The following is a 57,671-nucleotide window of genomic DNA, read 5'->3' on the forward strand; positions in this document are numbered from 1 at the left end:
GAATAAATAGTCGAGTGGTATTTAACCTTGGAGATGCAGCTATGGTTTTGTTTAATAAATCGACGAATTAGACTTATCTTGTTTTTTTTTAATTAAATTCGTTGTTTGAAATTTTGATTAAATTAAAATTTTATGTTTATTTTTAAATCAGGAAATTTTCTTAATATTTTAGTTTTTATTAAATGGGTGATTTTATATTGAGAGTTTTTAAATATAAGATGGTGGATTTATTTTTTAAATTACTCAAGAAGTTTTGGGGTTTTATTGACCATACTACTCTAATTCTACAAGGCAGTAATATAGGAGGGCGGATATTGAGTGTTAGTACAAATCCTCAATTCCTGTTTAAGAGCCAGTACAAGATATGAATTTTTATCTTAAATAAGTGTCTCAATAAATATGATGTAATGACTAAGCTATGCCGTTTTCCTTGATAAACAGATGAGTCAAGGAAAGTTTTCCGAAGCTAGAGTACGCGTGCACACACGATTTTTTATGGAAAAGCTGAATTGGAAAAAGAGGGGAATAGGACGCATTTTGCTTAAAAGATCAGCATTAATAAAAGCTTTTGTCACATTTTTTCAGTATATTGCTATTAATTTCTTTATTTATAAATTCTAAGTTTGTATGGAACAGGACCAAGCTCGCATACCTAAATATATTCCTATTCGCGATGCGATTGCCCATGATATTGAATCTGGTGTATTAGAAGCCCACGCAAAACTCCCATCAGAAAGAGTGCTTTCGGAACAATTCCAAACCACTCGCGTGGCTGCACGTGAAGCTTTGCTGGCTTTGGAAACTGATGGCCTGATTTATCGATTAGATCGCCGTGGTTGGTATGTTCGTTCTCCTCGCATTATTTATCACCCGCAATCGACAAAAAACTTTAACCAGTTTGTGATTGAACAAGGCTATGAACCTTCGACAGAAGTGATTTCGAGTGAACTGACTCAGGCCACTTCTTGGGATGCAAAGCATTTAAAAGTTGAAAAAGGGCATCCGATTTATTCGGTTTGGCGACGTCGTTGTATTAATGGACGACCTGTTCTAGTTGAACATTTACGGGTGAATGCCGAACTTTTCCCTGAGTTTTTAACTCACGATCTCAAGCAATCCATTACTTTACTGATGGCAAATCAATATAACTGCCATATCACCCGAGCTGACATTAACCTCTATCCAACCGCTTTATCCGACCAACAGGCTAAAGCATTGCATGTAAATACGGGCGCACTGGGTTTATATATTTGCCGTAGCAACAGAAATGAAGAAGGCGTAATTACCGATGTTGACCAAGAATATTGGCTACATGATGTTTTAGATTTACATTTCGAAGCGCGAGCATAAAAATGAAATCTGGTTTAAACCAGATTAATTAAACTGTCATATAAAGCTGTTGAAATACCATCATCAAATAATTGCATTCGATGGTTTGCAGATGAAACAGTATGTTCAACAGACAATTAAACTCGGTACTGCATCAGTTTTAGGTGTAGTGGTCGCTATTCAAATGGGATGTTCATCAGCAACATCAAAACAATCAGAAGAAATTACAGTTTATACGGCAGTGGAAGCCGACCAGCTTAAACAGTACCAAGAAGAATTACATAAAGCCTATCCTGAACTCAAAGTAAAATGGGTACGTGATTCAACAGGTATTATCACCGCTAAACTTTTAGCAGAGCAGAAAAACCCACAAGCAGATGTGGTTTTTGGCGTGGCTTTAACCAGTTTGCTGGTGATGGAAAAGAAAGACATGCTTGAGCCTTTTAAACCTGAAGGCATCCAAAATTTAAAACCAGAATTTGTAAGTCAAAAACCTATACCAACTTGGACGGGTATGGACGCATGGGAATCTGCAATTTGTGCCAATAAAGTCGAATTAGAAAAGCGTAAATTACCGATTCCAAAAACTTGGAAAGATTTAACCAATCCGATTTATAAAAACCTGATTGTCATGCCAAATCCGGCTTCGAGTGGCACAGGCTATTTAGATGTCACAGCTTGGATGCAAATTTGGGGCGAAAAGCAGGCATGGGACTATATGCAGGCTTTGGATAAAAACATTTCCCAATATCCTCACTCGGGTTCAAAACCTTGCAAGATGGCAGCACAGGGTGAAATTCCTATTGGTGTTTCTTTCGGTTATCCGGCATTTAAATTAAAAGCAGAGGGTGCACCTTTAGAAGTGGTTTATCCAACAGAAGGTTTAGGCTGGGAAATGGAAGCCTCAGCAATTGTGAAAGGAACCAAAAAATTAAGTAGCGCACAAAAATTTATAAATTGGTCGGTAAGCAAAGCGGCAAACGAAGCTTATGCACATAACTTTTCAATGGTGGCTTATAAAGGCATTGAAAATACCACTATGGACTTCCCGAAAAATCTTCCTCAAATGCTGGTAAAAAATGATTTTTATTGGTCAGCCGAGCAGCGTGAACGTATTTTGGCTGAATGGTCAAAGCGTTTTGAAAAGTGATCTTTTGGATAAGGGCCTCATTATGCAAATTCCTTCTTCATTGCAATCATCGCTGCTGGGTCAAAACCAAAAGGGCGAGTTAGCAGGGCATTTATTGTCGACCTTAACGACCTATAAATATCCTGAACATGGACCTTCGGTTTTAGAAGTGGTGGATATTCAAAAAAAGTTTCAACACTTTCAGGCTCTAACGCATATTAATTTAGACCTTAAAGCTGGTGAGTTCGTGAGCTTTTTGGGACCTTCAGGATGCGGTAAAACCACATTACTACGCATAATTGCGGGTCTAGAAAAACCTGATTATGGAAAAGTCATAAAAAAGGGTACGGACATTACATTGCTGAGTGCTGAAAAGCGTCACTGTGGCATTGTATTTCAAAACTATGCGTTATTTCCAAACTTAAACGTTGAGGAAAATATTGCGTTTGGCTTAGACAAAAAGAAGTGGGATAAAGTACAGCGTAGCCAACGGGTTCAGCAGTTATTAGAACTGATTGAATTACCCGATATTGCTAAAAAATATCCAAACCAATTGTCAGGCGGGCAGCAGCAACGTGTTGCGCTTGCTCGGGCGATTGCACCGAAGCCTGATATTTTACTATTGGACGAACCCTTGTCTGCACTCGATGCTCAGGTACGCCTAAACCTAAGACAAAAGATCCGTTCGATTCAATCGCAGCTTAATTTGCCAACCATTATGGTCACACACGATCAAGAAGAAGCATTAAGCATTTCTGACCGTGTGGTTGTCATGAATCATGGCGTCATTGAGCAGATTGATACGCCGCACAATATTTACTACAAGCCTCAAACCCAATTCGTTGCAAAGTTTATTGGCACTATGAACTTTTTGACAGCCACTTGTTCAGTAGTCAATCAGCTCGAGGTTTTAGGTTTTATTCCTCTGAATTTGGAACAGCAAAAACTTAAAGCAGGGCAAAGCTACAGCATTGGTTTTAGACCCGAAGCTGTCGAGTTGGTTGATAATTTTGGTAGTGATAAAGAGTCTTTGTATTTACCGGTTAAAGTATTGAGCACTGAATTTTTAGGCGCAAAACGCCGTTTGTTTTGCACTATTCATATCGATGGAATTGAGCAGGCAAAACACCTTTTGCAAATTGAAATTGAAAATACCAAGTTCAAATCTTTGCAAGAACTCATGTTTATAAAAGTGCCTAATCAGCTCATTCATGTCTTTGACGAACAAGGGTACGCACTATGTTAAATGAAGCTGCTTCAGCGGTTTTAAAAACACAGCCGCGTCGAAAAACTGAATATTCATTAAGATCAAATATTGCTTTGGCTATGGTCGCAATCGCTTTGACTTTAGCAATTATTGCTCCTTTAATGATGCTGTTTGAAACCGCATTTTTTGATGAAAATCAAAATTTTGTTGGTCTTGAAAATTTTTATAACTATTTTGCAAGTCCAGCTTTACTCAGCTCTATATTTAACTCGGTGTGGGTTGCTTGTGCTGCTACTGTCATTACAGTATTTCTTGCCAGTATTTATGCTTTTGCACTCACCAATGTAAATATAAAAGGCAAAGGCTTCTTTAAAGTGGTCGCTTTTTTACCCATTTTAGCGCCATCACTTTTGCCTTCTTTGGCATTGGTTTATTTGTTTGGTAAGCAAGGTGTGTTTAAACCTTTACTGGGCGATATACAAATTTATGGTCCAATCGGTATTTTAATCAGTTATTGCTTTTGGCTATTTCCAGCAATTTTGATGTTGATGATGGTATCTTTTCGCAGTGTCGATCAGCGTTTAATTGAAGCCTCTTTGTCGCTCGGCAAAAATATCTGGAAGACGCATTACCACGTCACACTACCTGCAATTCGGTATGGACTCATCAGTGCAAGTCTGGTGGCTTTTATTTATGTGTTGACCGATTTTGGTATTCCAAAAGTCATTGGCGGTTCATTTAACATGATGGCGCTTGATGTCTATAAACAGATTATTGGTCAGCAAAATATGAGCATGGGTGCAGTGATTTCCATCTTATTGTTGTTACCAGCAGTTTTTGTATTCATTTTCGATCGTATTCAAAGCAAACGCCATGCACGGTTTCAAGCCTTTCAGGCTAAACCTTATGTTTCAGCATCGAATAAAAAACTTGAAGTCGTTCTGGGCTTATTTTGTGGTTTAGTTTCAGGTGCGATTTTACTGATTATCTTTACGGCAGTGCTGGCTTCATTCATTCAGTCTTGGCCTTATGATTTGTCTTTGACCTTAGCACATTACAGTTTTGAATATGTCGATGGCGGCGGTTGGGCTGCGTACTTTAACTCGGTTCGTATGGCACTCTTTAGTACGGTTTTTGGAACAGCACTGATTTTTATGGTGGCACTATTAACCGAACGTTTTAAGGCACATCCACTCATTAAAAACTATGTGCAAGCTTTAGTTTTATTACCCCTTGCTGTACCGGGGTTGGTGCTAGGTATTGCTTATATTTTGTTTTTTAACCAACAAAGTAATCCGTTAAATGTGCTGTATGGAACCATGACCATTTTGGTGATTTCAACCATCATGCATTATTACACTGTGCCGCATCTCACTTTAAGCAATGCCATTAAACAAATTCCTTTACAGCTCGATCAGGCGGCGGAAACTCTGGGAACATCGAAGTGGAAAACCTTTTGGAAAGTCTATTTGCCTATGTGTTTTCCTGCGCTATGCGATGTATCGGTCTATATTTTTGTGAATGCCATGACCACTGTGTCAGCTGCGATTTTCCTTTATTCACCAGACACCAGTTTAGCTGCTGTAGCTGTTTTAAATATGGATGATGCAGGAGATACTGTTGCTGCTGTTGCGATGAGCATTTTGATTTTAACCACCTCATGTGTTGTAAAACTCATTCACTGGTTATTTACTAGAAAAATTATGGCAAGAAGTCAGCAATGGCGTGAAAGTTCTCACTAAGTTTTAGCTAAACACAATTTTTATTTAACCGACTGAAACGAAATGCTTTGTTCAACAAGGCAAGGGTTTATTCATCCTAAATTTCGTAAATTGGAAGTCTTATGAATCACGTACAGTTTGATTTAATTGTTGTCGGAGCAGGTATTTTAGGTTTGTCCGCTGCAATACAGGCACAAGAACAAGGCTTGAAAGTTTGTATCTTCGAGAAAAATGCCAAGCCTGTGGGCGCAACTCGCCGTAATTTCGGCATGGTTGGAACATCGACCTTAACCCATCCAGAGCAACAGTGGCGAAAGTACGCTCTTGAAACGCGTTCTTTTTATCGACGCATTCAGGCTGAAACCGATATTTCATTTGAGCAAAGACAAGGTGTGTATCTCGCCAATACGGCACTTGAATGGCAGGTTTTAAATGAGTTTGCCGAGCGTGCAAATAATTACCAAATTCCAGTTCATTTGCTAAACCATGATGAACTGGTCACCCAATTTTCTTATTTAAACCCCGCGCAGCAGTTTCAAGGCGGCTTGGTTTTTGAAGAAGATTATTCGGTTGAACCCCATGTGGTTGGGCAGCGACTATTGGCATATGCACAAAGTCAAGGTGTAGAGATTTATACCAATGCCTGTGTCGTTCAAACCCAATATCAGCAGGGAAGTTGTCAGGTTCGTTTGGCAAGTGGTGAGACTTATCGGGCAAATAAAGTTTTGATCTGTCACGGTGAAGTCATCGATGTTTTATATCCAGATCTTTTACAAAGCTTGAATCTGAAACGTTGTGGCCTACAAATGGCTCTGACTCAACCGTTTCACCAAAACTTAAATGCTTCTCTTTATTCAGGCTTATCTATTTCACGTTATCCGGCTTTTGAAATTTGCCCAAGTCATGCCGAGCTAGTTAAAGCATCACAGCAGGGTTTCATTAAAGAATTCGGTATTCATATTCTGATTAAACAAAACGAATTTGGCGAACTGATCGTAGGAGATAGTCACGAATATCATTCTATTAACGAAGCGCCTCAGTTCGAGCAGCGTGAAGAGATTAATGAATTTATCCAAGCTTATTGTCATGAAAAACTAGGGCTGAATTTACCTCCAATTCAAAAACGTTGGAATGGTTATTACCTGACCCATGAACATGAGTTGGCCTGTGTCACTGAAGCTGAAAAAAATATCTTTCTGGTGAGTGCGATTGCTGGCAAAGGCATGACTACAGGGGCTGGCTTTATGAAAGAAATATTAGAACAAAATATTTACTAGTTTGTCATCTGGTTTAAACCAGATTGATGTATATTGAAATGAACGCGAAAGAAATGAGTAACATTATGAACATGCAACCCCAACTCGATATGGATTTAGAGAACAAGTATTTGCTTCTTACTCCAGGACCATTATCAACATCGGCAACAGTACGCCGTGCCATGCAAAAAGACTGGTGTACTTGGGACCAAGAATATAATTCGCTGGTACAAGATATTCGCTCTCGTTTAGTCAACTTAGCAACCAGCCAACCTGAAAAATATACGGCTGTGTTAATGCAAGGCAGTGGAAGTTTTGCTGTAGAGTCTGTGCTTGGGTCAGCTATTCCGCGTGATGGCAAAATCTTGATCATTAATAACGGCGCATACGGTGCACGTATGGTGCAAATGGCGTGTTGCTTAAATATTGAAGTTGTAGAACTGAACTATTTAGAAACCCAAACACCAGATTTACAAGAAATTGAGCGCGTTTTAGAAGATAAAACCATTAGCCATGTTGCTTGTGTGCACTGTGAAACCACCACAGGTATTTTAAATCCGATTCAAGAGATAGGCCGTTTAGTTAAAGCGGCAGGAAAAATCTGGATTGTGGATGCCATGAGTTCATTTGGTGGAGTACCTATGGATATTGCTGAGCTTGAAATTGATTTTCTGATTTCAAGTGCAAATAAATGTATTCAAGGTGTTCCGGGTTTTGGTTTTATTTTGGCAAAGCGTGATTGCCTAGAAGCATGTAAAGGCTTGGCACGTTCGGTCAGTCTCGATTTATATGACCAGTGGAATACGATGGAGCAGCATAAAGGTAAATGGCGTTTTACCTCGCCAACCCATGTGGTTCGTGCATTTTATCAAGCCTTGCTTGAGCTTGAAGCCGAAGGGGGAGTTGCTGCACGTTATCAACGTTATTTACAAAATCAACAAACCTTATCTAAAGGTATGCAACAACTTGGCTTTGAATTGGTGCTCGGTAAAGAGTGCCCACAATCACCCATCATTACCACTTTTCTGTACCCGACAGCCGAAACATTTAGCTTTCAGTCCTTCTACGAAACCCTGAAAAAATCAGGTTATGTAATTTATCCGGGCAAAGTCACTGACCTTAATTGTTTCCGTATTGGCAATATTGGCGAAGTTTATATTCATGACATTGAAGGGCTTCTTGCTGCGATTGCGAGCTACTGTGAAAACCATCTAAATCAAGCTGTAACAGCATAATTTTTATTAAAACATTTGAATTAAAGGGAATACACCATGACGACCAACAATACACAAATTCAGGCTGTGGTTTTTGACTGGGCTGGTACAACAGTAGATTTTGGCTCACGCGCACCAATTTTAGCTTTTATGGCGTTATTCAAAGACAATAAAGTTGAAATTACGGTTGAAGAAGCGCGTGCGCCAATGGGTTTAGAAAAACGTGATCATATTGCTGCTGTTTTAAAAATGCCACGAGTAGCAGCTGCATGGCAGGAAGTTTATGGTCAAGCGGCAACAGAAGCAGATATTGATCGTTTATATAAGGACTTTATTCCTTATCAATTAGATTCGATTCCGACATGCTCGGCTTTAATACCGGGTGCATTGGCGACTTTTGAAAATATTAAAAATCGCGGTGCAAAAATTGGTAGTAACACGGGATATGCATCTATGATGATTGGTCGTTTGGTTAAAGATGCTGCCGATCAGGGCTACCGTCCAGACTGTATCGTTACTGCCAGCGACGTGAAATATGGCCGTCCATATCCTGAAATGCTATGGAAGAACTTAATTCAACTCGACGTATCGGACATCAAAACTGTTGTAAAAGTAGATGATACCGTGGTGGGCATTGATGAAGGTTTAAACGCAGGGTGCTGGACAGTCGGGCTTGCGATTAGCGGTAACGAAGTCGGTTTAAGCTTTGAAGAGTGGAGTGCATTATCGGCGGATGAGCAGATCATTCTAAAAGATAAGGCATACAAAAAAATGAATGCGTCGGGTGCTCACTATGTGATTGATAGTGTCGCTGATTTACCCAATGTTTTAGATGATATTGAACGCCGTTTGGGGCAGGGTGAACGTCCTTAATCAGATGCTTGCGTAAAAAGAACCTGCTATAAAGCGGGTTTTTTTATAAGTTAAAATAACTTTTGGTTTTAATCTTTTATTCATATTTAACAGTAAACACATTTTTGTTCAGTGAATTTGTAATTTTAGACTCATGAGTTTTTGGTAGGAAAAACCAGTTGAGCCAAATAAATAGAGGGTTAACATAAGCATTAAAACGTGAATTTTCATCAAATATAGATGTTGGATAAGGACTACGGAAAGAAAATCATGAATGCTTATTATCAATTACTGAATAGAACAATCGGTCCTCAAGGCGAAGTTATTGCTCATTATTGCTCAACTGTCCATGCACAAGGGGCTTGGAACCCTCATGAACAGCATATGGCACCTGCAAGTGGTGTCATCGCAGCTGAGTTAGAGCAATTTTCACCACGACAAGATATGCGAATTGGTCGAATTAGTTTTGATATTTTTGGACTAATTGCATTTGGTGAATTTACGATTAAGACACATGTGATTCGTGCCGGTAAAACCATTGAATTGATTGAAGCCGAAATGCAAGCCCAAGGTAAAACCTGTATTGTGGCTAGAGCATGGCGCATGTGTACTCAAGATAGTTCCGATATTGCTGGGCTTGAAGATCAACCAGTTCATCACCCAGATACCTTTACCGAATGGCCGGGTATGAAAAGATGGCCGGGTGGTTTTATCCAGACACTCGTCACTAAAACTGATGATCAGCATCGCGCGGGCAAAGGGGTTGTTTGGCTTAATAATGATAAAGAAATGGTTGAAGGGCAGCCGACCACAGATTTTGCCCATTTGATTGGCATGATAGATACAGCAAACGGGATTGTGCCTAGACAAGAAGGCGAATTTACTTGGGGCTTCCCAAATCTTGATTTACAGATTCACATGCACCGTTATCCGAAAGGTAAATGGTTAGGTCTGGAAACCGTTCAGCAATATGGCTCAGATGGCATTGGTTTAACCAGTGCAGTTTTACATGACGTGTATGGTCCATTTGGTCGAAGCGAGCAGATTTTGACGTTACGTAAAATGGCTAAATAAATATTTGAGCCAATAAAAAAGTCATCCCTAAGGATGACTTTTTTATTTTCAGATTTTCATTCTAAGCAATTTCTTAGCTACGAACTTTAATGAGTGTTGGTGTAAGTTCATCCCAACGTTGTTTTGCAGCATCCATTGCCTTCATTTTGATATGACCATAACCACGAACTTCTGCTGGTAATTTTGCAATTTGCTCAGCAACTGCCAAGTTATGATTGTCTGGTGCTTCAACAAGTGCTTCAACAAATGCGATGTAACGGTCACGCCATGCTTGTTCATGTTGACGCTCTTCTTGACGTGCAAATGGGTCAAGGAAAGTTTCACGAAGCCATTGTAAACGAGCAAGCATCATCATTGGTAAGCGCATCCAGTAACCAAACGCACGTTTACGGACATTTTTCAGGCCACCAAATAACGCTGGCGGAGCAAGATGATACGTTAAACGTAAGCCTTTACCGAATTGGGTTTCGATCGATTCTTTGAAGCTTTTACCTGTTAAAAGACGTGCAACTTCATATTCATCTTTATAAGCCATAACTCTATAAAGCTGAGTTGCAATTGTACCTGTTAATTCTTCAGGTAGTTTTTTAGCAGCCAATTCTACAAGTGTGCGGTATTTAGCTGCATAAGCTTCATTCCAATAGTCTGTTAGACGAGCAGAGCGGTCTTCAACAAGTTCAGCCAAAGTTTGCGGCGTTTTAGTTTTTGGCATTGCTGCAACTAAACGAGCAGCTAAAGTTGGGTCACTTGCAAGATGACAACCCACACGGAAAGCTTCAAGGTTCTTTTCAACAGCAGTACCATTGAGGCGAATTGCTTTTTCAATACTTTCACGCAGTAATGGAATGCGACCAGATTGCCATGCCATACCGAGTAATAACTGGTTGGTATAAATTGAATCACCTAACAGTTGTGTTGCAATGCGAGCTGCTGGCAGAGAAACCAGTTGACCTTGACGAACACGACCACGGAGGCGATCAATTAAATCGCTAATCGGTGCATACCAGTCACGAGATTTAATAAACTCAGAAGTAGGAGTACTGTCTTCATTCACAATAACCAAAGCATCATCTTTTAAGCGAGAAAGAGCAGCACTACCACCAGCCACTACCGCATCTGCACCAATCAATAATTCACATTGTCCTGCCGGAATTTTGGTAGAAGAAATTTGCTCATCACTTGCCGCAAGTTGAACGTATGAATAAACCGTACCACCTTTTTGAGCAAGACCTGCCATGTCCATAACACGTGTTGCTTTACCTTCTAGATGAGCTGCCATACCAAGAAGTGCACCAATAGTCACAACACCTGTACCACCAATACCACCAACCATGATACGACTTGGAACGTCATATAACTGAGGAATAACAGGTGATGTCGGCCAGCCTGCGCCAATGCCTTCAAATTTAGCTGGACGTTTCATATCACGTGTATGAACAGTCACAAAACTAGGGCAGAACCCTTCGGCACAAGTGAAGTCCTTATTACAGCTACTTTGGTTAATTTGACGTTTAGTCCCTAAAGCTGTTTCTACAGGTTCAATAGATAAACAGTTTGATTTTTTCGAGCAGTCGCCACAGCCTTCGCAAATATCACTATTAATGTATAAACGCTCAGCCGGATCAGGGTAGGCATCACGTTTACGACGACGGCGTTTTTCACTGGCACAGGTTTGTACATAAATTAAAGCGGTTACACCTGTAACTTCACGAAGCTCGCGTTGAACCGTATCGAGTTCATTACGGTGGCGAATCTCTACACCCGGTGCAATACCGTCTTCTTCGTTTAATAGTTTAACTTCATCCGTCACGATGACTTGTTTTTTAATACCTTCAGCAGCAAGCTGGCGAGTTAACTGTGCAACGCTCAAATGACCATCTACATGCTGACCACCTGTCATAGCGACTGCATCGTTGTAGAGGATTTTGTAGGTAATATTAGTTTTTGCAGCGATAGACTGACGGATTGCTAAGTAACCTGAGTGGAAATAGGTTCCATCACCAAGGTTAGCAAAAATGTGTTTTTCATTGGTAAATGGTGATGCACCTACCCAACTTACACCTTCACCGCCCATTTGAGAGAACGTTTCAGTACCGCGGTCAAGTGAAACGGCAATATAGTGACAACCGATACCGCCTAATGCACGGCTACCTTCAGGAACTACGGTTGAAGAGTTATGAGGGCAACCACTACAGAAATAAGGTTTACGTTCTGCAAGATCAATAACACGTTTTGATTCTTGCTCTGCTTTTAGCAGTAAGTCGATTCTGCTTTGTATTTGTGCTTTTAAGTTTTCTGGAATATCAAGTTTTAAGAAGCGAGCAGCCAGCATTTTTGCAATCGGTTCAGGCTGATACTCATAGTGACCAATGAGCGGTGCTTCTTCAATAGTGGTACTCCATTCGCCTTTACCATCAGTTGCTTTACCAATCACATGTGGGCGTTTGCCGTCAGGCAGTGAATACAGCTCATCTTTAATTTGTGTTTCAATAATTGGACGTTTTTCTTCAATAACGATCAGTTCTTGCAAGCCTTCGGCAAACTCACGAACACCTTGTGGTTCTAAAGGCCAAATCAGTCCAACTTGATAAACACGTAGCCCAAGTTGTTGGGCAGTTTCATCTTCAATACCTAAAATGCGTAAAGCTTCAATCGTATCTAAATAACCTTTACCACTTGCGGCAATACCAATACGGGCATTTTCACAAGGCCATGTTACGGTATTGATTTTGTTGGCGCGGGCATAAGCCAAAACAGCAGGTAAGCGATATTTATAAAGACGTTCTTCTTGCTGAATGCCATGATCTGGCCAACGAATATTGACGCCACCCTCTGGGAAATTGACATCTTCTGGTATAACCGGAGTAACACGGTCTAGGTCGACATGAACTGAAGCAGAAGTTTCTACAATTTCACTGACCAGCTTCATTGAAGACCAAAGGCCAGAAAAACGTGAAACAGCAATGGCGTGAACACCAAAGTCTAAAATTTGTTGAACGGATGTTGGGTAGAAAATTGGAATACCACAACCAATCATGACATGTTCAGACTGGTGAGGAATTGTAGAAGATTTACATGAGTGGTCATCACCAAATAAAGCAACGACACCACCACGTTCAGAGGTACCAGCTAAGTTAGCATGGCGGAGTACATCGCCTGAACGGTCAACACCCGGGCCTTTACCATACCACCATGAAGACACTCCATCATATTTGCCTTGGCCTGAAAGGTTAACTTGTTGGGTACCCCAAATTGCGGTAGCAGCCAAGTCTTCGTTTACACCAGGTTGAAATACAACATTATGGGATTTAAGTAATCCTTGAACTTGCCAAAGGAAACTATCATAGTTACCAACAGGAGAACCGCGATAACCAGAAATAAAACCAGCAGTATGATAACCATTCATCGCGTCACGGCGAGTTTGGGCAAGAGGCAACCGAACAAGTGCCTGAATGCCGGTCATATATGCTGTACCGTTATCACTTACATATTTATCTTCAAGTGACACATCCTTTGTTGCAATAATATTTGGAGTGACTTTTGTAGCTATATTCATTTATATCTCCTTAGAATTTTTAGTAGCTCGAACTACTTTCTTTTTTCAACATCCAGTTGAATATTTGGAGCAAGTGACATACGAAATAAAAAAAGATCGGTTCCTCTTCTTAAAAAGAATTAGTGCCAATGTATGTACATTTAGTCATTGTGGTTGATCTAAACTGGTGCAACAATCCGTAATTTAGGAAAACATATTTACGTTATGCGCAAAAATCTCGATGGTGGACTATTGCATGCAATGCATGCATTCCTGAAAGTGATTGATAGCGGGAGTTTCACAGCAGCAGCTGAGCAGATGGATCTGACCACAGCACAGGTTTCACGTCTTATCAGCGAGCTAGAAACACGCTTAGGTACAAAATTAATACAACGTTCAACGCGCCAGCAGGCACTGACCGATATTGGTGCAACTTACGCAGAGCGCTGTCGCCAAGTCATTTCAATGGTGGATGAAGCAGAATCAGAAGTAACAGGAACGGCATCTAAACCCAAAGGACGTTTACGTGTATTAAGCATGGGAAGCTTTGGGCATCATTATGTTTTTCCAGTGATGGCTGAGTTTTGTAAGCATTATCCCGAATTAACCGTGGAATATACGACTTCACAGTACGTTCCAGACTTGTTGGCAAAAGGGGTGGATGTCAGTCTTTATCTCACTGAATCTTTAACAGACTCCCGTTTTGTTGCACGCAGAATTGGTACTATTTTTTCTGTTTTATGTGCTTCACCTGCTTATCTCGAAAAACATGGTGTGCCGAAGTCCCCAGAAGACTTAAAAGATCATGCCTGTTTACGCTTAGTAAACCCATCTATTACACCAGATTGGCACTTATTAAATGCAAAGGGTGAGTCTTACCAAATTGATACTGGCGGGCAACTCATTGCAGATAACCCTGAGTTATTGTTAGATGTGGTGCAACAAGATATGGGCGTGGCGTTATTGCCGATGTTTTCGGCTTTAGATGCAGTTCAGAATGGAAGATTATGTCATATCTTGCCAGAGTGGCGTTCGCCCGATATAGGAGTTTATACCTTATTGCCTTCACGCCACTTTATTGATGCTAAAACGCGTGCATGGCTAGATTGGGTGGAAGAATATATTTCCCCAAGAATTGAAATGGATGCATCTTATTTTTATAAATAATCAGATAAATTTTTTTAGGACTAAGATAGAAAAGGATGAAAAATAATACGGATTTAGAATAAAAAGAGGGTAGAGAATGCTTCTGTTGATAGGGGCATTTGATACAGAGATAAATGATAAATTTTAAATAAATAGCATGAGGGATTTAGTCCCAATTCCTGAACGAAATGAGATAAAGATGAGATAGGATGATCTGGTACTTTGCCTAATATTAAGCCTTATACCAGATGCTGAGCTATTTTAATTTATGACTACGCACACTTGGTTTGCCAATACGCATTTGCATAATTCGACAAGCTTTTTCGGTTTAATACATTGCTAATATTTTGGCTGGCTTGCATCAGTTTTTCTAAGTCTATGCCAGTTTCAAAGCCCATGTGTGACAGTAAATAAAACAGATCTTCGGTCGATACATTACCTGAGGCACCTTTGGCATAAGGGCAACCGCCAAGTCCTGCAAGAGACGAGTCAAAAACACGAATACCTTGCTGTAAAGACTGATAAATATTGGCAATTGCCATACCGTAAGTGTTATGGAAATGCCCAGCCAAAACCTTACTATCGAGTTCAACGAGGCAAGCTTGCCAAACCTTTTGAACGCGATCTGGTGTTGCGGTACCAATAGTTTCACCTAAAGACACCTCATAGCAGCCCATGTCATAGAGCCGTTTCACAACTTTCACCACTTGTTCAGGAGCAATTGCGCCTTCATAGGGACAGTCGACTATACAAGAGACATAACCGCGTACACGAATGTTATGGGCTTTTGCAGCAGTCATGACATCGCTAAATTTCTCAAAGCTTTCGTCAATGGAGCAGTTAATATTTTTACGGGTAAAGCTTTCAGAAGCTGCGGTAAACACCGCAACCTCTTTGCATCCTACCGCTTGAGCAGTTTCAAAACCTTTAATATTGGGCGTGAGCAAGCTAAATTGCACATCGGTTGTTTGGGGGAGTTGCTTAAAGAGCTCATCACTTTGAGCCATTTGCGGCACCCATTTTGCTGAAACGCATGAACCGACTTCAATCGATTTCAGACCTGCATTAATTAGGTCATTAATGAAGTTTAAGCGTTGTTCGACGGTTAAAGCCTGCTTTTCGTTTTGGAGGCCATCTCTGGGACCGACCTCCACGATTTTGACAAACTCACTCATGCAACTTCCTCCTGCGCAGGCTGAAATTCCACAAGCTCGTCGCCAGCTTTGACCTGATCACCGACTTGGAAGTAGGAATCTACAATCAAGCCGTCTTTAGGCGCACGAATGGTGTATTCCATTTTCATGGCTTCAAGCGTCATTAAAATATCGTCTTTCTTCACGCTATGATTTGCACTTACTAACACTTGCGTGACCACACCCGGCATTGGTGCTTTTAGGTGGCCTTCATCGGCTTGGCTATCTGCTTGATTAAAGTCTTGGCGAATATAAGCAAACTTATAGCTTTGTCCATTTTGGAACAAGGTAATGCCTTGCTGACTTTGGTTAAAAGACAGCTTTTGCTGAGTTCCACCAATTTGAACAGAGGCCGTATGTGCATCAATCAATTGGCCAGAAATCGGGTAGCTTTGACCGTTATATTCTGCGGTGAAGCCGCCTTCATTTGAGGCAAACTTGATTTGGATATTTTGGTTTAAATAATTCAGTTTAATGCTGTGCTGATAAGCAATATTTAAACGCCAAAGTGGTTGAGCCTGCCAAAGCTGTTTTTGGCTTGAGCTGTTGTTATTAAGTTTGCTTAGAAACTCAATAAATGCCGCTGCCACTACAAGTTCAGGTTTGATATCTTCAGGGCTAAACAAGAAGTTTTGTTCACGTTGAATCAGGTTGGTATCAAGCTTGGCTTGTTTAAAAGACTCACTGCGTACAATTTTTTCAAGAAAGGCAATGTTGTTACCTAAGCCATCCACATGGAATTGGCTTAAAGCATTTTGCATTTGAATAAGCGCAGCTTCACGGTTTTTGCCCCATACGATGAGTTTGGCAATCATTGGGTCGTAATAGGTCGTGATTTCATCGCCTTCAACAATACCGCTGTCTACACGTACATATTGGTTTTGAGTTGGGTAATGCAAATAGTCAATTTTACCAATGGCAGGTAAAAAGCCTTTTTCTGGTTCTTCGGCGTAAATACGTGCTTCGAGCGCATGTCCATGAATTTGTAATTCGTTTTGTAGTTTAGGCAAAGGTTCGCCATAAGCGACGCGAAGTTGCCACTCGACCAAGTCTTCACCTGTAATCATTTCAGTAACAGGGTGCTCGACTTGCAGACGGGTATTCATTTCCATGAAATACGCCGTACCGTCTTGTTCTACAATAAACTCAACCGTACCTGCGCCCACATAATTTACCGCGCGTGCAGCATCAATTGCCGCTTGGCGCATTGCATCGAGCTTCTCGCTTGGCATTTGTGGAGCTGGGGCTTCTTCTAGTACTTTTTGGTGACGGCGTTGTACCGAACAATCGCGTTCAAACAAATGTACGTAGTTGCCATGTGTATCGCCAAACACTTGCACTTCAATATGGCGCGGTTGAATCACATAACGCTCAATCAAGACATCATCATTACCAAAGCTCGATTTGGCTTCACGTTTACAAGAGGCTAAGGCATGCAGAAAATCTTCACTACGTTCAACCAGACTCATGCCTTTACCACCGCCGCCCGCACTGGCTTTAATTAAAACAGGATAGCCAATTCGGTCTGCCTGTTGTTTTAAAAAGTCGGCATCTTGGTTGGTTCCGTGATAGCCCGGTGTTAAAGGGACACCAGCTTTTTCCATTAAAGCTTTAGAGGTCGCTTTTAAGCCCATCGCTAAAATGGCATCCACTGGCGGTCCAATAAAGCAAATATTGTGTTGTTGGCAAGCGAGTGCAAACTGGTCATTTTCAGAAAGGAATCCGTAGCCCGGGTGAACCGCTTGGCTGCCTGTATCAATCGCTGCTTGAATAATACGATCAACCTGTAAATAACTTTGTGTTGCAGGGGACTGACCAATATAAACTGCTTCATCGGCAAGTTTGACGTGTTGTGCGTTTGCATCTGCATCTGAGTAAACGGCAACCGTTGCAATACCTAACTTTTTAGCTGTACGAATCACACGGCAGGCAATCTCGCCACGGTTCGCAATTAAAATCTTTTCAAACATGATGATCGTCCTTAATTGTTGTTATTCGAGTTAGAAACCCAAGCAGGCTGTTGTTTATTTAAAAAGGCACTTAGACCTTCTTTTGCTTCGCTGCCTTGACGAACTTGAGCAATATGATGAGCTGTCTGTTGCAGCAAATCATTGCTCATGGTCTGGTTGCTCACCATTTGAATGAGTTGTTTTGAGGCCGCTTGAGCATGCGGGCCACCAAGTAATAGAGCATCAATAATTTCTTGAACTTTTTTATCTAAGTCTTCAGCATCTGCTACTTCGTGTGCTAAACCAATTTGTTTGGCTTCACGTGCTGAAATCCGCTCGGCAGTTAAGAAGTAACGAGACGCTTGTCTTGCGCCAATTGCACGAATTACATAAAGACTAATGGTAGATGGAGCAAGCCCTAAACGAACTTCAGATGTTGCAAACTTGGCATCAGTGCTGGCAATGCAAATATCACATGCTGACGCTAAACCCATGCCGCCACCAAAGGCAATGCCATGCACTCGGGCAATGGTCGGTTGTTTAAGCGTTGCAAGTGCATCAAGCATTTGTGCAAGTTTTAATGCATCTGCTTCATTTTCTGCTGAAGATGCCTGACCTGCCTGTTTCATCCAGTTGAGGTCGGCACCTGCCGAAAAGCTTTTGCCGCGACCTGCTAGAACCACAACACGAATGTCATCACGCGTATTAATTTGTTTAAAGCAGGCATGTAGTTCTTCAATGACTGTCGTATTAAAAGCATTGTGTAATTCAGGGCGGTTCAGCCAAACATAGGCAACCTGACATTGTTGTTCGAGTTGTAAAAATTGATAGCTCATATACACCTCTTACATGCGGAACACGCCAAATTTGGTTGGCTGGATTGGAGCATTCATAGCAGCTGCAAGACTTAAACCAAGTACCTGACGAGTTTGCGCTGGGTCAATTACGCCGTCATCCCAAAGGCGGGCAGAAGCATAGTATGGATGGCCTTGGCGCTCGTATTGTTCACGAATCGGTTGCTTAAACTCATCTTCTTGTTGCGCTGACCACTCTGCACCTTTTTGCTCAATTTGATCGCGCTTTAAAGTTGAAAGTACGCTTGCGGCTTGTTCGCCGCCCATCACTGAAATACGAGAGTTTGGCCATGTCCATAAAAAGCGTGGTGAATAAGCGCGACCACACATACCGTAGTTACCTGCGCCAAACGAACCACCAATAATCAGGGTAAGTTTTGGTACATTTGCGGTTGCAACTGCCATAACCAATTTAGCGCCGTTTTTTGCAATCCCTTCATTTTCATACTGGCGACCGACCATAAAGCCGGTGATGTTTTGTATAAATAACAATGGAATATTGCGCTGTGTGCACAGTTCAATAAAGTGAGCACCTTTTTGAGCAGACTCGGAAAATAAAATTCCGTTATTGGCAATAATGCCGACTGGCATGCCGTAGAGAGAAGCGAAACCCGTTACAAGTGTTGAGCCAAAGCGGGCTTTAAACTCGTCAAAACGAGAGCCGTCTACAATACGTGCAATGACTTCACGCACATCGAAAGGTTTACGCGCATCACTTGGCACCACGCCATAGAGTTCCGATGCATCAAATAATGGTTCATCAATTTGCTTATTTAACTCATTTGGCTTTTTATTTAAGTTCGCAACAATGTTTCGCGCAATGGCAATTGCATGTTCATCATTTTCGGCTAAATGGTCAGCTACCCCTGAAAGACGTGTGTGAACATCACCACCGCCTAAATCTTCACTGCTCACCACTTCGCCAGTTGCAGCTTTTACCAGAGGGGGACCACCTAAGAAAATCGTACCTTGATTACGGACAATAATCGTTTCATCAGACATCGCTGGTACATACGCACCACCTGCGGTACAGCTACCCATTACCACGGCAATTTGGGCAATACCTAGGCTGGACATGCGTGCCTGATTATAGAAAATACGCCCAAAGTGATCACGGTCTGGGAAAACCTCATCTTGCATTGGTAAATAGGCACCGCCTGAATCTACTAAATAAATACAAGGCAAGTGATTTTGTTCAGCAATTTCTTGTGCGCGTAAATGCTTTTTAACCGTAAGTGGGTAATACGTTCCACCTTTAACCGTTGCATCGTTGGCAACGATCATGCAAGTTACGCCGTTGACTTGACCAATACCAGCAATCACACCCGCAGCAGGAACATCATCTTCATAAACGTTGTACGCTGCCAACTGACCAATTTCTAAAAATGCCGTACCGACATCAATCAGTTGATCAATACGTTCACGGGGTAAAAGTTTACCTCGAGCCAAATGTTTTTGACGGGCATTTTCACCACCGCCTAACGCAATACGCTGGGCAACTTGTTTGAGATCTGTGACCAATGTTTGCATGGCTTGCTGGTTTGTTTTGAAGTCTTCGCTTCGAACATTAATCTTGCTTTGTAATTGGTTCATAAGATGCATCCTTATTTATAATTATTATTTGGTTTCATTGAAGAGTTCGCGGCCAATCAGCATGCGGCGAATTTCAGAAGTTCCGGCACCAATTTCATAAAGTTTTGCATCGCGCCATAAGCGACCAGCAGGGAATTCATTGATATAACCATTACCGCCTAAAGTCTGAATTGCTTCACCAGCCATCCACGTTGCTTTTTCGGCAGCATATAAAATGGCACTTGCAGCATCTTTACGTAGGCTGCGGTCATGATCCGCTTTGTCGCAGGCAGCACCAACAGCATAAACGAGTGCTTTACATGCCAACCAAGTTGAATACATATCGGCAAGTTTGCCTTGCATAAGCTGGAACTCACCTAAAGCCTGACCAAACTGTTCACGTTGATGTAAATAGGGAATCACCACATCTAAACAGGCATCCATAATGCCTAAAGGTCCAGCACTTAAAACTGCTCGTTCATAGTCTAGGCCGCTCATGAGTACTTTTGTGCCGTTACCGACACCGCCGAGTACGTTTTCAGCAGGGACTTCTACATTGTCAAAAAACAGTGGGTAAGTGTTAGAACCACGCATACCGAGTTTGTCTAAATGGTTACCGTGACTAAAGCCTTTCATGCCTTTTTCAATTAAAAAGGCAGTCATCCCTTTTGCACCAGCTTGCGGATCAGTTTTAGCGTAAACCACCAATACATCTGCATCACCGCCGTTGGTGATCCACATTTTTGAACCATTTAAAACGAAGTGATCACCTTTTAGCTCTGCACGTAATTTCATGCTAACCACATCTGAACCCGCATTTGGTTCAGACATCGCAAGGGCACCTACATATTCACCAGAAATCAGTTTTGGTAAATACTTTTGTTTTTGCTGTTCGTTACCGTTACGGTTAATTTGGTTTACGCATAAATTAGAATGAGCACCGTAAGACAACCCAATGGCTGCCGAAGCACGAGAAATTTCTTGCATAGCAATAATATGAGCTAAATAACCCATATTGGCACCGCCATATTCTTCAGAAACCGTCATGCCTAGAAGGCCCATATCTCCGAATTTTTTCCAGAGATGTGCAGGGAATTTGTTGTCTTGATCAACTTGTTGGGCAATTGGTGCAATTTCTTTTGCACAAAATGCGGCTACCGAATCTTGAAGCGCAATTAAAGTTTCATCTAGACCGAAATTCAAGCTGCGTAGGTTCATGATATTTTCATCCTATTGGTTATATTTGTTGTCCATAAAATATTTTGTGGGTATTTGATAATTACCATACAATGATTTTTTGAAAAAGTGAATACAGATTCATAAAATGATTTACAATTCATTTTATTTGTTAGAGAATAAATTATGAGCTATAAACGATCATCTTTAATGCAAGAGCGGATGGAGCAAAATCGAAAGTCAATTTTGAGTTCAGCCAGAAAAATAATTTCAGAGGGAGGATTTAAGGACGCGCAAATACAAACAATTGCAGAGCAAGCAGGTGTATCAAGTGGACTGGTTTATCGCTACTTCGATAATAAAAGCCAAGTGCTAATAGAAGTTTTGTCTGATGCCATTAATACAGAGCTATTGGTGATTGATTCGATTACCGAAAGTGATTTATCGGCAAAGCAGAAATTACACAAGGCGGTGGCAACCTTTGTAAAACGGGCACTCAATAGTCCTCAGCTTGCATATTCACTCATGTTTGAACCCGTCGATTCAACGGTTGAACATGAGCGTTTTCGTGTGAAGCAATTGATTAAACAAAGTATTAAAAAAATACTTGCGGATGGAAATGCAAGTGGTGAGTTTGTCTTGGATGATTTAAACACGGCAGCACTTTGTGTAGTCGGTGCCATGACCTATGTGGTGGTTGAACCCCTAGACCCAGCTCAAAATACAAAGTTTGATCTTGCGCACAAAGACTATTTTTCAAAACAGATTGCTGACTTTTGTGTAGATGCTGTGCAGAAGAAATAGGGCATATAAAGGATAAACATTACAAAGTAGGCGGTTTGGAAAAGTAGTTGCAGTAACAACAATTAGATCAGGTAAGAAGAGAATTAGAAGAATCAAGGAGAATGATTCAATGCAACAAGAACGGTTAAGCTACGCCTCGGGACCAAGCACACAGCCCTTATTGGGTATGACCATTGGTGAACAATTCGATCAGGCCTGTCGGCAATATGCTGAAAAGGAAGCCATCGTCAGTTTTCATCAAAACAGACGATTAACCTATAAAGCTTTACAGGATGAAGTAAATGCTTTTGCGTGTAGCCTTTTAAAATTGGGATTAAAAAAAGGAGATCGATTAGCCATCTGGTCGCCTAACTGTGTGGAATGGACGGTTACTCAATTCGCAGCTTTTAAAGCAGGAATTATTTTAGTTAACTTGAATACTGCTTATAAAAGCCATGAACTTGAATATGTATTGAATAAAGTCTCATGCAAAGGATTGATTATAGCTTCTCAATTCAAAACCACTGATTACCAAGAATTACTCACAAAAATTGCCCCTGAGTTAACCACCTGTACAGATAAAGTGCTCAATTCAGAGCGCCTGCCACATTTAAAATTTGTGATTAAAATCGATGAACAACAACATACGGGAATTTATCGTTTTAGTGATTTAGTCACCACACCAACTTCTGAACAGCTAGAACAATTAAAACAGTTAGCGAAGCAACATCAGTTTGATGAAACCATTAATATTCAATTTACCTCAGGCACAACAGGTAACCCTAAAGGGACCATGTTGACCCATCATAATATTTTAAATAATGGTTATTTTGTCGGTGAAGGGATACGTTTAACCCCTCAAGATAAAGTCTGTATTTCTGTGCCTTTATTTCATTGTTTTGGCATGGTGATGGGGAATCTGGCGTGTGTGACGCATGGGTCAACCATGGTCTATCCATCGGCGGTATTTAATCCTTTAGAAACTTTAAAAGCGATTCATCAAGAACGTTGTACGGCAGCTTATGGCGTGCCAACCATGTTTATTGCCACCTTAGAACATGAACAGTTTAATGAGTTTGATCTGTCGAGTTTAAGAACGGGCATTATGGCAGGCAGTCCTTGTCCACGTGAAATTATGCAACGTGTCATAGACCGAATGCATATGTCGGAAATTACCATTTGTTATGGCATGACTGAAACTTCGCCAGTGAGTGTACAAAGTTCGGTAAATGATTCGATTGATAAACGAGTGAGTACCGTTGGACATGTTCATCCGCATGTTGAAATTAAAATTGTCGATTTAGAAGGGCAGATTGTTCCGCAAGGGACTTTAGGCGAGTTATGTGTTCGTGGTTATTCCGTGATGGCTGGTTATTGGGGTGAAGAAGAAAAGACCAAAGAGGTCATTGATTCAGCTGGCTGGATGCATACGGGTGATATTGCCGAAATGGACCGAGACGGTTTTATTAAAATCAAAGGCCGTATTAAAGATGTCGTGATTCGTGGTGGGGAAAATCTCTTTCCAAAAGAAATTGAAGACTTTTTATATACCCATCCAGATGTAAGCGATGTTCAAGTCATTGGCTTGCCAGATGCGAGATATGGTGAAGAACTCTGTGCTTGTATTATTTTGCATGAGCATCACCAAGTCGACGAAGACAGCATTCGCCAATTCTGCAAAGAACACATTTCCCATAATAAAGTGCCGCGTTATGTCCGATTCTTTAATGAGTTTCCAATGACTGCTTCAGGCAAAGCGCAAAAGTTTAAATTGCAGGAAATTATGCGAGCTGAACTTAATTTAAAGGGAAATGTCTTTGACTAAAGAAGTCAAAATTCCAGACAAAGTGCAGCAAACTATAAATTAAAAGGCAGTTTATAAAGGGATAAAACGAAATGGCAAAAGACTTTAATAGCCCAAAGGTAGTCGAAGGATATGACAAACATATTCGTAAATTAATTCCGGGTTATGAAGTCATCCATCTACAGGTGGATGCCATTTTGCAATCTGTGTTGAAACCTAATGCTCATATTTTAATTGTGGGCTGTGGTACGGGGTATGAACTCGAATATTTACTTAAAAGGCATCCAAACTGGAAATTTACAGCAGTTGACCCATCTTTAACCATGCTGCAAAAAGCACAGGAACAGGTTGAACTTTTAGATAAATCTTCACAAGTGACTTTTATTCATGGTGATACTTCAGCACTGCCTTTGGAACCATGTTTCGATGCTGCATTGTCTATTCTTGTAGCGCATTTTATTGCAGATGACATAAAACCTGTTTTCTTTAAGGATATTTATGATCGCTTAAAAGAAAAGGCAGTTTTGCTGACCTACGATTTAATGACGTGTGTAAATCCACAGCATCTTCACGCTTTACGTTATTTATGCTTGGCACAAGGTCTAACAGAAGAACAATGTCAAAAAATGTTAGAGCGTATGGCGGAGGACTTTTTTAGCCTAACCACTGAAGGATATATAAAACTTTTGGAAAAAACTGGCTTTGAAAGCATACAGACTTATACACAAATTTTGACTTATCAGGGGTTTATTGCAAAAAAATAATACTATTGGGGAATATAAATAAGGGGTTAAAACCGAATATTCTCAATGTGGATGAGAATATAAAAATGAAAAATTAAACAGTCGTTTTTGCTGCTTTAGGGAGGATGGGGCTAAAAATATGAGGGAAGATCTTTCTTGTGAAAGAGAGGTAAATTTTCAAGGATCTATTTTAGATAGGTACATAACAAAAAGGATGTCGAGATCTTTAAGTCTGTTTAAAGGTCTAAAGGAAAATTTCATGATGAAAGCTTTAAATACAATGGTTCAAAAAAGCCTATTGGCGGTTTCTGTGTCGTTACTTATGTCTTCTGCTTTTGCGGGTCAAATAAAACCTGAAATAGAGCAACTTCGCCAAGAAGTAAACGAATTACGGGCAATGCTACAGGCAGATATACAAACTCAAAAATCTTTAACCCAAGAAAAAGTAGAACAAGTCGCTCCTGTGGCTACTCAAGCTCCGCAATCTATACAGCAAGTATTAACTAAATCTGGTACAGAATTTAACTTATATGGATATATACGGGCAGATGCTTCTTATCAAATTAAGGGTGCATCTACGATGTATAACAATATTAGTGGGGTTCCACTTGAACATACGCCAGAAGAATCTGCCCAGAAGGACCAATTGCACAGTACGGTCTATGTAACTCGTTTCGGATTGAATTTTAAAACACCGACAACTGCTGGCGATGTGGGTGGAAAGTTAGAAATGGACTTCTTTGGAGCAGCCACTCGTGATCAGTTTCGGATACGTCATGCTTATTTAACTTTTGATAAATGGCTGATTGGTCAAACATGGTCGACATTTATTGCACCTGAATATTACCCAGAAACAATCGATGCAGGAACATTTGTAGGTAGTGCCTTGCTTAGATCGCCAATGGTTCGCTATAGCGATAACTTAACGGCAAATACAAGTTTTGCAGTATCAGTTGAAGACCCGAAATATACAGCGGCAACAGACCCAGATAACAAAATGCGTTTACCTGCTTTAGTGGGGCGCTTAAATCATAAATTTGCCAATGGTTCGATGCTTTCAGGCCGTAGTTTTGTTGCAGAAAAAAGAACGAATAATGACAGTGAATGGGCTTGGGGCGTAGGTTTCGGTGGTAAATACCAAATGACACCCGATACTTTATTTAAAGCCGATTATTACCATGTCAAAGGCGATGGGCGTTTCTTATTGTGGAGCAATAGTGGCTATGCAATAGATGAGCAGAACAACATGCATAGCAATGAATTTGATACGGTGTCTTTGGGCGTAACTCATCAATTTACACCGAAAATTCGCTCGACTTTAGCTTATGGCTATATGAAGGCCAAAGATGATAACCGTTTTGCCGAATTACAGCACAATAGCACGACTCAAAACAAACAGCTTTGGCAGGGCTGGGTAAATACGATGTATAACCCATACAAACCAATTACCTTAGGTATTGAGTATGTATATGGTGAGCGAGAAACTTTCGATGGTCGTAACGGGATTGATAACCGCTTTAACATGATAGCGAGTTACGATTTCTAAATAGTTATTCCCATCAGGTGAATAGGTTCACCTGATGGGGCAATTATTAATTTTTAATAATCTGGTCTAACTGTACCAATTCTGCCATGTGTTGATTACCGTGGTCATTGGGGTGTAAATGATCTCCTGAATCATAAATTGGATTTAACCGATCAGGATGTTTTGGATCTTTTAAATCTTCATCAAGATCAAGTACACCATCAAAGGTATGACTGGTTCTTATCCAGTGGTTAATGCGTTGACGTAATTGATCTTTATTAGGTTGATAGTAATTATCTAAAGGGGTATTCGGCAAAGCACCAGAAAACGGAAGTAAAGTTGCACCAATCACCTGAATATCTTGTTTGTGAGCTTCTCTCACAACACGTTGATAACCTTTAGTTAAGGCTTCAAAAGAAGGTATTTGCTGTTTAGGAGCAAAAGCTGTACCGGGCCATGAAATGTCATTGATACCAATCAAAACAATTAAAGTTTTAACACCTGAATATTGAAATACTTCACTGTTTAAGCGTTTTAAAACGCTATCGCCCATACCATCGGTATGTAATCGATTACCTGAAATTCCGCTATTAATCACTGCTACTTGGTGTGCTGATAAACGCTTAGCTAAAAAGTCGGTCCATCTGCTATTAGCATCTAAAGTCGCGGTTGCGCCATCGGTAATCGAGTCTCCAATGACTGCAACTACATGTGCTTTCTGTTTGGGTTTTACTTCTATAGCCGACAATAATAGTCGCGCCGTTGTGGTTTTGGCATCGGTTGGCGTAGTTAAATTTGTTGTTTGATTTCCAGTAATTAGCCAACTGGTTTGTTTAGCATCCCAATGGAAAGTTTTAAAAGTTGTTGGTTTTTGAATAAAGCTATTTATAACCAATTGAGTATGGTCGGGAACAGCTAACTTGATTGGGTCACTCACCAGTTGTTTGCCCGGTAAAATTTTTGCTTTAAGTTGACCAGAAAAATAAACAGGATAGGTGTTCTTAGATTTCAGGCTTGCTGCGTTCGCTAAACCAATTGTTGTTTGCTCAATATAAAGCGGTTGCTCGCCATATTGATTGGTAAAAACAAGCCGAACAGCTTCACCACCTAAACTAATTTGGCTTACCTGCCTAATTGTTTGGTTGGATATTTGCTCTGGAATAAGGGTTGGAAAAACGAAGTCTTTATTCCAGACTTTTTGAGGACTCGCAGACCAAGTGGTAATCCACTGATGCTTTGGTACTTCAGCTTGTGTAACGCTCGTAAATAAAGTTAAAGAAAATAGGGTGGCTTGATAAAGTTTCATCTCGTGAACTCTTTAAAACAAATTAAAGATATCTTGAAATAAATTGATGCCTTGTTATAGCGGGCTAAGCGGAATAAGATTTGTGAATACAATTCATAAATAAATTTTGTTATGTCTTATTTTGATATTAATCGATCTGGCGAGTTGGCAATTTTTATACGTGTGGTCGAGCTTGGAAGTTTTTCAGCCGTAGCAAGGGCATGTGATATGACGCCGTCTGCGGTCAGTAAGTTAATTTCCCGTTTAGAAAAAAGACTTGGTGTCAGATTATTGAACCGTTCAACACGTCAGTTCCAGCTTACGAGTGAAGGATGCCAGTTTTATGAGCAAGGTCTTCAAATACTCAATAATTTAGATGAACTTGAACAATCCGTTACCGCAAATCATATACCGAAAGGGCGAATTAGAATCCATACCAGTCTTTCATATTGGACTCACTTTTTATTACCGTGTATTTCCTTATTTAATCAGCGCTACCCACAAATTGAGTTAGAGGCTCATTTGAGTGACGAAGTCATTAATTTGGTTGAGCAAAGAATTGATGTTGCAATTCGGACAGGACCATTAAAAAGTTCCAATTTGGTGGCTCGCTCACTCGGTAGTACGCATAAAGTTTATGTATGTTCACCCGCATACATTGAACAGCATGGTTGCCCTCAACATCCAGATGAACTGCATGAACATCAGCTTTTAGATGTAAGTTATCAGCGCCAGAATAAAACTTGGCTATTTAAAAAAGCAGATCAGGAAATTAATCTAACCCCCTCTAGAGTTTTGAAAGTAAACCACGGTGAAGCAATTTTACAGTTGGTACTGGCAGGTGTTGGTATTGCTCAACTCAATGAATTTCAAATCCAAAAAGCATTACAGCAAAAACAACTCGTCAAAATTCTTGAAGACTGGAATATTCATGCTTCTGAAGAGTTTCATGCTGTTTGGATTGGTCATGATAAATATGTCCCTAATCGTGTACGTGCATTTTTAGATTTTTTGGTAGAGCATGCTCCTATAGGTTAGTACACTATTTTCTTGCGCTAAATTGGCACTGTTGCATTGTTTTATTCATGGTTTCTACAAAATTCATTTTGGTATCAATATTCTGTAAACTCACTTTGGGTAAGCTTTCTACAAACTGCGGTGAATAGTGCTGCTCTAACGAGTTATAAATACAATTGCACTGTGAAAGGTCATGTCCCGCCCACACACAACGCGTATTAAATTCCTTTTTACTCATAGGTCTACAGCCCATTAGATTTAAAACACTAATTGTAAGAAGGCTCACCAAAACAAAACGATAGAGAAAAAACATTATTGTTACTCTGCATAGGTTGTTGTTATCGTTAAGTGATGTTGATAGAAGTTCTAATCTTTATGATGTGGTTTTTGAATACATAAAACTTTTGATCCCAACTTATATAGATGGGTAAGCAAAAGAATTAAGTAAACAACTTTTGAACTCTAATATAAGGTTTTTATTTTAGAGGGATGAGTAGAGCGATCTCTAAAAAATGCCTGAATAAATAAAAGACGTCGAATATAAGTAAGATCAATAAGAGAATGTAAAAAATATAGAATAATAGTCATGAGTGACTCCTTGATTAAAAGAAGTTACGCCCACTCATTGCTAATCATTATGGTGGTGAAACGAAAGGGGGTTAGCAGACTGATACCTAAGAAACCAGCACACCCGAAGGTGTCCCACTCTCGTTCCTCCATCAAAGGCACGAGGGGCTTCACACCAAAAAACATGTTTTTAGTGCACTTAGGTAGACGGTCTGCTAAAACCGACTGACAAAATTTGTCAGCGCGAGCATCATAAGCTGAGCATTAGAGTGGGTCAATTGCAAAAATAAAAGATTGATTTATATAAATTGATATAAATATTTACCTGTTTTTATTTAGAAAATAGAAAAATTAAAAAATATTATATGACTATAACTAATTTTTATTTTACTGGCGGTGTCGTTTTTTAATCATATATATCAAATATTTATTAATTGTTTATTTATATAGTATATCAATACCGTTAATTAGATGTGTTGTTTGGCTAAACTATTTAATAATTCGATTTTTATAATTTGGGCTATGGAGTATATCCACTGCTTGCCAAAAAATAACCAAAATTTCAATTGCAAGAAATATAATTTTATTAATCATATTTTAGGGTTTTTACATAAGCTTGCATAATCTACAAAAGTTAAGAGAACCACTGCGGTAGGCCAACATAAGATAATGTTATTCATAAACCTACATTTTAATATTTATAAAGGTGATCTAAATGGTAAGAATCTTTTGTGCAGTGAGTATGGTGCTTGCAATTGCTATGGGTATGAGCGCTTGCCAAGACCGCAATTCAAGAAATGATGGAATGCATGAAGCAAGTGATCCTGCAGCACCTCATGATATGAATAGAAACTCACAATAATTAGTTTTTCTTAAAAAAAGTCTGCTTATTAAGTGGGCTTTTTTTATAGGTATTTTATCTAGGAAAGAAAGTATATTAAAAATTAAATAGATGAAAATATATTATTAATCAATTAATTATATTAAGTTTGTGGCCTGGGTGCTAGTGTTTCTGAATTGTTGCAAACTAAATATATCTTTTCAAAAAGTTAATAAAACAAACACAATAGCTTATTTATATTCATCCAAAATTCATTTTAGTAATAATGAACTATAAAGGTAAGGATATGCCCCAATATTTAAAAATAGCTGAGAAAATATATCAAAATGTTAAAGAAAAAAAGGGTTTTACGGATGAACCGATGGAAGATCTTAACAATTTGATGATTGAGCTCAGACATGAAATAAAGGGGACACAGCTTAAGCTTTTATATAATTATATTGATTTTGCTGAGCTGTTAATTAAGCCTTTACAAGAGTCAAAAATTAAATTGGATTTAAGTCTTATTCCTAAAAGTAAGAATACACAGGAGTTTGTACTTTGGCTTGCTGGTTTTATTGAGCGGATTACAACGGGTGGGCAAGAGAAATTACCTCCAATTCAGGCCAAAATTACTTTACCAGCTTATGCTTATGAGGAAACTTATCCTTCACAGAAAAAGCCGGTAAATAATGGCGAAGAAATAATTGAATATTTTAAGAAAAATCAAAATTGATTTTAACGAAAACCTGACTTGATGATTTAAGTCAGGTTTTTATTTTGATAAGCCAGTAATTATGGATATTCAAGTTGATATGTATGTTTGTGTATTTTACAGAGGGTACTTGCATTAACGATTCTGAGATTTATGGTGTCAAAGCAAAACGCGGGCAAAACAAAAACAATAAAAAAGCCTATTTCCCAGGGCCAATAGGAAATAAGCTTATAGCTTTGGACCGTTTGAGGATGTTAAATGTCATCCCATGCATCTTTAATGGCTTGTTTCGCGTGTTCCCATTTTAAGCGAGACTCAGCTTTGAGTTCTTCCCATTTTTGCTGCAAACTACCTTCCATGTCTTCAAACTGAGTTCCTTCCTTAGATTCAGAACGAGCCCGATGACCAAGTTCATAAGCAGCAGAAAAATCACGATCATAATCTAGATCTGGTGTTGTTAATTGCGCTTCTTGGTAATAAGGTCGGGTAAGATAGCTTTCACGCCAGCGAGAGTCAGAATAGTTATGATCGCCAGCTACTAATTGAGCATGATCTGTATTTTGATCTGTCATCAGAATTCCCTCATATTTTATTGAATTTTATGCTTATATTAGATTTAGGAAGGTGAATTCACCTTCCTAAATGATCGACCGCATCAAAGAACAACTACAAACAATTAACGTTGTTGGTTGTTATTTGAATTTTGTTGGCCAGAATCTTTTTGGTTAGATCCTTGTTGTTGGCCGCGGTTATCATTTTGCTGTTGCTGCTGATTATTGCGTTGTTGATTGTCTTGTTGCTGTTGGTTGTTACGAGAGTCATTTTGCTGTTGTTGCTGTTGCTGATTATTGCGTTGATTTGCTTGATTATTAGTAGTGCTCATTTTTAATTACCTCATATCAATTATGACGATGTGTTTTATCTGAGAGCTTCAGATAGGGTTATTAAAACATGTAGCTTTTAAATGTGTAGGGTAGGGGTGTTACCCTATATTTAAATGTAAATTTAAAAACTATCAATTTTAAATAACTTACTGATTTTTAGTGAATGTGTTTTTTAGTCCTAAACATTATTAATATGAATGTTTAAAAAATTACATTTCAGCACATAATATTTAAGAAAGATAATAAATATTTCCAAATGTATATTTGTTAACTTTTTATATAATTTAAGAGGCTTTTTCATCTAATATAATAAGTTTTATATCTTGAGTAATATAGTACGTCAATTTTCTAAGTTTTAAAAAGGCTGGTCCTTTTAAAACACGTCTAAAATTATAAAAATTGTTTTTATAATATATTGAATAAAAGAACGTTCCTACAGGTTTTTCCTCTGTTTCAGAACCCCCTTTTTTTAAGAGACCTGTGCAGGCAACATACAGGTCAGCATGCAAAAGCTCTTTTCCTTTTTTAATCATTTCAACAGTCACTTGCATCGATTCAGCTGTATATTTTTCAATAAGTTGCTCTGAAATGTGTAGGGTGTTTTCCTTTACACGAAGGTCATAACTTACCAGACTACCTATAAGAATATCTCCGGAATAAGGACTCAAAGAGAAACGATAAGCAAGATAGCCAGCAGAAGCGCTTTCAAAAAAAGCAATTTTAATTTTTTCATCTGCTAATAATTTGCAACATGAATTAAACATTTTAATTCTCCATTTAATTGTTTTTAAAATGTTATAAAACTATTTAACTGTTTGCTTTGTTATTTTTTTAATGTTTATAATTTTGATGGTGAAATTAATGTAAATTTAGATTAAGTTTTGCAAATTTTATATAAAAACAGAAGCTTAAATAATTCTAAAAGTTTAAATGTAATTTTGCGTTAATTTGTATATCTTTGAATTTTTTTGATTTATGTGGTTTGTCTTAATTTTTAATAACGCAAAATAACAAACTTAAAACTTGATTATAGTTCGGGTGACGTATGGTAATTGATATCTCACAAACGGAGAATGAAAATGCCTGTTGTAGTGAAAAAAAGATTATTAGACTTATTACAAGATAATCAACAAAATTATTATGAATTATTCGTTTTTTTCCTTGATCCTGATGTTTCGAGTTTTGAGAAAGAGAAAAAGGCAAGAGATTTTCTGATTAAAGAGATTGAAAAATTAAAGATGAAGGAAATAGATTTTCCTTCAGATATCAATTCGATTAAAACATGGTGTGAGAACGATAATAAAAAAAATTGTCAGGAATTTCAGGCATATTTAAACCGTAGGCAAGCTGGTCAGGATCGAGAGTATTTTCAGAATGTTGCTCAGGCGTTTGAATTTCTCATAAAAGTATCGCCGACTAAAAAGGTCGATGGTGCATGGTTATATAGCTCAGTGCATTATTGGAATGATCCAGTCTTTCATGAGCTCATTATTACTTATTTGGAAGAACTTGGTTTAGGTGAACCGAAAGCGAACCATGTCTGTATTTATGATGATCTTTTACGTAGTCTTGGACTCGACAGTTTCGATTTGCTTTTAGAAGACGAATACTATCATCAAGCAGTCGTTCAGCTAGCACTAGGGTATGCACCACCTGAGTTTATTCCTGAGATGGTTGGTTTTAATTTAGGATATGAACAGCTTCCACTGCATCTTTTAATTTCAAATTATGAGCTTGCCGAATTAGGCATTGATTCTAAATATTTTAATCTACATATCACCATTGATAACATTGACAATGGCCATGCCCATAAAGCCATTAAAGTTATTGAAGATATTTACAACAAATACAGAGATAAAGAGCTTTTCTTTACCAAGTTAAAACAAGGTTTTGCCTTGAATAACCGTGGTGAATCTTCCTCAAATATTATCAAGAATTTAAGTCTTGAAGACTTTGTTCATAAAATTTTGAAAAGAAAAGCACTTGTCGGGCAGCTAATTCATAACGAAACCAGACAGTTTGGCTGCAAAACCATTAATCAGTGGCTATCAAACCCTGATGATATTGCAGGTTTGATCACTCATTTAACTGAACAGAAATGGATTAAATTTAATACCGACCCTGAACAGAGCGTGTTCTGGCGAATGATTAATGAAGAAAATGGAAAAATGTTTGGGGTGTTTAACCCTGTAGAGCGCCAAATTATTCATGACTGGATTGCTGGTAGTGATCATTCTTCTAACTTCTTGGCATACAGCAGAGAACTAAAAAATAGCCAGCGTATTCAGGACTATTTATTTAGCTATATCTCTGATGGCGAGCTTGATGCACTGCAAGAGCGCGTGCTGCAATCAAGCGATCTTGCAATAAAAATATGCAAACTTACCCCATTTCTAGCCCCTGATTCTCATCATAAAAGTATTGGTCTTTGGAGTACTCGTAAATACGTAGAACTTCTTTTTCCTTATTTAGGTACGTTTAAAAACTAGTTTGATAAACGTTTTCAACCGCAACCCCAAGTTTAACTTTCAAAACATAGGTAATGGACATGAACGATAAAACTAAATTAACTAATAAAACAAGTGAAATGGCTGGCGCCGATGCAGCAAATAAAGCCAATACTACCCAGAAAACTGAACAGTTAGACACAGTAAGAGATGATGCAACCAATGAGGCATTAACCACCAATCAGGGGGTTAAAATAGCGGATAACCAAAATAGCTTAAGAGCGGGTATTCGTGGCTCAACTTTATTGGAAGATTTCATTTTAAGAGAAAAAATCACCCACTTTGACCATGAGCGTATACCTGAGCGTATTGTACATGCGCGTGGTGTAGGGGCACATGGTTATTTTCAGGCATATGAAGGAAATGAACGTTTAACCAAAGCTGGTTTTTTAACAGATCCAACTATTCAGACGCCTATTTTTGTACGCTTTTCAACAGTACAAGGGCCACGAGGTTCAGCAGACACTGTCCGTGATATTCGTGGTTTTGCAATTAAGTTTTATACCCAAGAAGGTAACTTTGATTTAGTGGGGAATAACGCACCTGTCTTTTTTGTGCAAGACGGGATTAAGTTTCCAGACTTTGTGCATGCAGTAAAACCTGAACCCGATACAGAAATCCCGACGGGTGCAACTGCGCATGATACTTTCTGGGATTTTGTGTCTTTAGTTCCTGAGTCTGCGCATGCAGTGATTTGGGCAATGTCAGATCGTGCGATTCCTCGTAATTTTCGTTCAATCCAAGGTTTTGGTGTACATACGTTCCGTTTAATTAATGCTGAAGGTAAATCACATTTCGTAAAATTTCACTGGACACCAAAACAAGGTTTGAGTGCATTGGTATGGGATGAAGCTCAGAAACTTGCAGGTAAAGACCCTGATTTTCACCGTCGTGATCTTTATGAAGCAATTGAGCAAGGTTTTTATCCCGAATGGGAACTCGGCGTGCAGATTGTCGAAGAAGAAGATGAAATGAACTTTGACTTCGATTTACTGGACCCAACCAAAATTATTCCTGAAGAATTAGTTCCTGTTACGCCAATTGGCCGATTTGTTTTAAATAGAAATGTCGATAACTTCTTCGCTGAAACAGAGCAGGTGGCTTTCTGTCCGGGCCATGTAGTACCTGGTATCGATTTTACAGATGATCCACTTTTACAAGCACGTCTATTTTCATACACAGATACCCAATTAAGCCGTTTAGGTGGACCAAACTTCCACCAAATTCCGATTAATAAACCAGTGTGCCCATTCCATAACAATCAACGTGATGGCATTCATCAACATACTATTCATAAGGGCCAAGCTTCATATCAACCAAACTCAATTGATGGAAATTGGCCAGTCGAAACTCCACCAGCGGCTTCAAATGGTGGTTTTGAAAGTTATCCTGAAAAAATCAGCGGACATAAACTTCGTCAAAGAAGTGAGACGTTCTCTGACTATTTTTCACAGCCTCGACTTTATTACAAAAGCCTTGCACCGCATGAGCAAAAGCACGTGGTCGATGCCTATACTTTTGAGTTAAGTAAAGTTCAAAGAAAACATATTCGTGAGCGCCAAGTTCAACAAATTTTGGCAAATATTGACCTCGATTTGGCACGTCAAGTCGGTGCGAACCTAGGTATTGAAGTGCCTGACTTAACCCTAAACTATAAGAAAACAGCAATTGAAAAATCCGCCAAGTTATCTCTTTTAGCTTTCCCACCTGAGAATATTCAAGGTAGAAAAGTTGCTGTACTTATTCATAATCTTGTGAAGTCAGATACACTTGAAGCTATTAAAAATTGGGCGATTAAAGAAGGTGTGGTTGTTCATTTACTAGCGCCGAGCTTGGCTCCAGTAAAAGACCATAAAGATAACATTATTGTGGCGGATGGTATGCAAATGGCTGAACCTTCAATTGCTTATGATGCTGTAATTGTTCCAGATGGCGATAATTTAAATGCAGTAATGCAAGATGGGGTAGCGCGCCATTATGTACTCGAAGCTTATAAGCATTTAAAACCCATTGCATTTTTAGGTAATAAATCTGATTTGCTTGAGCCACTTGGTTTAGTTGCAGATGAAGGAACTTTAATAGAAGATGAGTTCCAGCATATTGCGGAAAAATTTAAAAATCTGATTAAAGCTCATCGTGTTTGGTCACGAGAACAAATAGCCGCACACGTACCGGCTTAAATAAAAAAGCCCTGAAAGTTGAAGCTTTCAGGGCTTTTTCAAATCATGTTAGTGCTTAGCCATTAACGATTTGTCCACCGTTTACATGAATCACCTGACCCGTAATATAACTTGCATCGTCTGAGGCAAGGAAAAGGTAAGCAGGGGCGACTTCACTTGGCTGACCCATTCGACCCATTGGGGTATCTTTACCAAATTTTTCGACGGTTTCTGTATCGAAACTACTTGGAATGAGAGGAGTCCAAATTGGCCCTGGCGCAACACCATTTACACGAATCCCTTTTTTCTGTTTCATTAAATTGTTCGATAAGCTACGAGTAAAAGAGGTGATTGCACCTTTAGTACTCGCATAATCAATGAGCTCATCATGACCTTGATAGCTGGTAATACTAGTAGTGTTAATAATAGTATCACCTTCTTCCATATAAGGAATCGCTTCTTTGGTTAAATAAAACATGGCAAAAATATTTGTTTTAAATGTCTTTTCTAATTGCTCATTACTAATACTTTCAATTTCTTTTTGCTGATATTGAACACCAGCATTATTTACTAAGATATTAATTTTACCGAAGTGCTGTAAAACCTTATCAATATTCTGTTTGGCAAGGTCTGCATCGGAAATATCACCTTTTAATAAAAGACAATGTTGTCCTTCCTTTTCAACGAGCTGTTTGGTGATTTCGGCATCTTGGTCTTCTTCAAGATACAGTACAGCAACATCGGCACCTTCACGAGCAAACAACACGGCAACGGAACGGCCTATACCACTATCACCACCACTAATGACAGCAACTTTACCTTTTAGTTTCTCACTACCTTTATGCGATGCTTTAATGATTTCTGGTTCAGGATGCATCTTCTCCTGATCACCTGGTTGATGAGGTTGAACTTGTGCAGGAACTGCAGATGGATACTCATTTGTTGTATTTTCCATGTCTAGACTACCTCTATTTAAATTTCAGTCCCTCTATAGTGATTAATCTGCACGTGAATATGAGTAAATAGTCTTTTTTAAAAAGTTGACTTTGTTATTTTATATATAAGGATGTAAAAAAATATAACATTGAGAATTTATTAAGTAATATCTAATAATTTAACCTTATTTTTATCAATCATACTTTCAATAATAGATCGGTTGCCTGTGTCATTTAACCAATTCTCTATAGGTATATAATTAGATAAATCTAAAATTTCTTTTATTAAAGTTTCTGCTTCTACTATTGTCTTTAAGTTATATTTATTTTTATTATTTTTAGAAGCTACTTTATCTACTAGCTTTTTTATGTCTTCTTTTTCAATATCTTTTGATTTAATAATATATAAGTCTCTTTGGAAAGGGTGACTTGCATGAGGCGGGTCTAATCTGTAGCTCCATTCTTGGTTATAATTCTGCCAAGAGTTTTTAATCCGTATATTACCAAGTAAAATTTCAGGTACAGAAATATGAATATATTGTAGCGTTGGCTGTGTTTGAGTTAATTGCATGATTCATTTCTCATAAATATTATATATTAATTTTAAATCGTGATTTTGTTCACTCAAGTGAATTGTTTTTAGAAAAGTAATCATTTATGTTATTGTTTTTAAATAATTTTAATTGTATTTTTGATTTGTTTCTTCAAGAGAAAAGATGTTTTTGTTTTTTATTGATTTGTACATTCTGAAAGTTTATGTTATTTAAAATGGATTTTTAAATACATTTGTAAAAATATATTGTTATGTAGGTTTGAGTAATAATAAGTATGATGAGTATTTAAAAGGTAAAAGTGCATAATAATTTATAAATATTTTAATTGATAAAATCTTTATTTAAATAATCATCTTAGTGTATTTATCTCTATTTTAATTTATATACATTTAAAAAGATTGAAACATAGCATCGGTATAAAAATATTCTAAATCTCTTATCTTAAATTTATCCGTTAAGTAAAAGCGGTAGCGACTATAATTTTAATATAGGAAGATATAACTATGGCTAATACTAGATATGAAGATCAAGATAACAATAGTTCAGGTACTTCAAATCGTGGATTTGCAAGTATGGATCCTGAAAGAGTCAGAGAAATAGCCAGTAAAGGTGGGCGTGCTGCGCATGCAAGTGGCAATGCACATGAATTTACTTCAGAAGAAGCTCGTGAAGCTGGACGAGCTGCACATGCCAGTGGTAACGCACATGAATTTACCTCAGAAGAGGCTCGTGAAGCTGGTGCTTTAAGTCATAAGAATGATGATCGTAATGGTCGTGGTCGCAGCCGTTATGACGACGACGAAGATGATGACCGCGGTCGTTCAGGTGGTCGAGGCCGTAGCCGCAGCCGTTATGATGACGACGAAGATGATGATCGCGGCGGCCGTTCAGGTGGCCGAGGACGTGGTCGCAGCCGCGATGACGACGATGAAGATGATGATCGCGGTCGTTCAGGTGGTCGAGGCCGTGGCCGTAGCCGTTATGATGACGATGAAGATGATGATCGTAGCGGTCGTTCAAGTGGCCGAGGACGTGGTCGCAGCCGTGATGACGACGATGAAGATGATGATCGCGGCGGCCGTTCAGGTGGTCGAGGCCGTGGCCGTAGCCGTTATGATGACGACGAAGATGATCGTGGCCGTTCAGGTGGCCGAGGTCGTGGTCGCAGCCGCGATGACGACGATGAAGATGATGATCGCGGCCGTTCAGGTGGTCGAGGCCGTGGCCGTAGCCGTTATGACGACGACGAAGATGATGATCGTGGCCGTTCAGGTGGCCGAGGTCGTGGTCGCAGTCGTGATGACGACGATGAAGATGATCGTGGTCGTTCAGGTGGCCGAGGTCGTGGCCGTAGCCGTTATGACGACGACGAAGATGATGATCGTGGCCGTTCTGGTGGCCGAGGTCGTGGCCGCAGCCGTCGTGATGACGACGATGAGGATGATGATCGCGGTCGTTCAAGTGGCCGAGGACGTGGTCGCAGTCGTTATGATGACGACGAAGATGATGATCGTGGCCGTTCAGGTGGCCGAGGCCGTGGTCGCAGCCGTGATGACGACGATGAAGATGATGATCGCGGTCGTTCAGGTGGCCGAGGTCGTGGTCGTAGCCGTTATGATGACGATGACGACGATGATCGCCGTGGCCGTTCAGATGGTCGTGGACAAAACTCTCGTAATCAAAAACGCGATGCGTATGGACGCTTTACGTCTTAAGCAGACAGTTTTTGAGAATAAAGGAGGCATTATGCCTCCTTTATTTTTATGATTTTTATAAACTTATGAGTGAGTAAGAGGCTGTAAACCTTTTACAATATCTGTAAATTCTGAGCCATTTATCCAAAAAGATTTCTTTAAAAATAGTGTCGTCATAATACTTTCGGCTGCTTCACTTTCCGGATTTTCACAGAAAATTCCATAGCTTTCGCCTAATACCGCATCATTTTCAATAAGACGGATAAAGTAAGCATGTTGTTCATTTGCATAACCTAAAACTGCATCACGTTGATTTTTCATTTCGCATGTCTCCATACCAAAAAAACTGAATCTAACTCATATTTAAGTGTTCAGAATTTCATTTGATAAAAATCAAAACAGTCAGTAATAAGGACTATTTCACAATGGGTTTTGATTCTCTTCAAATTGCCATTTTCGTTTTAGCATCCCTGTTAAAAGTAAAATGGATTAAAATCTGATCATGAAATTTATTGTTATGCAAAAAAAATATTTCGTCAACTTGAAAATGTAACTTTTTCAAGTTACATTATTTGTGTAGGATTTGAACGGTGAGATGGAGGCGGTATGCCAAAGAAAAAAGAATTCGAGCATGGCGGTGCGCGGGAAAACGCCGGCCGTAAAGCACAGTTCAATGAACCCACCAAAGTGATTCGTGTTCCCGAGTCTCAAGTTAACTTTATCAAAAATTGGTTACTGAATAATGTCAAAACCGATAACCAGACAGATTTCACCTCAAAACTAAAAATACAGCAGGTGCATCCAAACAACGATAAAATTTATCAGATTCCTTTAGCAACAGAACGTGTGGCTGCAGGTTTTCCTTCGCCTGCGCAAGATGATATAGAGCAAGCACTCGATTTAAATGAATATTTAATTAGAAATGAAAATGCCACCTTTATTGTCAAAGCCAATTCTTTATCCATGCTAGACGCCGGAATTGATATTAATGACCCGCTTATTGTAGACCGTAGCATTCCCGCTAAATCGGGTGATATTGTGATTGCACTCATCGACAATGATTTCACTGTGAAGCGCTTAATGATTGATAGTCAATTTAAGCCGCCTAAAGTTTGGCTAAAAGCAGAAAACCCTGATTATCAGAATATTTATATTGAAGAGGGGCAAGAACTGGTTATTTGGGGAGTCGTGACGTATAACCTCAAACGAATGAGATAATTTTTTCTTATATTTATTATTCAAGTTACTGACCAGAAATGATGGCCAGTAACTTTTTGCTCAATGACTCTTAAATTTGCCCAATCAATAAACAAGTAGCGATAACCACCATCAAACCGCCTGAAAAACGACCGACTAATTGTGCTGCTTGTGGTCTGGTTTTCAAAATAGCCTCTGAACCATAACCCACCATTAAGTAAATAATCGCGCAGCTAATCATGTGTACAATACCAAAGGCAAGAATTTGCGTTGTCACGGACCATGAAGCAGTAGTGTCAATAAATTGAGGAAGCAGCGCTAAAAACAGCAAAAAAACCTTCGGGTTTAATCCACTTACATAAACGCCTTTGGTTGCCCAACTTAACCATGACTGAGCCTTTTCAGAACCAGACTCGTTCGGAGTTGGAGGGGTAAGTAATAAGTTTATTCCCATCCATAACAAATAAGCAGAACCTGCAATGGTTAGGATCATGAGTGCAGTTGGGTTATTTGCTACAAGCAGACCAACACCAGCCGCTACCAATAAAATCGTAATAAAGTGCCCAAATAGCATACCTGCAACAGCGGGTACGACGACTTTGCCTTTAATCCCTGCCGAAATGGCATAGGCCCAGTCTGCCCCTGGCGTAATAATAAAAAGAATGGAGACACTCCAAAATGCAATAAAAATGTTAAAAGCCATATGCTTATCTCGGCAAACTATTTTCCAAAGGTTTCGCTCGTGGTTTAGAAAAAATCCCTATTTATTCGAGCTTGTTGAAAATAATATGCTCATGTATTTAGAATGTGCTTTTAAATGTTTGCTCATATCACACTCATTTGGGGTAAATTTTTCTAAATGGATCGCACAGATAAAAAGATTCTTGCTGAATTGCAATTAAATGGCCGACTATCTATTACTGAATTGGCAGAAAAAGTAGGCTTGAGCATTTCACCTTGTCATAGACGAGTGAAGGCTTTAGAAGAATCGGGAGCCATCAAAGGCTATCGGGCAGAACTCGACCCAAACTTAGTGGGATTTGAATTTTCAGCGATTGTTTTTATTACGCTTAAAGAAGGTGATAAACAGGCAGTCGAGAAGTTTGAAAATGCCGTAATTGATATCCCACAAATTATTCAAGCGCAGCGCTTGTTTGGTGAGCCAGATTACTTGTTGCATGTGGTCGCTAAAGATTTACCGGCTTTTCAGCGTTTGTATGATGAAAAATTATCTGCTATTCCAAGTGTGCAACGACTCATCTCAACCATTGTGATGAAAGATGTAGTGCCTGAACGTTTATTTCCGATTGGCTAAGAATCATCAGATATAAAAAAAAGAAGCTTTAAAGCTTCTTTTTTAATTTCGAAAGTATTTAAGCATCGAGTGTTTTACACAAAGAACAGATCGTGCCGTTATGTTTGTGAGAGAACATAATATCTGGACGCTCATAACCTTGCTCACATACACGGCAGTGATAAACAGTTGCTACAGGTGTACCTTCAGCATCGTAACGTGGTTCTTTAATACCGTCATCGTGTGACTTGATGTAGTATTTTCCTTTGGTTAATAAGCCCATGATTGGTGTTAATACAAAGGCAAGTACAAGGGCGATAAGCGGTGAGTAAGGCGCCAAAAAGCTACCAAGTAAGCCGAAGAATGCTGCAATTGATAGGCCTGCTGATACAAGGAACGCAACCATACCGACAGGGTTTACGTTGTAGAGCATGTCACGGCGATATTCTGGTTCTTTTGGTGAAAGTTTTAAAACATATTTGTTGATTGAAATGTCTGTTGCAACAACTACAACCCAAGCAATCGCAAAGTTTGAATAGAACCCTAAGATTTTACCCAGTACCGCAAACATGTTACCTTCCATCAAAGCAAGTGCAATTGCCAAGTTTACGATCACAAAGACAATACGACCCGGATAATGTTTGCTAATACGAGTGTAGGCACTTGTCCATGCAAGGGAACCAGAGTAAGCATTGGTCACATTAATTTTAATTTGAGAAATAACCACCAAAATCACTGCAAGTGTTAAAGCAGCCCAACCCGGAAGCATGTCATGAAACGCTGCATTAAACTGTTGAACAGGTTCAGTGCTGTTTACGCCCGGTATTTTAGTAAGTAAATAGAAACCTAAAAATGCCCCAATAATTTGTTTGATTGCCCCTAAAATCACCCAACCCGGACCCGCTGAAATAACCGCAGTCCACCATGCTTTGCTGTTTTCTTTTGTTTTTGCAGGCATGAAACGTAAGTAATCAATTTGCTCACCAATTTGCATGATGAGCGATAAACAAATACCAGCACCTAACATGATCGCGGCCATGTCTACGGTTGTAAAACCTTCATGACCTGTAAAAGTAGCAAATTGGCTAACTAAGGTAGGTTCTTGGTAAATCAGATAGGCCACAGGACCAATCATCAGAATGAGCCAAAGTGGGGTAGTCCAAACTTGTAATTTACTCAAGGCTTTCATGCCGTAAATCACCAGCGGAATCACCATAACGGTTGAGATGAGATAGCCAGCCCAAAGCGGAATGCCTAAACCGAGCAATAATCCTTGCGCCATGATTGAGCCTTCAAGGGCAAAGAAAATAAATGTGAAACTGGCGAAAATGATACTGGTTAGGACCGAACCGATATAACCGAAACCTGCGCCGCGGGTAATCAAGTCAAGGTCGATGTTATAGCGAGCTGCGTAGTAGGCTAAAGGAATGCCGGTTAAGAAGATAATAATCGCTGCAAATAAAATGGAGAAAACAGCATTGGTTGTTCCATAAGACATACCAATACTGGCACCAATAGAAAAGTCAGCAAGATAGGCAATACCACCAAGTGCAGTAATAGCAACAACTTTGGGACTCCAGCGCCGAAAGCTGTGTGGAGCATAACGTAAAGTATAATCTTCTAAGGTTTCATTCACTGCTTTTTGTGAATCTGCACCTTGCACAGTGTCCAGATTTGGATGTTCAGATACACTCATAACATCAATCTCCCAATCATTTTCGGTCAATCAACACAAATATTGATCATTGTTTTTTGATGGTTTTGAGTGTGTGATTTTTGGGAAAAATTGAAAATACGTTATTTTGCGTATATGTGCGTATTAGAAAAAATCGCCATGATAAATGACTTTTGGCATAAGGATTGCTGGGTTTAATGCAGCCACATGCCAAACATGAGTGTTATGCCAGATTCTTCACGCCCCCAACAAGCGCCACAACGTGTGATCAAAACACGCCGTGAATATAATATTTGGGTGGCAGATGAAAGTATAGAAGATTATGCGCTTCGCTACGCACCCACCTCAGTAAGAAAATGGTCGCCTTGGACGGTAACCAATACTGCAATTTCGACAGTTAGCTTTTTAGCGATGGAAGCCATTGGGGCAACCATGCTTTGGCAATATGGTTTTAGCAATGCGTTATGGGCAGCAATTGTCGTATGTACCATCATATTTTTAACCAGTTGGCCGATTAGTTACTACGCCGCAAAATATAATGTAGACGTCGATTTGCTTACTCGTGGTGCAGGTTTTGGCTACATTGGCTCGACCATTACATCTCTAATTTATGCCAGCTTTACCTTTATTTTGCTTGCCTTTGAAGCCGCAATTATGGCAATGGCTCTTGAGCTTGCCTTAGGCATTCCGCAAGTTATCGGTTACTTAATTTCTGCATTAGTGATTTTGCCTTTAGTAGTCAAAGGCATTGGTTTTATTAACAAAGTTCAGGCAGTCACTCAGCCAATCTGGCTCTTATTGCTGTTATTACCGTGGTTTTTTGTACTTTGGAAACAACCACAAATTTTAAGTAGTAGTCTGCATTTTGTTGGGGCAGTTTCAAACTCGACCGATTTTAATCTGTATTACTTTGGTGCGGCGTGCACTCTTATTTTTTCATTTGTGATCCAAATTGGTGAGCAAGCCGACTATTTACGTTTCTTACCGCAAAAAAAAAAGAATAGAACTGCATGGCGTTTTGCCGTTTTTTTAGGTGGTCCATCTTGGATTATTTTTGGATTTTTAAAAGTTTTGATGGGCATGCTGCTGATGGTGTTGGCTTTTCAGCTGTTTATTCCTGTCTCTGAACTAGACAATCCGACTTATTTATATTGGGTTGCTTATCAGCAGTTTATTCCAAATCCTCAGCTAGCGTTAATATTGACTCTAGCACTGGTTTGCTTGGCGCAAATTAAAATTAATATGACCAATGCCTACGCTGGTTCATTGGCATGGTCTAACTTCTTTGCGCGCTTAACTCATAGCCATCCGGGACGAATTGTCTGGCTTCTTTTTAACGTGTTTATTGCCATTGTTTTAATGGAAATGGGAATTAGCCATGCGGTTGAACGCATTTTGGGACTATATAGCAATATCGCTTTGGCATGGATTGGTGCCGTCGTTGCCGATTTAATTATCTGTAAGCCTTTAGGTCTAAGCCCGAAAGGAATTGAATTTCGCCGTGCTTACTTATATGACATCAACCCCGTAGGCGTGGGCGCTTTACTGATTGCTTCAGTGTTATCGATGCTGAGTTATTTGGGCTTTTTCGGTCTCATGGCGAAAGGTTTGGCGAGTTTCATTGCTTTGGGGAGTGCGGTGTTATGCGTTCCTATTATTGCTTACCTAACCAAAGGCAAATATTACATTGCACGCCAGCCTGAAAAAATTCAGGCGACGTCGGTTGCTAACTGTGTGGTATGTGAACGGGACTATGAACTTGCCGATATGGCGGGCTGTCCAGCTTATAACGGTACGATTTGTTCTCTATGCTGTTCACTTGAAGCACGCTGTCACGATTTATGTAAACCTGATGCACGTTGGTCGGTACAGCTCAAAAAAGCCATTTGGCACTATTTACCAGAACGTTGGGCTAGTCGTTTAAATAGCAGGGTCAGTTTGTATCTATTGTTGACTCTAGGGCTGTCGATCGTTTTGGCAGTGAGTTTAAGTCTGGTTTATATCCAAGAAAAAACCTACTTAGAAACCATTAATGCGGCAGCCGTTCCGCAGTTATTCACGCTGTTTGTAAAAATTTACACCATTTTATTTTTATTGATGAGTGTTGCAGCATGGTGGTTAGTACTAAACGATGAAAGCCGACGTAATGCCGAAATCGAAACGCATCAGCAAACAGCATTATTGATTGATGAAATTGCTGCCCATGAAGTCACTTCAAAAGACCTGCAAGATGCCAGAATTTCGGCAGAGCGAGCAAATGATGCAAAAAGCCGTTATGTCATTGGCATTAGCCACGAACTAAGAACCCCTCTAAATAGTATTTTGGGCTATAGCCAATTGCTTCAAAAACAAGAGCAGCTTTCAGAACAAGGCAAAATGGCGCTCGGTGTGATTAGCCGTAGTGGGCAGCATTTGACTTCATTGATTGATGGTTTACTAGATTTAGCACGCATTGAAACAGGCAAGATTTCTTTAAATGTAGTGGACGTTCATTTCCCAAATTTCATTGAACAGATTATTCAAATGTTCCAGCCGCAGTTTGAACAGAAGAATTTACAGTTTGTTTATGAAATTGGAGATAACCTGCCGCACTATGTCCGTACCGACAAAAAACGCTTAGAGCAAGTGCTCATCAATTTGCTGGGTAATGCTTTAAAATTTACGACGAGCGGTACAATTACTTTAAAAGTCGAGTACCGGTTTCAAACGGCTTATTTTGAAATTAAAGATACAGGATGTGGTATTGCAGAAGCAGATTTAGAGCGAATATTTAATCCGTTTGAACGGGGCAGTAATGTGGTTCAAGGCGGATTTACCGGAACAGGGCTAGGCCTACCCATTGTAAAATTATTAGTCGATTTACTTGGTGGGCAGTTATCTGTAAGTAGCCAGCTTAATCAGGGTTCACAATTTAAGATTAAGTTTTACTTACCTTCAAAAGAAGTGGTTCATCCGATTTCTAATGTTTACTCCAACCAGATTACGGGTTATCAAGGCGAGCGAAAACGAATTTTAGTTGTCGATAATGAAGCTGTGGACCGAGGTTTGGTTGCTAATTTTCTCAAACCTTTGGGATTTATGATTGAAGAAGCCGAGTCGGGCATTGATTGTTTAAGACGTGTACCTATTTTTCAGCCGAACCTGATTTTGATGGATTTAAATATGCCTTTGATGGGCGGGTGGGAAACAGCACGATTATTGCGTCAGAATAATATTACCAATGTGCCGATCTTAATTATTTCAGCGAATGCAGGAGAGCGCGAAGTCAATCCACAAGACGCCGTCTTAAGTGAAGATTTTATGCTAAAACCAATCGATCTTAATTTGTTGCTGAGCAAAATTGGAGACAAGTTAGGCTTAGTATGGATTGATTCCAAATCAGATGCACTCCCTGAAAATAATGAAGTTCAAGCATTGGATGTAAAAGTGTTTAAGCAAGAGCAAGCCACTGTTCATACATCAATTACACAACCTGAAAATAATGATCTGCTCGATTTACCGCAAACCTTGCAACAGTTAAATGATTTGATTGGGCAGGGTTATATTAGAGGAATTCAACAGACTTTAACGCAATGTCGTCAAAATTTTCCAAAGCATAACGAGTTATGGGAACAGCTTGAACAGGCGATTCAAAAATTTGATTTAAAACATGCCCAACGGTTAATTCAGGATAAGCAATGAGTACGCAACATGTTTCTTTTCAGCAAGCTTCGCCAAACGAGCAGGCTGTTATTCTGATTGTGGATGATGTGCCGGAAAATTTAGGCTTGTTACATGAAAGTCTGGATCAGGCAGGTTATCGCGTGCTTGTCACAACCGATGGATTAAGTGCAATTGAAATTGCACACCGATGCTTACCAGATATGATTTTACTTGATGGCAATATGCCACATATGGACGGTTTTGAAAGTTGTATACAGCTTAAAGCGAGTCCAATTACGCAGTTTATTCCCGTTATTTTTATGACAGGTTTGTCTGAGACAGAGCATATTGTGCGTGGTTTTCAGGTCGGCGGGGTGGACTACGTAACTAAGCCACTGAATATTGAAGAAGTATTAGCAAGAGTAAAAACACATTTGGCACATGCCAAACTATTGCAACAACAGAAACAGGTGATTGATGCAACGGAAACAGCCATTCTTGCGCTAGATGTTCACGGTAAAATTGTTTGGAAAACCCAAAAGGCTAGTGATCTACTAAATCAATATTTACCTGAATTAGAAGGTTTTGAAGCAGGCTTAAAAGCTTGGTTTTCAGACTTGGAAAATGAAAAAGACCCCAAAAAATTAACCAGTTGTTCTTATTCGACACCATCTCAGCAATTACAGCTTTTATTGCTTACGCCGTGGGAGACCGAGCCAAGTGTGGCAAAAAATTATCTGATACAGATCAAGACAACTACGCCAGCTTTGGAAATGGCTGATATTTTAAAATATTGCCCGCAGTTGACTCAACGTGAAGCAGAAGTCATGCACTGGTTGTTGTTAGGAAAAACCAATAAAGACATTGCAGAAATTTTGGAGCTGAGTCCACGGACAGTGAATAAACATTTAGAGCATGTTTTTGAAAAACTTTGCGTTGAAAACCGAACTGCTGCGGTGGCGCATATTAATAGTCTGGTGCAAGAGTTTCATTAAGTTAATTAAAAAGCTAGAGGCCCGTGTTGAGCCTCTATCATCTGTATTACTTCAAGTTTTGTTTAAAGAAACTGGTTAATTTATTAAATGGAATGAGATCGACCCGATCATATAAATCGACATGTCCAGCACCTTTAACGTAGTAAAGTTCTTTAGGTTGGCCTGCGAGTTTATAAGCTTCTTCACTAAACTCCTTTGAATGAGCCTGATCACCTGTAATAAACAGCATCGGACGTGGTGAAATCGTTTCAATGTCGTTAAATGGGTAGAAGTTTAAAAATTTGACATTACTGGTGAGAGTTGGGTGGGTTGTAAGCTCTCTCGATGAGCCTTTAGGCGTATATTCTCCGCGTGGAGTACGATAAAAGTCGTAAAATTCACGTTGAATAGGGTGTGTATCTGCTGTTAGCTCATGCGTAGTTCCGCTGGTATATTTGGTTTCACCACCTTTAAACTCAACATAACGCTGTGCAGCGGCTTCTGCAATAATTTGCTTTCTCTGCTCTAGGGTTTGTGAGTGACGTAAGCCATTGCGGTTTGCTGCGCCCATATCATACATGCTGACAGTTGCTATCGCTTTCATACGCGGGTCAATTTTTGCTGCACTAATGACAAAACTCCCACTTCCACAAATACCCAGTACACCAATATTATTAGGATCAATGAAAGATTGTGTTCCCAAATAATCTACAGCGGCACTAAACGCTTCTGCATAAATGTCTGGTGCCACAACATTTCTTGGTTGGCCCGCGCTTTCACCCCAAAATGATTGATCAATTGCTAAGGTCACAAAACCTTGTTCAGCCAGTTTTTGTGCATAAAGCATAGAGCTTTGCTCTTTTACAGCCCCCATAGGGTGACCAATTATAATTGCAGGGGCTTTAGTCTTTTTATTCAAATTTTTGGGAATAACCAGATTGCCGACAATATCCATGTTGTATTGATTTTTAAAAGTCACTTTTTGAATAGTCACTTGCTGACTTTGATAAAAATTATTTGCACCATTAGACATATCGGCCGCCATAGCTGAAGTTGAAGAAAATAGACCAATAGTTGCTGCACAAATTGCAACCACTGTATGGGTTTTAAGCTTTTTAAATAAGGGAGATGTCGTCATAAATACCTCAACTTAAACAATGTGAATGAGTGAATAGATAGATGCTTATTCGATTTGGGAAATTGAAATTTTGATGGGTTGTTTTTGCTTGAATGCGTGGGGAATAGCATCAAGTTTCCCAAGAAAAATGAGGCCATTCGCGTAACCAACAGCTGAGTCTTTATAGAAAAAAGCCAGATTACCCCACGGAGCATAATAGGTAAGATCACCAGCCTTGCCCGCATAACCATCAGGCGCGTTTTGTGTAGTTAGCTTGGTGGGTAGATCGGCTATTTTTTCGGTAGCGTCATAATCTTTAAGTGTTAATGTCAGTGGAAGCTGTTTGATAAAATCTTCAACAGTAGGTGTTATAGCTAATGTGGCAAATAGAGGTTGCTGTGTTCCTTCAATATCAATACGGATTTTCATCATCGATCCCCTTTGTTGATTTTTACCTTGAGGCTTTATTGCATAAGAAGCGGAAGTCACTGAGAACAAAACACATAGGCTGACTAAGCCTTTAAAAAACTTATAACTAACCATATCAATTCACCTCGCTTCTTTAAGAAAAAGCACATAAAAGCAATGAAGCTATTTATTCTTTAACGTAAAGATATGAGTGGAATTTATTAATTTTTTACAATAATAAAATGACTCATAATAATCGCCTCAGTTTATTTAAATCTTCAGATTTACTGCTTGATATGGATTTTAACGAATCTTCTTTTTAATAATTAGTCTAAAAAACAAACATGGACTTATGAGTAATATTCATGAATAGTTTTATCCTTTATAATGAGGTTGACTCCCCAATAAGAGATAAAGCAGATGATAAATAAAGAAAACTATAATGATCTTTATGCTTTTTTAATGGTGGCAAGGGAGGGTAGTTTTACTAAGGCTGCTGGGAAAATGGGAATTTCACAATCTGCGCTAAGCCATACGATTCGGGGTTTAGAAGAACGTTTGGGAATGTTGCTCCTGACCAGAACCACACGTAGTGTTTCACCTACAGCAGCAGGCGAAAGGTTGAAACAAACAATTAGTGCTAGCTTCGATCAGATTGATAATGAATTATCACTTTTAACTTCATTTCGAGACCAACCCGCTGGTACGGTTCGGATTAATGCTAGCAGCCATGCGATACGAGAAGTGCTGATTCCAAAACTTAAAAAGATTGCTGGTGATTACCCAGATGTGCAAGTTGAACTAACTGCCAATAGTGGGATGATCGATATTGTGGCAGAGCGCTTTGATGCAGGCGTTCGTTTCGGAAGCCGCGTAGCTGATGGCATGATTGCAGTACGTATTAGTCCAGATGTCAAAATGGCGGTAATAGCAACACCAGCATATTTTGAACAATATGGAATTCCTAATACTCCTAAAGATTTAATCAATCATCAATGTATTGGCTATCGTTTAACCACACAAGGCAGCGTGTATGCGTGGGAATTTGTGAAAGATGGTCAAGAGACAAAAATCAAAATTCAGGGGCAATGGATATTTAATGAAAGCTACGATATCGTCGAGGCGGTTAGAGCTGGATTTGGACTTGCTTATATTCCAGAAGATTTGATTCGAGAAGATCTAAAAGAAGGGAAGCTGATTCAAGTTTTAGCAGAGTACAGTATCCAGTTTCCCGGATACCATTTGTACTATCCACATCGCAGACAACTTTCACCTGCATTACGGTTGGTTATTGATGTGCTACGTGAGTAGATTGCAATCAATTACCAACTTTTTCCTTGGATTAAAATCAACTAATAGCAGGCGCTTGCTGAATAAAGTCGGTTTTAGAAATTTGATCAAGCATAAATTTGGCGACATTTTGTCGAGAAATATACCATTTGTGCTTTGTATGGCCATATAAACCAATATTTAAATGGGTAGAAACAGACTGATTTGTTAAAAATGCTACTCTGACCATAGTCCAATTGAGATCTGAGGCTCTGATTACGCTAGCAAGTTTAATAATATCTGTATAAGCATTACGCATTAAAAATTTGATGAATAGAGCCGGAAACCAGATTTTAAAGTCAAAACCATCATTTGGATCTTTTGCGGTTCCTGTTGAGATGGCAATTAAACGCTGAATATTTTCTTGTTTCATTACATTAATAATAGATTCCATGGCCTTTGTAATAGGTGTATTCATTGGATGATGAAATGAAGTAGGTCCTAGTGCAGAAAGTACAGCATCAGTACCTTGGATCGCTTTCTTAAGCATATCCTGATCATTAATATCTCCTCTAATAATTGTGACATGAGGATGATCAAATATAGTATGTGTTCTCACAAATACGGTAACTTCAAAACCTCTTATTAAGGCTTCCTCAATTAAATATTTGCCAGTTTTCCCAGTGGCACCGAAAAGGGTTAGTTTCATTTTTTTCATAAGATTACTCTTTAGATATAAGAATTGTGAGAGTCCATTTGCTTGATTATTACTGCTTGTGCTTATTTCTTTCAGAAATGATGAAATCTGGAGAAGCAGTAGTGAAATAAGGAGAAGTAGTTTCTCTTGCAGTATTTTGGGTAATGAAAGAGATCATAAGGAATATCAAACCTAAAGCTGCTGGAAGTGCATTTGGCGATTTACGTATACCAATATGTGCTAAAGCTGAGAGTAATAAGTGGAAAAACATGCCTGCATAGATCAAATCACTCAAAGCAATGTTGAACCGTAAAAGTAAAATAATGACAGAGAGAATTTTCACTATCGCTAGAATAGGTATGAGATACGAAGGATAGCCAAACTCGGAAAATTTTTTTTCGACCCAAGTTTTTTTTGTGAGATATGTGACTGCTGAAATAAGATAAAGCAAAGAGAGTAAACCTGTGCTTAACCAGTATAAATAAACAGTATTCATTGAACTTTTCCAAAGTGCTTTATATCGACTTTTATAAGAATGTCGCCTAAGATGAAAAAGAACAAGTAGGATGAAAAAGTGATGGTTAGTATGGAAAACCAGACTAATGAGGGTGATAAAATTAATATGCATGATGAAATGCGTAGAGCTTTTTCTTTACTTTCAGGTAAATGGAAACTTGAAATTTTATGGTTACTCAATCAGCGTATTCACCGGTTTGGTGAACTGAAAAAAGCTATTCCGGGTATTACTCAACATATGTTGACGGTACAGCTTCGTGAGCTTGAAGCTGATGGGTTGGTTTCTCGTACTATTTTTGCCGAAGTGCCACCTCGTGTTGAATATGGTATTACCCAAAAGGCCCAAGGACTTGCTCCTACTATGGCTGCATTGACGAAGTGGTGGGAAGAATATGGACAAAGTATCCCATTGCGCCCAGTTTCAAGTGGACGCAAACCATATCAAAGCTAATCTAAAATTATGATGAATAATGACTTAATAAGCTTTTATGCCATGTAACATAAGCAGTAATCGCGCCTAATAGCAAGATAGTTGCGCTCATATAGAACGTGGTGCTATAGCCATGTGAGTCATATAATAATCCGCCTATAGTTGCGCCTAGAGTAATTGCAAATTGAATAATCGCAACCATCAAACCACCGCCAATTTCGGCATCTTGATGTAGTGTTTGGGCAAGCCATGTGTTCCATGCAACAGGTGCTGACGTTCCAATAAAGCCCCAGAAACCCATCAATATGGTAACAAACCATAAATGTTCACCACCAAACACAAAAGCTCCAGCAATTGCTGCCATGATCAATGGAATAAGAATCAGATAACGATAAACATGTTGGTGAAGGATTAAACTAATTACAAATGTACCGATTAAACCTGCTAAACCTAATATTAATAATAAAATGGATAGCATTGTCGCATCGACATGAGTAACGGTTTCTAGAAATGGGCGTAAATAGGTAAATAGTGCAAATTGGCCCATAAACAGCAATAAAATTCCTGTCATCCCATAAAGTACAATTGGGCGTTTTAGTAAACCAAATGGATTTTTAGATTTTTCAGCCAATATGATTGCTGGAAGAGAGGGCATACTTTTAAATTGCCAAATAAGTGCAACAATCGCGATGGGGACAATACAAAAAAAGCACCGCGCCAGCCAATAATTGAACCCAAAAAACTACCTAATGGCGCTGCAATTGTGGTGGCTAGCGCATTTCCACCATTTAATAAACCGAGTGCTTTAGGTACTGAAAGTGGAGGAACGAGTCGCATGACAATTGATGTCGACATTGCCCAAAAACCACCAATAACTACGCCTAAGATTGCACGACCCAACATAAACAAAGCCGCAGAATGAGAAAATGTAATGACTATGCCAGAGACAATCATCAGTAGGGTGAGTAATAAAATGATATGACGTCGGTCCCATGTTTTAAATACACGGCTAATCGATAAGCTGGTAATAACAGCAAAAATACCAGAAATTGCAATTGCTTGACCCACTTGGCCTTCACTCATATTTAAATCTAAAGAGATGGGGGTGAGTAAACTTACGGGCATGAACTCAGATGCAATTAATACTGTGCAGCAGAGCGACATTACAAAGACGGCACCCCAGGCAGGTGTTGAATGTTCATATGTGCTTTGCTCAATTTGATGAAAAGAAGACATAAAAGTTCCAATCTCAAAACCATTGAATTTTCATAAATGAAATGAATAAAATCTGGTCGCAGAGCTTAACAGTAATGATTTGAGAGGATTAGACGCTGAATTACGAATAGAATTATGAGTTTTATGCATGAATTGTATTTAAAAAGCATACAGACTCACTGCTAAAAACAGGCTATTTTTTTACAGTTAAATTTGTTCTTATAGATAAAGATTATACAAAGTCATTTCTAAATAAATACGATTTGTAATATGAGGAATTCATTGTGAATATTCAACAAAAAGATGATACAAAACACGGCAGCTTTAGCTTACTTGATGGTGAAACCGTTGCAGGCGAAATGACTTATACATGGGCAGGCGAAAGCATGCTAATTATTGATGCCACAGATGTAAACGAAAATTATCGTGGACAAGGCGTAGGTCGCCAATTACTTGATGCTTTGGTTGCCTTTGTTCGTGAAAAAGACGTAAAAGTAATTCCGCTTTGCCCATATGCTAAATCGGTTTTTGATAAAGACCCAAGTATTGGTGATGTACTTAGAAAATAAGCAATAAATTGAAAATCATTTAATAAAAATCGGGCATTGGTGTCCGATTTTTTATTGATTTTATTATTCATCTTTGTTTTAGTGAATATGTTTTAAGCAGTTGTATCCAACTGATTTGAAGGTTTTCGATTGCCAGTTCGAATTTATCAAACTTATAGAAAAGCTTATCTAATAAAAATAGTTTTAGACCAATTGGGAAAAAAATAAACTCGTTACACAAATATTTAATGGCTGATGAAAGCTAAATATTTATAACGTTTTAATATTATTTGTTGGAATTTTCCTTGAACTGGCAGTATATCCATAGTGTGTTGCCGCAATTTTTCTCTGCAACTTTGACCACGCTGAAAATCTCAATTATCAGCATTATTTTGGCGATTATTGTAGGGCTGATTTGCAGCATTTTAATCACATATCGCGTGCGGGTGCTAAATAGAATTGCCCAGTTCTATATTGAGTTATCTCGAAATACCCCTTTATTAATTCAACTGTTCTTTTTGTATTACGGTTTGCCAAAACTCGGTATCAAAATCGATGGTTTCACTTGCGGTGTGATCGGACTGACTTTTTTAGGTGGAAGCTATATGGCTGAAGCTTTCCGAGCAGGTTTGCAGTCGGTGGCCAAAGGGCAGATTGACTCAGCAAAAAGTATTGGTCTACAACCGACTCAAATTTTTAGATATGTCATTTTCCCTCAAGCGCTTGCCATTTCAATTCCGGCAATAGGGGCAAATTGCCTATTTCTAATTAAAGAAAGTTCTGTGGTGAGTGCCATTGCTGTCGTTGAGCTGCTTTTTGTCACCAAAGACTTAATTGGTATGGACTATAAAACCACCGAAGCTTTGTTCTTACTTATCATGGCTTATCTGATTATTTTATTGCCCGTGTCTATTTTAACCAGTTATCTGGAGCACAGAAGTCGGAAGGTGAGCCATGGAACTTGATTATCTATTTCAAGCGAGTCACCTCGAACGTTTAATGTGGGGACTTTGGGCAACTGCAAAAATTGCTTTTATTTCGGTGTTTTTCTCTGCAATTTTTGGCACAGTTTTCGGCGTCATTATGACTTCTAAAAATATAGTCGTTAAAGCGCTGTGCCGTTTGTATCTAGAAGCGATCCGAATCATTCCAATTTTAGTTTTGCTATTTGTGTTTTATTTTGGCTTTGCGACATGGTTTAACTGGCAGTTTTCAGCAATGTGGGTATGCATTGTTGTATTTGTTTTATGGGGTACGGCAGAAATGGGCGATTTGGTTCGTGCAGCCATTACTTCGATTGATCAGCATCAACGTGATTCAGCCTATGCGCTCGGACTAACTCATGTTCAAGCTTTGATCTACGTCATTTTTCCGCAAAGTCTAAAACGAGTAACACCAGGCGCGATTAACTTATTTACCCGAATGGTGAAAACCAGCTCTTTAGCAGTCCTGATTGGTGTGGTCGAGGTCATTAAAGTTGGCCAGCAAATTATTGAAAATTCGCTGTTGACCGTGCCGAGCGCTTCTCTTTGGATTTATGGCTTTATTTTTATTTTGTATTTTCTGATTTGCTATCCCTTATCTCGTTTGGCAGCACATTTAGAAAAGGTCTGGGAGTAATTATGCCTTTGTTATCGATACAACAATTACAGAAATCATTTGCACAAAGTCATATTTTACAGGGCATTGATCTGGATGTAGAACAAGGAGAGGTGGTTGTTATTTTAGGCCCATCGGGCTGCGGTAAAAGTACCTTATTGCGCTGTATTAACGGCTTAGAACCAATTCAGGGTGGCGAAATTCGTTTAACTGGCTCAGGTGTTTTGGGCAAAGATGTGGACTGGACTAATGCTCGTCAAAAAATTGGCATGGTTTTTCAAAACTATGAGCTATTTGGGCATATGAACGTCATTGACAACATTTTGCTTGGGCCACTTAAAGTACAAAAACGCCACCGTGATGAAGCTGAACAAGTAGCAGATGAGTTGTTAAAGCGAGTGGGGCTATATGAGCGAAAACTTGATTATCCACGACAACTTTCTGGCGGACAAAAACAGCGTATAGCTATTGTCCGTTCACTGGTCATGCAACCTCAAGTGATTTTACTTGATGAAATTACTGCTGCGCTTGATCCAGAAATGGTTAGGGAAGTACTCGATGTAGTACTCAAATTAGCGAATGAAGGAATGACCATGTTGATTGTGACACATGAGATGTCCTTTGCACGCAAGGTTGCTGACCGCATTATTTTTATGGATAAGGGCAAGATTATTGAACAGGCTTCACCAGAAGAATTTTTTGAACAGCCGAAAACAGAACGAGCGAAAGCTTTCTTAAATATTTTGTCGTACTAAATTTTTATTATTTGAATCATGAGGAAGTGAATGTTTAAACGTAATTCAATAAAAATATTAAGCAGTCTTGCCGTTGCTGGGGTTTTATTAACTGCATGTAGTAAAACACCATCAACTGAACAGGCAAGTAATGCTCAAGAAGACCATTCTTTAGAACAAGTCAAAAAAAATGGAGTTCTACGCGTTGCTGTTTTTGCTGATGATCCGCCGTTTGGTTATGTAGATAGTGCGGGGAATAATCAGGGCTTTGATGTGGCTCTAGCAAAACGGGTGACTAAAGATTTGCTTGGTGATGAAAAGAAAGTTGAGTTTATTGTGACTGAAGCTTCAAATCGGGTGGAGTTTTTAAAATCAAATCGTGCCGATGTGGTGTTCGCGACATTTACAGTAACCCCTGAACGTAAGGAAGTTGTCGATTTTGCCGAGCCTTATTTAAAAGGGGCTTTTGGGATTGTCTCACCTAAAGCCAAGCCGATTACGGACATTGCCCAATTAGAAGGTAAAACTTTAATTGTAAATAAAGGCACAAGTTCAGATACCTACTTTACCAAGCACTATCCGAAAGTGAATTTACTCAAGTTTGAAAGAAACTCGGATGCCTTCAAAGCTTTAACCGACGGTCGTGGTGACGCAATTTCACAAGATAGTACTTATGCTTTGGCGTGGGCCGCGAAGAACCCAAGTTATGTTGCAGGTATACAGTCTATTGGTGATCAAGAGTTTATTGCACCGGCAGTTAAAAAGGGCAATACCCAATTATTGAATTGGCTCAATACTGAAATTAAGCAGCTCAGAACAAGTGGTGAAATTAAGAAAATTTATGATGAAACCTTGAAGCCAATTTACGGTGACTCAGTCAATCCGAATGTGTTTTTAGATGTAGGTCAATAATTTTCGATATCGCTAGAGCAGTGGCTAAAAGTAGGCGCTGCGATTCTAAATAAGACTTTTACAAGAACGATAGGGTGAAATAATGACAACATTAACATTTCAAAACGTGAAGCATATTTTAGCTGCATCTTTACTGAGTTTAGGTTTAGTTGCATGTGACAAAGGAAGTCAGTCTACTGAAAAAACGGCCGATACCACACAAACTACGTCAAGTATTGAACAGATCAAAAAGAATGGTGTGGTAC

At 39.2% G+C, this 57,671-nt stretch carries 51 protein-coding genes and 3 pseudogenes (1 of these 54 running past the window's edge); 32 read left to right on the forward strand and 22 right to left on the reverse strand.

What is annotated here, in order from left to right:
• Positions 1-627 precede the first annotated feature (627 nt).
• The 8 genes from ACG59Z_RS09125 (at position 628) to ACG59Z_RS09160 (ending at position 9,782) form a co-directional block, all read left to right on the forward strand.
• Positions 628-1,350 (forward strand): UTRA domain-containing protein, encoded by a 723-nt coding sequence (locus tag ACG59Z_RS09125; protein WP_107880227.1) that lies wholly within the window; start codon positions 628-630, stop codon positions 1,348-1,350.
• Between the two features lie 91 nt (positions 1,351-1,441).
• A complete protein-coding gene (locus ACG59Z_RS09130; protein ID WP_400198896.1) occupies positions 1,442-2,479 on the forward strand; it encodes a putative 2-aminoethylphosphonate ABC transporter substrate-binding protein in 1,038 nt (345 codons plus the stop codon).
• A 22-nt stretch (positions 2,480-2,501) separates the two neighbouring features.
• Positions 2,502-3,704, forward strand: a complete 1,203-nt coding sequence (locus tag ACG59Z_RS09135; protein ID WP_400198898.1) for an ABC transporter ATP-binding protein — start codon at positions 2,502-2,504, stop codon at positions 3,702-3,704.
• The gene (locus ACG59Z_RS09140) at positions 3,698-5,407 is read left to right on the forward strand and encodes a putative 2-aminoethylphosphonate ABC transporter permease subunit (protein ID WP_400198900.1); all 1,710 of its coding nucleotides are present in this window, start codon (positions 3,698-3,700) and stop codon (positions 5,405-5,407) included. Before ACG59Z_RS09135 ends, ACG59Z_RS09140 begins: the two co-directional genes overlap by 7 nt.
• A 101-nt stretch (positions 5,408-5,508) precedes the next feature.
• Positions 5,509-6,663, forward strand: a complete 1,155-nt coding sequence (locus ACG59Z_RS09145; RefSeq protein WP_400198902.1) for a TIGR03364 family FAD-dependent oxidoreductase — start codon at positions 5,509-5,511, stop codon at positions 6,661-6,663.
• A gap of 26 nt (positions 6,664-6,689) precedes the next feature.
• Positions 6,690-7,877 carry a 2-aminoethylphosphonate--pyruvate transaminase gene (gene phnW, locus ACG59Z_RS09150; RefSeq protein WP_400199073.1) on the forward strand — a complete coding sequence of 396 codons (1,188 nt, stop codon included), beginning with the start codon at positions 6,690-6,692 and terminating at the stop codon, positions 7,875-7,877.
• Between the two features lie 36 nt (positions 7,878-7,913).
• Positions 7,914-8,729 (forward strand): phosphonoacetaldehyde hydrolase, encoded by an 816-nt coding sequence (phnX, locus tag ACG59Z_RS09155; RefSeq protein WP_400198904.1) that lies wholly within the window; start codon positions 7,914-7,916, stop codon positions 8,727-8,729.
• A gap of 249 nt (positions 8,730-8,978) precedes the next feature.
• Entirely contained in the window at positions 8,979-9,782 is an 804-nt protein-coding gene (locus ACG59Z_RS09160) for a thioesterase family protein (protein ID WP_400198906.1), read from the forward strand.
• A gap of 73 nt (positions 9,783-9,855) precedes the next feature.
• Here the strand turns inward: ACG59Z_RS09160 and ACG59Z_RS09165 are convergent, their stop codons facing one another.
• On the reverse strand, positions 9,856-13,338 hold the full coding sequence (locus ACG59Z_RS09165; protein ID WP_400198908.1) for an indolepyruvate ferredoxin oxidoreductase family protein: 3,483 nt from the start codon (positions 13,336-13,338) through the stop codon (positions 9,856-9,858).
• A 204-nt stretch (positions 13,339-13,542) separates the two neighbouring features.
• Between ACG59Z_RS09165 and ACG59Z_RS09170 the strand changes: the two genes are divergently transcribed.
• Positions 13,543-14,484 carry a LysR family transcriptional regulator gene (locus tag ACG59Z_RS09170; protein ID WP_400198910.1) on the forward strand — a complete coding sequence of 314 codons (942 nt, stop codon included), beginning with the start codon at positions 13,543-13,545 and terminating at the stop codon, positions 14,482-14,484.
• 251 nt (positions 14,485-14,735) lie between these two features.
• Here the strand turns inward: ACG59Z_RS09170 and ACG59Z_RS09175 are convergent, their stop codons facing one another.
• Genes ACG59Z_RS09175 through ACG59Z_RS09195 form a run of 5 tightly spaced genes read right to left on the reverse strand, consistent with a single transcriptional unit; the run spans position 14,736 to position 21,249 of the window.
• The gene (locus ACG59Z_RS09175) at positions 14,736-15,638 is read right to left on the reverse strand and encodes a hydroxymethylglutaryl-CoA lyase (RefSeq protein WP_400198912.1); all 903 of its coding nucleotides are present in this window, start codon (positions 15,636-15,638) and stop codon (positions 14,736-14,738) included.
• Positions 15,635-17,626 carry an acetyl/propionyl/methylcrotonyl-CoA carboxylase subunit alpha gene (locus ACG59Z_RS09180; protein ID WP_400198914.1) on the reverse strand — a complete coding sequence of 664 codons (1,992 nt, stop codon included), beginning with the start codon at positions 17,624-17,626 and terminating at the stop codon, positions 15,635-15,637. Before ACG59Z_RS09180 ends, ACG59Z_RS09175 begins: the two co-directional genes overlap by 4 nt.
• An 11-nt stretch (positions 17,627-17,637) precedes the next feature.
• Positions 17,638-18,441: an enoyl-CoA hydratase/isomerase family protein gene (locus ACG59Z_RS09185; RefSeq protein WP_400198916.1), complete on the reverse strand. Its 804-nt coding sequence runs from the start codon at positions 18,439-18,441 to the stop codon at positions 17,638-17,640.
• 9 nt (positions 18,442-18,450) lie between these two features.
• Positions 18,451-20,052: a carboxyl transferase domain-containing protein gene (locus tag ACG59Z_RS09190; RefSeq protein ID WP_257934532.1), complete on the reverse strand. Its 1,602-nt coding sequence runs from the start codon at positions 20,050-20,052 to the stop codon at positions 18,451-18,453.
• Positions 20,053-20,076: 24 nt separating this feature from the next.
• Positions 20,077-21,249 (reverse strand): isovaleryl-CoA dehydrogenase, encoded by a 1,173-nt coding sequence (locus ACG59Z_RS09195; protein WP_400198918.1) that lies wholly within the window; start codon positions 21,247-21,249, stop codon positions 20,077-20,079.
• Between the two features lie 144 nt (positions 21,250-21,393).
• On the opposite strand from ACG59Z_RS09195, the gene ACG59Z_RS09200 reads away from it, so the two are divergent.
• The 4 genes from ACG59Z_RS09200 to ACG59Z_RS09215 all read left to right on the forward strand — a co-directional run bounded on the left by ACG59Z_RS09200 (position 21,394) and on the right by ACG59Z_RS09215 (position 26,083).
• Positions 21,394-22,011, forward strand: a complete 618-nt coding sequence (locus tag ACG59Z_RS09200) for a TetR/AcrR family transcriptional regulator (RefSeq protein ID WP_400198920.1) — start codon at positions 21,394-21,396, stop codon at positions 22,009-22,011.
• A gap of 109 nt (positions 22,012-22,120) precedes the next feature.
• A complete protein-coding gene (locus tag ACG59Z_RS09205; RefSeq protein WP_400198922.1) occupies positions 22,121-23,815 on the forward strand; it encodes an AMP-binding protein in 1,695 nt (564 codons plus the stop codon).
• Between the two features lie 71 nt (positions 23,816-23,886).
• Positions 23,887-24,558, forward strand: a complete 672-nt coding sequence (locus ACG59Z_RS09210; protein WP_400198924.1) for a class I SAM-dependent methyltransferase — start codon at positions 23,887-23,889, stop codon at positions 24,556-24,558.
• A gap of 241 nt (positions 24,559-24,799) precedes the next feature.
• Complete coding sequence (locus tag ACG59Z_RS09215) at positions 24,800-26,083, forward strand: DcaP family trimeric outer membrane transporter (RefSeq protein ID WP_400199075.1); 1,284 nt, start codon at positions 24,800-24,802, stop codon at positions 26,081-26,083.
• Positions 26,084-26,129: 46 nt separating this feature from the next.
• Here ACG59Z_RS09215 and ACG59Z_RS09220 read toward each other — a convergent pair whose 3' ends face one another.
• Entirely contained in the window at positions 26,130-27,368 is a 1,239-nt protein-coding gene (locus tag ACG59Z_RS09220) for an SGNH/GDSL hydrolase family protein (protein ID WP_400198925.1), read from the reverse strand.
• Between the two features lie 111 nt (positions 27,369-27,479).
• On the opposite strand from ACG59Z_RS09220, the gene ACG59Z_RS09225 reads away from it, so the two are divergent.
• The gene (locus ACG59Z_RS09225; protein ID WP_400198927.1) at positions 27,480-28,385 is read left to right on the forward strand and encodes a LysR family transcriptional regulator; all 906 of its coding nucleotides are present in this window, start codon (positions 27,480-27,482) and stop codon (positions 28,383-28,385) included.
• A gap of 4 nt (positions 28,386-28,389) precedes the next feature.
• On the opposite strand, the gene ACG59Z_RS09230 is transcribed toward ACG59Z_RS09225, so the two are convergent.
• Positions 28,390-28,677: a hypothetical protein gene (locus ACG59Z_RS09230; RefSeq protein WP_400198928.1), complete on the reverse strand. Its 288-nt coding sequence runs from the start codon at positions 28,675-28,677 to the stop codon at positions 28,390-28,392.
• 969 nt (positions 28,678-29,646) lie between these two features.
• Between ACG59Z_RS09230 and ACG59Z_RS09235 the strand changes: the two genes are divergently transcribed.
• The 3 genes and pseudogenes from ACG59Z_RS09235 to ACG59Z_RS09245 all read left to right on the forward strand — a co-directional run.
• The gene (locus ACG59Z_RS09235; protein ID WP_263613471.1) at positions 29,647-29,793 is read left to right on the forward strand and encodes a hypothetical protein; all 147 of its coding nucleotides are present in this window, start codon (positions 29,647-29,649) and stop codon (positions 29,791-29,793) included.
• Positions 29,794-30,058: 265 nt separating this feature from the next.
• Positions 30,059-30,487: a hypothetical protein gene (locus ACG59Z_RS09240; RefSeq protein WP_343569479.1), complete on the forward strand. Its 429-nt coding sequence runs from the start codon at positions 30,059-30,061 to the stop codon at positions 30,485-30,487.
• A gap of 83 nt (positions 30,488-30,570) precedes the next feature.
• Positions 30,571-30,651: pseudogene (locus tag ACG59Z_RS09245) on the forward strand (hypothetical protein); the annotation flags it as partial.
• 69 nt (positions 30,652-30,720) lie between these two features.
• Here the strand turns inward: ACG59Z_RS09245 and surA1 are convergent.
• The 3 genes from surA1 to ACG59Z_RS09260 all read right to left on the reverse strand — a co-directional run bounded on the left by surA1 (position 30,721) and on the right by ACG59Z_RS09260 (position 32,114).
• Positions 30,721-31,038, reverse strand: a complete 318-nt coding sequence (gene surA1, locus ACG59Z_RS09250) for a surface antigen protein 1 (RefSeq protein ID WP_000132044.1) — start codon at positions 31,036-31,038, stop codon at positions 30,721-30,723.
• 104 nt (positions 31,039-31,142) lie between these two features.
• Positions 31,143-31,349 carry a hypothetical protein gene (locus ACG59Z_RS09255; RefSeq protein ID WP_263613473.1) on the reverse strand — a complete coding sequence of 69 codons (207 nt, stop codon included), beginning with the start codon at positions 31,347-31,349 and terminating at the stop codon, positions 31,143-31,145.
• Between the two features lie 285 nt (positions 31,350-31,634).
• Entirely contained in the window at positions 31,635-32,114 is a 480-nt protein-coding gene (locus ACG59Z_RS09260) for a CinA family protein (RefSeq protein ID WP_400198930.1), read from the reverse strand.
• Positions 32,115-32,429: 315 nt separating this feature from the next.
• Between ACG59Z_RS09260 and ACG59Z_RS09265 the strand changes: the two genes are divergently transcribed.
• Together ACG59Z_RS09265 and katE are read left to right on the forward strand one after the other, a co-directional pair.
• Positions 32,430-33,839: an iron-containing redox enzyme family protein gene (locus tag ACG59Z_RS09265; protein ID WP_400198931.1), complete on the forward strand. Its 1,410-nt coding sequence runs from the start codon at positions 32,430-32,432 to the stop codon at positions 33,837-33,839.
• Positions 33,840-33,892: 53 nt separating this feature from the next.
• Complete coding sequence (gene katE, locus ACG59Z_RS09270) at positions 33,893-36,037, forward strand: catalase HPII (RefSeq protein ID WP_400198932.1); 2,145 nt, start codon at positions 33,893-33,895, stop codon at positions 36,035-36,037.
• Positions 36,038-36,092: 55 nt separating this feature from the next.
• Here the strand turns inward: katE and ACG59Z_RS09275 are convergent, their stop codons facing one another.
• Both ACG59Z_RS09275 and ACG59Z_RS09280 read right to left on the reverse strand, forming a co-directional pair.
• Entirely contained in the window at positions 36,093-36,971 is an 879-nt protein-coding gene (locus ACG59Z_RS09275) for an SDR family oxidoreductase (RefSeq protein ID WP_400198933.1), read from the reverse strand.
• Between the two features lie 140 nt (positions 36,972-37,111).
• Entirely contained in the window at positions 37,112-37,522 is a 411-nt protein-coding gene (locus tag ACG59Z_RS09280) for a DUF6367 family protein (RefSeq protein ID WP_400198934.1), read from the reverse strand.
• A gap of 486 nt (positions 37,523-38,008) precedes the next feature.
• On the opposite strand from ACG59Z_RS09280, the gene ACG59Z_RS09285 reads away from it, so the two are divergent.
• The gene (locus ACG59Z_RS09285) at positions 38,009-39,220 is read left to right on the forward strand and encodes a KGG domain-containing protein (protein WP_400198935.1); all 1,212 of its coding nucleotides are present in this window, start codon (positions 38,009-38,011) and stop codon (positions 39,218-39,220) included.
• Positions 39,221-39,283: 63 nt separating this feature from the next.
• Here ACG59Z_RS09285 and ACG59Z_RS09290 read toward each other — a convergent pair whose 3' ends face one another.
• Complete coding sequence (locus ACG59Z_RS09290; protein ID WP_191014963.1) at positions 39,284-39,520, reverse strand: hypothetical protein; 237 nt, start codon at positions 39,518-39,520, stop codon at positions 39,284-39,286.
• A 285-nt stretch (positions 39,521-39,805) separates the two neighbouring features.
• Between ACG59Z_RS09290 and ACG59Z_RS09295 the strand changes: the two genes are divergently transcribed.
• The gene (locus ACG59Z_RS09295) at positions 39,806-40,417 is read left to right on the forward strand and encodes a LexA family transcriptional regulator (RefSeq protein WP_024433330.1); all 612 of its coding nucleotides are present in this window, start codon (positions 39,806-39,808) and stop codon (positions 40,415-40,417) included.
• Positions 40,418-40,487: 70 nt separating this feature from the next.
• Here ACG59Z_RS09295 and ACG59Z_RS09300 read toward each other — a convergent pair whose 3' ends face one another.
• Positions 40,488-41,099 carry a LysE family translocator gene (locus ACG59Z_RS09300; RefSeq protein ID WP_192454748.1) on the reverse strand — a complete coding sequence of 204 codons (612 nt, stop codon included), beginning with the start codon at positions 41,097-41,099 and terminating at the stop codon, positions 40,488-40,490.
• Positions 41,100-41,255: 156 nt separating this feature from the next.
• Between ACG59Z_RS09300 and ACG59Z_RS09305 the strand changes: the two genes are divergently transcribed.
• Positions 41,256-41,711 carry an Lrp/AsnC family transcriptional regulator gene (locus ACG59Z_RS09305; protein WP_000376211.1) on the forward strand — a complete coding sequence of 152 codons (456 nt, stop codon included), beginning with the start codon at positions 41,256-41,258 and terminating at the stop codon, positions 41,709-41,711.
• A 58-nt stretch (positions 41,712-41,769) separates the two neighbouring features.
• Here the strand turns inward: ACG59Z_RS09305 and ACG59Z_RS09310 are convergent, their stop codons facing one another.
• The gene (locus tag ACG59Z_RS09310; protein ID WP_400198939.1) at positions 41,770-43,386 is read right to left on the reverse strand and encodes a purine-cytosine permease family protein; all 1,617 of its coding nucleotides are present in this window, start codon (positions 43,384-43,386) and stop codon (positions 41,770-41,772) included.
• Positions 43,387-43,581: 195 nt separating this feature from the next.
• Between ACG59Z_RS09310 and ACG59Z_RS09315 the strand changes: the two genes are divergently transcribed.
• Both ACG59Z_RS09315 and ACG59Z_RS09320 read left to right on the forward strand, forming a co-directional pair.
• Positions 43,582-47,046: an ATP-binding protein gene (locus tag ACG59Z_RS09315; RefSeq protein ID WP_400199077.1), complete on the forward strand. Its 3,465-nt coding sequence runs from the start codon at positions 43,582-43,584 to the stop codon at positions 47,044-47,046.
• Complete coding sequence (locus tag ACG59Z_RS09320; RefSeq protein WP_098713387.1) at positions 47,043-48,002, forward strand: response regulator transcription factor; 960 nt, start codon at positions 47,043-47,045, stop codon at positions 48,000-48,002. Before ACG59Z_RS09315 ends, ACG59Z_RS09320 begins: the two co-directional genes overlap by 4 nt.
• Positions 48,003-48,048: 46 nt before the next feature.
• Here the strand turns inward: ACG59Z_RS09320 and ACG59Z_RS09325 are convergent, their stop codons facing one another.
• On the reverse strand, positions 48,049-49,119 hold the full coding sequence (locus ACG59Z_RS09325) for an alpha/beta hydrolase (protein WP_086496744.1): 1,071 nt from the start codon (positions 49,117-49,119) through the stop codon (positions 48,049-48,051).
• A 45-nt stretch (positions 49,120-49,164) separates the two neighbouring features.
• Positions 49,165-49,641, reverse strand: a complete 477-nt coding sequence (locus ACG59Z_RS09330; RefSeq protein ID WP_400198942.1) for a cyclophilin-like fold protein — start codon at positions 49,639-49,641, stop codon at positions 49,165-49,167.
• Positions 49,642-49,926: 285 nt separating this feature from the next.
• Here ACG59Z_RS09330 and ACG59Z_RS09335 point away from each other — a divergent pair, with 285 nt between their 5' ends.
• Complete coding sequence (locus tag ACG59Z_RS09335) at positions 49,927-50,817, forward strand: LysR family transcriptional regulator (RefSeq protein ID WP_400198943.1); 891 nt, start codon at positions 49,927-49,929, stop codon at positions 50,815-50,817.
• Positions 50,818-50,854: 37 nt separating this feature from the next.
• Here the strand turns inward: ACG59Z_RS09335 and ACG59Z_RS09340 are convergent, their stop codons facing one another.
• Together ACG59Z_RS09340 and ACG59Z_RS09345 are read right to left on the reverse strand one after the other, a co-directional pair.
• The gene (locus tag ACG59Z_RS09340; RefSeq protein WP_400198944.1) at positions 50,855-51,493 is read right to left on the reverse strand and encodes an NAD(P)-dependent oxidoreductase; all 639 of its coding nucleotides are present in this window, start codon (positions 51,491-51,493) and stop codon (positions 50,855-50,857) included.
• Between the two features lie 49 nt (positions 51,494-51,542).
• Positions 51,543-51,968, reverse strand: coding sequence for a DoxX family protein (locus ACG59Z_RS09345; protein ID WP_400198946.1), 426 nt, complete (start codon positions 51,966-51,968; stop codon positions 51,543-51,545).
• Positions 51,969-52,049: 81 nt separating this feature from the next.
• Here ACG59Z_RS09345 and ACG59Z_RS09350 point away from each other — a divergent pair, with 81 nt between their 5' ends.
• Positions 52,050-52,439, forward strand: a complete 390-nt coding sequence (locus tag ACG59Z_RS09350; protein ID WP_000254249.1) for a helix-turn-helix domain-containing protein — start codon at positions 52,050-52,052, stop codon at positions 52,437-52,439.
• Positions 52,440-52,446: 7 nt separating this feature from the next.
• Here ACG59Z_RS09350 and ACG59Z_RS09355 read toward each other — a convergent pair.
• Positions 52,447-53,654, reverse strand: a pseudogene (locus tag ACG59Z_RS09355) (MFS transporter).
• 263 nt (positions 53,655-53,917) lie between these two features.
• Between ACG59Z_RS09355 and ACG59Z_RS09360 the strand changes: the two are divergent.
• On the forward strand, positions 53,918-54,202 hold the full coding sequence (locus tag ACG59Z_RS09360) for a GNAT family N-acetyltransferase (protein ID WP_001025680.1): 285 nt from the start codon (positions 53,918-53,920) through the stop codon (positions 54,200-54,202).
• A 109-nt stretch (positions 54,203-54,311) separates the two neighbouring features.
• On the opposite strand, the pseudogene ACG59Z_RS09365 reads toward ACG59Z_RS09360, so the two are convergent.
• Positions 54,312-54,422, reverse strand: a pseudogene (locus ACG59Z_RS09365) (hypothetical protein); the annotation flags it as partial.
• Positions 54,423-54,486: 64 nt separating this feature from the next.
• Here ACG59Z_RS09365 and ACG59Z_RS09370 point away from each other — a divergent pair.
• The 5 genes from ACG59Z_RS09370 to ACG59Z_RS09390 all read left to right on the forward strand — a co-directional run.
• Positions 54,487-55,146, forward strand: a complete 660-nt coding sequence (locus ACG59Z_RS09370; protein WP_001104474.1) for an amino acid ABC transporter permease — start codon at positions 54,487-54,489, stop codon at positions 55,144-55,146.
• Positions 55,136-55,801 (forward strand): amino acid ABC transporter permease, encoded by a 666-nt coding sequence (locus ACG59Z_RS09375; protein ID WP_000418064.1) that lies wholly within the window; start codon positions 55,136-55,138, stop codon positions 55,799-55,801. Before ACG59Z_RS09370 ends, ACG59Z_RS09375 begins: the two co-directional genes overlap by 11 nt.
• Before the next feature lie 2 nt (positions 55,802-55,803).
• The gene (locus ACG59Z_RS09380) at positions 55,804-56,535 is read left to right on the forward strand and encodes an amino acid ABC transporter ATP-binding protein (RefSeq protein ID WP_001130362.1); all 732 of its coding nucleotides are present in this window, start codon (positions 55,804-55,806) and stop codon (positions 56,533-56,535) included.
• A gap of 30 nt (positions 56,536-56,565) precedes the next feature.
• Positions 56,566-57,426, forward strand: coding sequence for a transporter substrate-binding domain-containing protein (locus tag ACG59Z_RS09385; protein ID WP_000476790.1), 861 nt, complete (start codon positions 56,566-56,568; stop codon positions 57,424-57,426).
• Positions 57,427-57,508: 82 nt separating this feature from the next.
• Positions 57,509-57,671, forward strand: partial view of a cysteine ABC transporter substrate-binding protein gene (locus ACG59Z_RS09390; RefSeq protein ID WP_002057776.1) — the start only. The gene runs 704 nt beyond the window's last position; 163 of the gene's 867 nt are visible here — the first part of the coding sequence; its start codon is at positions 57,509-57,511; the stop codon falls past the right edge of the window.

It is taken from the genome of Acinetobacter sp. ABJ_C1_1, from assembly GCF_044684115.1.
In the GTDB taxonomy this organism is placed as follows: domain Bacteria; phylum Pseudomonadota; class Gammaproteobacteria; order Pseudomonadales; family Moraxellaceae; genus Acinetobacter; species Acinetobacter nosocomialis_A.

Coding starts and splice junctions, on each gene's coding strand:
- ACG59Z_RS09255 (WP_263613473.1), bottom strand. CDS start 31,349: ATGAGCACTACTAATAATCAAGCAAATCAACGCAATAATCAGCAACAG.
- ACG59Z_RS09285 (WP_400198935.1), top strand. CDS start 38,009: ATGGCTAATACTAGATATGAAGATCAAGATAACAATAGTTCAGGTACT.
- ACG59Z_RS09165 (WP_400198908.1), bottom strand. CDS start 13,338: ATGAATATAGCTACAAAAGTCACTCCAAATATTATTGCAACAAAGGAT.
- phnW (WP_400199073.1), top strand. CDS start 6,690: ATGTATATTGAAATGAACGCGAAAGAAATGAGTAACATTATGAACATG.
- ACG59Z_RS09225 (WP_400198927.1), top strand. CDS start 27,480: ATGTCTTATTTTGATATTAATCGATCTGGCGAGTTGGCAATTTTTATA.
- ACG59Z_RS09315 (WP_400199077.1), top strand. CDS start 43,582: ATGAGTGTTATGCCAGATTCTTCACGCCCCCAACAAGCGCCACAACGT.
- ACG59Z_RS09290 (WP_191014963.1), bottom strand. CDS start 39,520: ATGAAAAATCAACGTGATGCAGTTTTAGGTTATGCAAATGAACAACAT.
- ACG59Z_RS09170 (WP_400198910.1), top strand. CDS start 13,543: ATGCGCAAAAATCTCGATGGTGGACTATTGCATGCAATGCATGCATTC.
- ACG59Z_RS09175 (WP_400198912.1), bottom strand. CDS start 15,638: ATGAGTGAGTTTGTCAAAATCGTGGAGGTCGGTCCCAGAGATGGCCTC.
- ACG59Z_RS09335 (WP_400198943.1), top strand. CDS start 49,927: ATGATAAATAAAGAAAACTATAATGATCTTTATGCTTTTTTAATGGTG.
- ACG59Z_RS09205 (WP_400198922.1), top strand. CDS start 22,121: ATGCAACAAGAACGGTTAAGCTACGCCTCGGGACCAAGCACACAGCCC.
- ACG59Z_RS09130 (WP_400198896.1), top strand. CDS start 1,442: ATGAAACAGTATGTTCAACAGACAATTAAACTCGGTACTGCATCAGTT.
- ACG59Z_RS09190 (WP_257934532.1), bottom strand. CDS start 20,052: ATGAACCAATTACAAAGCAAGATTAATGTTCGAAGCGAAGACTTCAAA.
- ACG59Z_RS09275 (WP_400198933.1), bottom strand. CDS start 36,971: ATGGAAAATACAACAAATGAGTATCCATCTGCAGTTCCTGCACAAGTT.
- ACG59Z_RS09160 (WP_400198906.1), top strand. CDS start 8,979: ATGAATGCTTATTATCAATTACTGAATAGAACAATCGGTCCTCAAGGC.
- ACG59Z_RS09135 (WP_400198898.1), top strand. CDS start 2,502: ATGCAAATTCCTTCTTCATTGCAATCATCGCTGCTGGGTCAAAACCAA.
- ACG59Z_RS09240 (WP_343569479.1), top strand. CDS start 30,059: ATGCCCCAATATTTAAAAATAGCTGAGAAAATATATCAAAATGTTAAA.
- ACG59Z_RS09125 (WP_107880227.1), top strand. CDS start 628: ATGGAACAGGACCAAGCTCGCATACCTAAATATATTCCTATTCGCGAT.
- ACG59Z_RS09195 (WP_400198918.1), bottom strand. CDS start 21,249: ATGAACCTACGCAGCTTGAATTTCGGTCTAGATGAAACTTTAATTGCG.
- ACG59Z_RS09280 (WP_400198934.1), bottom strand. CDS start 37,522: ATGCAATTAACTCAAACACAGCCAACGCTACAATATATTCATATTTCT.
- ACG59Z_RS09185 (WP_400198916.1), bottom strand. CDS start 18,441: ATGAGCTATCAATTTTTACAACTCGAACAACAATGTCAGGTTGCCTAT.
- ACG59Z_RS09265 (WP_400198931.1), top strand. CDS start 32,430: ATGCCTGTTGTAGTGAAAAAAAGATTATTAGACTTATTACAAGATAAT.
- ACG59Z_RS09220 (WP_400198925.1), bottom strand. CDS start 27,368: ATGAAACTTTATCAAGCCACCCTATTTTCTTTAACTTTATTTACGAGC.
- phnX (WP_400198904.1), top strand. CDS start 7,914: ATGACGACCAACAATACACAAATTCAGGCTGTGGTTTTTGACTGGGCT.
- ACG59Z_RS09145 (WP_400198902.1), top strand. CDS start 5,509: ATGAATCACGTACAGTTTGATTTAATTGTTGTCGGAGCAGGTATTTTA.
- ACG59Z_RS09330 (WP_400198942.1), bottom strand. CDS start 49,641: ATGGTTAGTTATAAGTTTTTTAAAGGCTTAGTCAGCCTATGTGTTTTG.
- ACG59Z_RS09180 (WP_400198914.1), bottom strand. CDS start 17,626: ATGTTTGAAAAGATTTTAATTGCGAACCGTGGCGAGATTGCCTGCCGT.
- ACG59Z_RS09215 (WP_400199075.1), top strand. CDS start 24,800: ATGAAAGCTTTAAATACAATGGTTCAAAAAAGCCTATTGGCGGTTTCT.
- ACG59Z_RS09310 (WP_400198939.1), bottom strand. CDS start 43,386: ATGAGTGTATCTGAACATCCAAATCTGGACACTGTGCAAGGTGCAGAT.
- surA1 (WP_000132044.1), bottom strand. CDS start 31,038: ATGACAGATCAAAATACAGATCATGCTCAATTAGTAGCTGGCGATCAT.
- ACG59Z_RS09210 (WP_400198924.1), top strand. CDS start 23,887: ATGGCAAAAGACTTTAATAGCCCAAAGGTAGTCGAAGGATATGACAAA.
- ACG59Z_RS09325 (WP_086496744.1), bottom strand. CDS start 49,119: ATGACGACATCTCCCTTATTTAAAAAGCTTAAAACCCATACAGTGGTT.
- ACG59Z_RS09140 (WP_400198900.1), top strand. CDS start 3,698: ATGTTAAATGAAGCTGCTTCAGCGGTTTTAAAAACACAGCCGCGTCGA.
- ACG59Z_RS09320 (WP_098713387.1), top strand. CDS start 47,043: ATGAGTACGCAACATGTTTCTTTTCAGCAAGCTTCGCCAAACGAGCAG.
- ACG59Z_RS09305 (WP_000376211.1), top strand. CDS start 41,256: ATGGATCGCACAGATAAAAAGATTCTTGCTGAATTGCAATTAAATGGC.
- ACG59Z_RS09385 (WP_000476790.1), top strand. CDS start 56,566: ATGTTTAAACGTAATTCAATAAAAATATTAAGCAGTCTTGCCGTTGCT.
- ACG59Z_RS09375 (WP_000418064.1), top strand. CDS start 55,136: ATGGAACTTGATTATCTATTTCAAGCGAGTCACCTCGAACGTTTAATG.
- ACG59Z_RS09300 (WP_192454748.1), bottom strand. CDS start 41,099: ATGGCTTTTAACATTTTTATTGCATTTTGGAGTGTCTCCATTCTTTTT.
- ACG59Z_RS09230 (WP_400198928.1), bottom strand. CDS start 28,677: ATGTTTTTTCTCTATCGTTTTGTTTTGGTGAGCCTTCTTACAATTAGT.
- ACG59Z_RS09235 (WP_263613471.1), top strand. CDS start 29,647: ATGGTAAGAATCTTTTGTGCAGTGAGTATGGTGCTTGCAATTGCTATG.
- ACG59Z_RS09200 (WP_400198920.1), top strand. CDS start 21,394: ATGAGCTATAAACGATCATCTTTAATGCAAGAGCGGATGGAGCAAAAT.
- ACG59Z_RS09350 (WP_000254249.1), top strand. CDS start 52,050: ATGGTTAGTATGGAAAACCAGACTAATGAGGGTGATAAAATTAATATG.
- ACG59Z_RS09260 (WP_400198930.1), bottom strand. CDS start 32,114: ATGTTTAATTCATGTTGCAAATTATTAGCAGATGAAAAAATTAAAATT.
- ACG59Z_RS09295 (WP_024433330.1), top strand. CDS start 39,806: ATGCCAAAGAAAAAAGAATTCGAGCATGGCGGTGCGCGGGAAAACGCC.
- ACG59Z_RS09380 (WP_001130362.1), top strand. CDS start 55,804: ATGCCTTTGTTATCGATACAACAATTACAGAAATCATTTGCACAAAGT.
- katE (WP_400198932.1), top strand. CDS start 33,893: ATGGACATGAACGATAAAACTAAATTAACTAATAAAACAAGTGAAATG.
- ACG59Z_RS09340 (WP_400198944.1), bottom strand. CDS start 51,493: ATGAAAAAAATGAAACTAACCCTTTTCGGTGCCACTGGGAAAACTGGC.
- ACG59Z_RS09345 (WP_400198946.1), bottom strand. CDS start 51,968: ATGAATACTGTTTATTTATACTGGTTAAGCACAGGTTTACTCTCTTTG.